General features: G+C 33.2%; 63 protein-coding genes, 1 tRNA gene, 1 pseudogene and 1 riboswitch (1 of these 66 only partly in view). Of the genes and pseudogenes, 42 read left to right on the forward strand and 23 right to left on the reverse strand.

From position 1 onward, the window contains the following. Positions 1-116 carry the end of a TrmB family transcriptional regulator gene (locus tag EJ01_RS03315; protein WP_084689113.1) on the forward strand. 694 nt of this gene lie to the left of the window's left edge, so 116 of the gene's 810 nt are visible here — the last part of the coding sequence; its start codon lies off the left edge, out of view; its stop codon occupies positions 114-116. Positions 117-209: 93 nt separating this feature from the next. On the opposite strand, the gene EJ01_RS03320 is transcribed toward EJ01_RS03315, so the two are convergent. Both EJ01_RS03320 and EJ01_RS03325 read right to left on the reverse strand, forming a co-directional pair. Then, on the reverse strand, positions 210-869 hold the full coding sequence (locus EJ01_RS03320; protein WP_048080469.1) for an alpha/beta hydrolase: 660 nt from the start codon (positions 867-869) through the stop codon (positions 210-212). Positions 870-908: 39 nt separating this feature from the next. Next, positions 909-1,469 carry a flavodoxin family protein gene (locus tag EJ01_RS03325; RefSeq protein ID WP_048080470.1) on the reverse strand — a complete coding sequence of 187 codons (561 nt, stop codon included), beginning with the start codon at positions 1,467-1,469 and terminating at the stop codon, positions 909-911. Positions 1,470-1,685: 216 nt separating this feature from the next. Here EJ01_RS03325 and EJ01_RS03330 point away from each other — a divergent pair, with 216 nt between their 5' ends. From EJ01_RS03330 to EJ01_RS03345, 4 genes are all read left to right on the forward strand, one after another. Beyond that, positions 1,686-2,084, forward strand: a complete 399-nt coding sequence (locus EJ01_RS03330) for a winged helix-turn-helix transcriptional regulator (RefSeq protein WP_048080471.1) — start codon at positions 1,686-1,688, stop codon at positions 2,082-2,084. A 212-nt stretch (positions 2,085-2,296) separates the two neighbouring features. Further along, the gene (locus tag EJ01_RS16305) at positions 2,297-2,938 is read left to right on the forward strand and encodes a hypothetical protein (protein ID WP_052375782.1); all 642 of its coding nucleotides are present in this window, start codon (positions 2,297-2,299) and stop codon (positions 2,936-2,938) included. 31 nt (positions 2,939-2,969) lie between these two features. Beyond that, a complete protein-coding gene (locus tag EJ01_RS03340) occupies positions 2,970-3,665 on the forward strand; it encodes an MBL fold metallo-hydrolase (protein ID WP_052375783.1) in 696 nt (231 codons plus the stop codon). A 75-nt stretch (positions 3,666-3,740) separates the two neighbouring features. Further along, the gene (locus tag EJ01_RS03345; RefSeq protein ID WP_048080472.1) at positions 3,741-4,805 is read left to right on the forward strand and encodes an AI-2E family transporter; all 1,065 of its coding nucleotides are present in this window, start codon (positions 3,741-3,743) and stop codon (positions 4,803-4,805) included. A 662-nt stretch (positions 4,806-5,467) separates the two neighbouring features. Here the strand turns inward: EJ01_RS03345 and EJ01_RS03350 are convergent. Beyond that, positions 5,468-6,226: a nitroreductase family protein gene (locus tag EJ01_RS03350; protein WP_048080473.1), complete on the reverse strand. Its 759-nt coding sequence runs from the start codon at positions 6,224-6,226 to the stop codon at positions 5,468-5,470. Positions 6,227-6,448: 222 nt separating this feature from the next. Between EJ01_RS03350 and EJ01_RS17125 the strand changes: the two genes are divergently transcribed. Both EJ01_RS17125 and EJ01_RS17130 read left to right on the forward strand, forming a co-directional pair. Continuing rightward, the gene (locus tag EJ01_RS17125) at positions 6,449-6,610 is read left to right on the forward strand and encodes a hypothetical protein (RefSeq protein WP_157197538.1); all 162 of its coding nucleotides are present in this window, start codon (positions 6,449-6,451) and stop codon (positions 6,608-6,610) included. Beyond that, positions 6,603-6,764 (forward strand): hypothetical protein, encoded by a 162-nt coding sequence (locus tag EJ01_RS17130; RefSeq protein ID WP_157197539.1) that lies wholly within the window; start codon positions 6,603-6,605, stop codon positions 6,762-6,764. The genes EJ01_RS17125 and EJ01_RS17130 overlap by 8 nt, the downstream gene beginning before the upstream one ends. 116 nt (positions 6,765-6,880) lie before the next feature. On the opposite strand, the gene EJ01_RS16310 is transcribed toward EJ01_RS17130, so the two are convergent. Next, positions 6,881-9,205, reverse strand: a complete 2,325-nt coding sequence (locus tag EJ01_RS16310) for a PAS domain S-box protein (RefSeq protein WP_052375785.1) — start codon at positions 9,203-9,205, stop codon at positions 6,881-6,883. 134 nt (positions 9,206-9,339) lie between these two features. Between EJ01_RS16310 and EJ01_RS03360 the strand changes: the two genes are divergently transcribed. Beyond that, positions 9,340-9,600, forward strand: coding sequence for a hypothetical protein (locus EJ01_RS03360; RefSeq protein WP_048080474.1), 261 nt, complete (start codon positions 9,340-9,342; stop codon positions 9,598-9,600). A gap of 23 nt (positions 9,601-9,623) precedes the next feature. Beyond that, positions 9,624-10,223, forward strand: a complete 600-nt coding sequence (locus EJ01_RS03365) for a flavin reductase family protein (protein ID WP_048080475.1) — start codon at positions 9,624-9,626, stop codon at positions 10,221-10,223. Positions 10,224-10,239: 16 nt separating this feature from the next. Here EJ01_RS03365 and EJ01_RS03370 read toward each other — a convergent pair whose 3' ends face one another. Beyond that, positions 10,240-11,466 (reverse strand): aldo/keto reductase, encoded by a 1,227-nt coding sequence (locus tag EJ01_RS03370; protein ID WP_048080476.1) that lies wholly within the window; start codon positions 11,464-11,466, stop codon positions 10,240-10,242. Between the two features lie 66 nt (positions 11,467-11,532). Next, entirely contained in the window at positions 11,533-12,093 is a 561-nt protein-coding gene (locus tag EJ01_RS03375; RefSeq protein ID WP_048080477.1) for a TetR/AcrR family transcriptional regulator, read from the reverse strand. Positions 12,094-12,674: 581 nt separating this feature from the next. Here EJ01_RS03375 and EJ01_RS03380 point away from each other — a divergent pair. The 3 genes and pseudogenes from EJ01_RS03380 to EJ01_RS03390 all read left to right on the forward strand — a co-directional run bounded on the left by EJ01_RS03380 (position 12,675) and on the right by EJ01_RS03390 (position 14,260). Next, a complete protein-coding gene (locus EJ01_RS03380) occupies positions 12,675-13,169 on the forward strand; it encodes a TIGR00288 family NYN domain-containing protein (protein WP_048080478.1) in 495 nt (164 codons plus the stop codon). A gap of 347 nt (positions 13,170-13,516) precedes the next feature. Then, positions 13,517-13,891: pseudogene (locus tag EJ01_RS16880) on the forward strand (GNAT family N-acetyltransferase); the annotation flags it as partial. A 285-nt stretch (positions 13,892-14,176) separates the two neighbouring features. Continuing rightward, positions 14,177-14,260, forward strand: a tRNA-Ser gene (locus EJ01_RS03390). 69 nt (positions 14,261-14,329) lie between these two features. On the opposite strand, the gene EJ01_RS03395 is transcribed toward EJ01_RS03390, so the two are convergent. Then, the gene (locus EJ01_RS03395) at positions 14,330-14,581 is read right to left on the reverse strand and encodes a DUF5654 family protein (protein ID WP_048080479.1); all 252 of its coding nucleotides are present in this window, start codon (positions 14,579-14,581) and stop codon (positions 14,330-14,332) included. Between the two features lie 206 nt (positions 14,582-14,787). Between EJ01_RS03395 and EJ01_RS03400 the strand changes: the two genes are divergently transcribed. Further along, positions 14,788-15,435 carry a class I SAM-dependent methyltransferase gene (locus tag EJ01_RS03400; protein WP_211251403.1) on the forward strand — a complete coding sequence of 216 codons (648 nt, stop codon included), beginning with the start codon at positions 14,788-14,790 and terminating at the stop codon, positions 15,433-15,435. Between the two features lie 99 nt (positions 15,436-15,534). On the opposite strand, the gene EJ01_RS03405 is transcribed toward EJ01_RS03400, so the two are convergent. Next, positions 15,535-15,792 (reverse strand): DUF5654 family protein, encoded by a 258-nt coding sequence (locus EJ01_RS03405; RefSeq protein WP_157197540.1) that lies wholly within the window; start codon positions 15,790-15,792, stop codon positions 15,535-15,537. Positions 15,793-16,181: 389 nt separating this feature from the next. Between EJ01_RS03405 and EJ01_RS03410 the strand changes: the two genes are divergently transcribed. From EJ01_RS03410 to EJ01_RS03465, 12 genes are all read left to right on the forward strand, one after another. Continuing rightward, positions 16,182-16,637, forward strand: a complete 456-nt coding sequence (locus tag EJ01_RS03410; RefSeq protein WP_048080481.1) for a GyrI-like domain-containing protein — start codon at positions 16,182-16,184, stop codon at positions 16,635-16,637. Between the two features lie 194 nt (positions 16,638-16,831). Continuing rightward, complete coding sequence (locus EJ01_RS03415; protein ID WP_048080482.1) at positions 16,832-17,290, forward strand: GyrI-like domain-containing protein; 459 nt, start codon at positions 16,832-16,834, stop codon at positions 17,288-17,290. 38 nt (positions 17,291-17,328) lie between these two features. Further along, complete coding sequence (locus EJ01_RS03420; RefSeq protein ID WP_048080483.1) at positions 17,329-17,790, forward strand: AraC family transcriptional regulator; 462 nt, start codon at positions 17,329-17,331, stop codon at positions 17,788-17,790. Between the two features lie 697 nt (positions 17,791-18,487). Continuing rightward, positions 18,488-18,949 (forward strand): GNAT family N-acetyltransferase, encoded by a 462-nt coding sequence (locus EJ01_RS03425; protein ID WP_048080484.1) that lies wholly within the window; start codon positions 18,488-18,490, stop codon positions 18,947-18,949. Between the two features lie 18 nt (positions 18,950-18,967). Continuing rightward, entirely contained in the window at positions 18,968-19,948 is a 981-nt protein-coding gene (locus EJ01_RS03430) for an SDR family oxidoreductase (RefSeq protein ID WP_048080485.1), read from the forward strand. Between the two features lie 233 nt (positions 19,949-20,181). Next, positions 20,182-20,757 (forward strand): PadR family transcriptional regulator, encoded by a 576-nt coding sequence (locus EJ01_RS03435; RefSeq protein WP_048080486.1) that lies wholly within the window; start codon positions 20,182-20,184, stop codon positions 20,755-20,757. 157 nt (positions 20,758-20,914) lie between these two features. Continuing rightward, complete coding sequence (locus tag EJ01_RS03440) at positions 20,915-21,931, forward strand: ABC transporter ATP-binding protein (RefSeq protein ID WP_048080487.1); 1,017 nt, start codon at positions 20,915-20,917, stop codon at positions 21,929-21,931. A gap of 4 nt (positions 21,932-21,935) precedes the next feature. Continuing rightward, entirely contained in the window at positions 21,936-22,247 is a 312-nt protein-coding gene (locus tag EJ01_RS03445; RefSeq protein WP_052375788.1) for a 4Fe-4S binding protein, read from the forward strand. A gap of 4 nt (positions 22,248-22,251) precedes the next feature. After that, positions 22,252-23,436 (forward strand): ABC transporter permease, encoded by a 1,185-nt coding sequence (locus EJ01_RS03450; RefSeq protein WP_048080488.1) that lies wholly within the window; start codon positions 22,252-22,254, stop codon positions 23,434-23,436. 141 nt (positions 23,437-23,577) lie between these two features. Beyond that, complete coding sequence (locus EJ01_RS03455) at positions 23,578-24,045, forward strand: hypothetical protein (RefSeq protein ID WP_048080489.1); 468 nt, start codon at positions 23,578-23,580, stop codon at positions 24,043-24,045. 19 nt (positions 24,046-24,064) lie between these two features. Then, the gene (locus EJ01_RS03460) at positions 24,065-24,628 is read left to right on the forward strand and encodes a class I SAM-dependent methyltransferase (protein WP_048080490.1); all 564 of its coding nucleotides are present in this window, start codon (positions 24,065-24,067) and stop codon (positions 24,626-24,628) included. Positions 24,629-24,677: 49 nt separating this feature from the next. Continuing rightward, positions 24,678-25,307 (forward strand): class I SAM-dependent methyltransferase, encoded by a 630-nt coding sequence (locus EJ01_RS03465; RefSeq protein ID WP_048080491.1) that lies wholly within the window; start codon positions 24,678-24,680, stop codon positions 25,305-25,307. A gap of 63 nt (positions 25,308-25,370) precedes the next feature. On the opposite strand, the gene EJ01_RS03470 is transcribed toward EJ01_RS03465, so the two are convergent. The 7 genes from EJ01_RS03470 to EJ01_RS03500 all read right to left on the reverse strand — a co-directional run bounded on the left by EJ01_RS03470 (position 25,371) and on the right by EJ01_RS03500 (position 33,673). Continuing rightward, positions 25,371-25,868: a DUF2226 domain-containing protein gene (locus EJ01_RS03470; RefSeq protein ID WP_048080492.1), complete on the reverse strand. Its 498-nt coding sequence runs from the start codon at positions 25,866-25,868 to the stop codon at positions 25,371-25,373. 429 nt (positions 25,869-26,297) lie between these two features. Further along, positions 26,298-26,954: a 3,4-dihydroxy-2-butanone-4-phosphate synthase gene (ribB, locus tag EJ01_RS03475; protein WP_048080493.1), complete on the reverse strand. Its 657-nt coding sequence runs from the start codon at positions 26,952-26,954 to the stop codon at positions 26,298-26,300. Between the two features lie 112 nt (positions 26,955-27,066). Next, positions 27,067-27,215, reverse strand: a riboswitch (FMN riboswitch). A gap of 149 nt (positions 27,216-27,364) precedes the next feature. After that, positions 27,365-28,510, reverse strand: a complete 1,146-nt coding sequence (pscS, locus tag EJ01_RS03480; RefSeq protein ID WP_048080494.1) for an O-phospho-L-seryl-tRNA:Cys-tRNA synthase — start codon at positions 28,508-28,510, stop codon at positions 27,365-27,367. Positions 28,511-28,627: 117 nt separating this feature from the next. Further along, positions 28,628-29,545: an FAD-dependent oxidoreductase gene (locus tag EJ01_RS03485; RefSeq protein WP_048080495.1), complete on the reverse strand. Its 918-nt coding sequence runs from the start codon at positions 29,543-29,545 to the stop codon at positions 28,628-28,630. Positions 29,546-29,756: 211 nt separating this feature from the next. Beyond that, positions 29,757-31,619 (reverse strand): Glu-tRNA(Gln) amidotransferase subunit GatE, encoded by a 1,863-nt coding sequence (gene gatE, locus EJ01_RS03490; RefSeq protein WP_048080588.1) that lies wholly within the window; start codon positions 31,617-31,619, stop codon positions 29,757-29,759. 25 nt (positions 31,620-31,644) lie between these two features. Beyond that, positions 31,645-32,958, reverse strand: a complete 1,314-nt coding sequence (gene gatD, locus EJ01_RS03495) for a Glu-tRNA(Gln) amidotransferase subunit GatD (protein WP_048080496.1) — start codon at positions 32,956-32,958, stop codon at positions 31,645-31,647. A gap of 337 nt (positions 32,959-33,295) precedes the next feature. After that, entirely contained in the window at positions 33,296-33,673 is a 378-nt protein-coding gene (locus EJ01_RS03500) for a CBS domain-containing protein (protein WP_048080589.1), read from the reverse strand. A 375-nt stretch (positions 33,674-34,048) separates the two neighbouring features. On the opposite strand from EJ01_RS03500, the gene thiC reads away from it, so the two are divergent. The 10 genes from thiC (at position 34,049) to EJ01_RS03550 (ending at position 42,025) form a co-directional block, all read left to right on the forward strand. Continuing rightward, on the forward strand, positions 34,049-35,323 hold the full coding sequence (gene thiC / locus EJ01_RS03505) for a phosphomethylpyrimidine synthase (protein WP_048080497.1): 1,275 nt from the start codon (positions 34,049-34,051) through the stop codon (positions 35,321-35,323). Between the two features lie 156 nt (positions 35,324-35,479). After that, positions 35,480-35,659 carry a hypothetical protein gene (locus tag EJ01_RS03510; RefSeq protein WP_048080498.1) on the forward strand — a complete coding sequence of 60 codons (180 nt, stop codon included), beginning with the start codon at positions 35,480-35,482 and terminating at the stop codon, positions 35,657-35,659. Between the two features lie 286 nt (positions 35,660-35,945). Next, entirely contained in the window at positions 35,946-36,224 is a 279-nt protein-coding gene (locus EJ01_RS03515; protein ID WP_048080499.1) for a glutaredoxin family protein, read from the forward strand. Further along, positions 36,221-36,724: a ferredoxin-thioredoxin reductase catalytic domain-containing protein gene (locus EJ01_RS03520; RefSeq protein WP_048080500.1), complete on the forward strand. Its 504-nt coding sequence runs from the start codon at positions 36,221-36,223 to the stop codon at positions 36,722-36,724. The genes EJ01_RS03515 and EJ01_RS03520 overlap by 4 nt, the downstream gene beginning before the upstream one ends. Before the next feature lie 177 nt (positions 36,725-36,901). Continuing rightward, positions 36,902-37,843 carry a hypothetical protein gene (locus EJ01_RS03525; RefSeq protein WP_048080501.1) on the forward strand — a complete coding sequence of 314 codons (942 nt, stop codon included), beginning with the start codon at positions 36,902-36,904 and terminating at the stop codon, positions 37,841-37,843. Between the two features lie 29 nt (positions 37,844-37,872). Next, entirely contained in the window at positions 37,873-39,636 is a 1,764-nt protein-coding gene (locus EJ01_RS03530; protein WP_052375790.1) for an ATP-dependent DNA ligase, read from the forward strand. Positions 39,637-40,068: 432 nt separating this feature from the next. Further along, on the forward strand, positions 40,069-40,350 hold the full coding sequence (locus tag EJ01_RS03535) for an ATP cone domain-containing protein (RefSeq protein WP_048080502.1): 282 nt from the start codon (positions 40,069-40,071) through the stop codon (positions 40,348-40,350). Positions 40,351-40,445: 95 nt separating this feature from the next. Beyond that, positions 40,446-40,766 (forward strand): ATP cone domain-containing protein, encoded by a 321-nt coding sequence (locus tag EJ01_RS03540; protein WP_048080503.1) that lies wholly within the window; start codon positions 40,446-40,448, stop codon positions 40,764-40,766. 169 nt (positions 40,767-40,935) lie between these two features. Then, a complete protein-coding gene (locus EJ01_RS03545; protein WP_048080504.1) occupies positions 40,936-41,235 on the forward strand; it encodes an ATP cone domain-containing protein in 300 nt (99 codons plus the stop codon). A gap of 52 nt (positions 41,236-41,287) precedes the next feature. Further along, complete coding sequence (locus tag EJ01_RS03550; protein ID WP_048080505.1) at positions 41,288-42,025, forward strand: DUF72 domain-containing protein; 738 nt, start codon at positions 41,288-41,290, stop codon at positions 42,023-42,025. Here EJ01_RS03550 and EJ01_RS03555 read toward each other — a convergent pair whose 3' ends face one another. From EJ01_RS03555 to EJ01_RS03565, 3 genes are all read right to left on the reverse strand, one after another. Beyond that, positions 42,026-42,571 carry a uracil-DNA glycosylase gene (locus EJ01_RS03555; RefSeq protein ID WP_048080506.1) on the reverse strand — a complete coding sequence of 182 codons (546 nt, stop codon included), beginning with the start codon at positions 42,569-42,571 and terminating at the stop codon, positions 42,026-42,028. A gap of 6 nt (positions 42,572-42,577) precedes the next feature. Continuing rightward, on the reverse strand, positions 42,578-43,075 hold the full coding sequence (locus EJ01_RS03560) for a hypothetical protein (RefSeq protein WP_157197542.1): 498 nt from the start codon (positions 43,073-43,075) through the stop codon (positions 42,578-42,580). A gap of 284 nt (positions 43,076-43,359) precedes the next feature. After that, positions 43,360-44,154, reverse strand: coding sequence for an Fpg/Nei family DNA glycosylase (locus EJ01_RS03565; protein ID WP_048080508.1), 795 nt, complete (start codon positions 44,152-44,154; stop codon positions 43,360-43,362). Positions 44,155-44,403: 249 nt separating this feature from the next. Here EJ01_RS03565 and EJ01_RS03570 point away from each other — a divergent pair, with 249 nt between their 5' ends. Together EJ01_RS03570 and EJ01_RS03575 are read left to right on the forward strand one after the other, a co-directional pair. Continuing rightward, positions 44,404-46,062, forward strand: coding sequence for an ATP-dependent DNA ligase (locus EJ01_RS03570; RefSeq protein ID WP_048080509.1), 1,659 nt, complete (start codon positions 44,404-44,406; stop codon positions 46,060-46,062). 209 nt (positions 46,063-46,271) lie between these two features. Beyond that, positions 46,272-46,664 (forward strand): OB-fold nucleic acid binding domain-containing protein, encoded by a 393-nt coding sequence (locus tag EJ01_RS03575; RefSeq protein WP_048080510.1) that lies wholly within the window; start codon positions 46,272-46,274, stop codon positions 46,662-46,664. Positions 46,665-46,679: 15 nt separating this feature from the next. On the opposite strand, the gene EJ01_RS03580 is transcribed toward EJ01_RS03575, so the two are convergent. Next, a complete protein-coding gene (locus tag EJ01_RS03580; protein WP_048080511.1) occupies positions 46,680-47,687 on the reverse strand; it encodes a flippase-like domain-containing protein in 1,008 nt (335 codons plus the stop codon). Between the two features lie 706 nt (positions 47,688-48,393). Then, a complete protein-coding gene (locus EJ01_RS03585) occupies positions 48,394-49,104 on the reverse strand; it encodes a glycosyltransferase family 2 protein (RefSeq protein ID WP_048080512.1) in 711 nt (236 codons plus the stop codon). Between the two features lie 722 nt (positions 49,105-49,826). On the opposite strand from EJ01_RS03585, the gene glmM reads away from it, so the two are divergent. Further along, a complete protein-coding gene (glmM, locus tag EJ01_RS03590; RefSeq protein WP_048080513.1) occupies positions 49,827-51,173 on the forward strand; it encodes a phosphoglucosamine mutase in 1,347 nt (448 codons plus the stop codon). Between the two features lie 592 nt (positions 51,174-51,765). Here glmM and EJ01_RS03595 read toward each other — a convergent pair. Then, positions 51,766-52,002, reverse strand: coding sequence for a hypothetical protein (locus EJ01_RS03595; protein ID WP_048080514.1), 237 nt, complete (start codon positions 52,000-52,002; stop codon positions 51,766-51,768). 175 nt (positions 52,003-52,177) lie between these two features. Between EJ01_RS03595 and afpA the strand changes: the two genes are divergently transcribed. After that, positions 52,178-52,744, forward strand: coding sequence for an archaeoflavoprotein AfpA (gene afpA / locus EJ01_RS03600; protein WP_048080515.1), 567 nt, complete (start codon positions 52,178-52,180; stop codon positions 52,742-52,744). Positions 52,745-52,958: 214 nt separating this feature from the next. On the opposite strand, the gene EJ01_RS03605 is transcribed toward afpA, so the two are convergent. After that, positions 52,959-53,303, reverse strand: coding sequence for a hypothetical protein (locus tag EJ01_RS03605; protein ID WP_048080516.1), 345 nt, complete (start codon positions 53,301-53,303; stop codon positions 52,959-52,961). A 320-nt stretch (positions 53,304-53,623) separates the two neighbouring features. Beyond that, entirely contained in the window at positions 53,624-54,112 is a 489-nt protein-coding gene (locus EJ01_RS03610) for an adenosine-specific kinase (RefSeq protein ID WP_048080517.1), read from the reverse strand. Positions 54,113-54,269: 157 nt separating this feature from the next. Here EJ01_RS03610 and EJ01_RS03615 point away from each other — a divergent pair, with 157 nt between their 5' ends. From EJ01_RS03615 to EJ01_RS03625, 3 genes are all read left to right on the forward strand, one after another. Continuing rightward, on the forward strand, positions 54,270-54,839 hold the full coding sequence (locus tag EJ01_RS03615) for a flavin reductase family protein (RefSeq protein WP_048080518.1): 570 nt from the start codon (positions 54,270-54,272) through the stop codon (positions 54,837-54,839). 524 nt (positions 54,840-55,363) lie between these two features. Further along, the gene (locus EJ01_RS03620) at positions 55,364-56,017 is read left to right on the forward strand and encodes a transglutaminase-like domain-containing protein (RefSeq protein ID WP_052375797.1); all 654 of its coding nucleotides are present in this window, start codon (positions 55,364-55,366) and stop codon (positions 56,015-56,017) included. A 455-nt stretch (positions 56,018-56,472) separates the two neighbouring features. Further along, the coding region (locus EJ01_RS03625; RefSeq protein ID WP_048192843.1) for a putative glycoside hydrolase at positions 56,473-57,615 on the forward strand (1,143 nt) is incomplete at its 3' end.

Below are 57,615 nucleotides of genomic sequence, written 5' to 3' on the forward strand. Positions count from 1 at the left end.
GCCCATTTTTAGCAGCTTACGTATCCAGTGTCTTTGAAATGGAATGGAAAAAATTAGATTACTACAATAAAGATAATGATTACCAAGATAATCCCCATTACTCTGATGATGAATAAGTATGTACATCCCAAGAATTCATTATCGCATTTATAATAGCCATTATAACCATATAAAAAAGAATAATCAATTTAAACAATTTTAGAATTTTTTTATACATACCATTCATGCAACTTTTGAGTTATAGTTTCAAAAGTTTGCCCAAACAAAAATATGTCATTATGTAACGTTTTATCTATTTGAATAACTTGAGTGTCACCTGATTTTAATTTAGCACATTCAGACATAATTTCAAGTACATCACGCGATCCATAAATAATCAATGATCTACTTTCATCAGGCTGAAACTGTGGAAGATCATTTAAAATATTGAATACAGTACATTTAGACCTGCGTACCCTATAATCCCTTCGTTCCTCAAGTAATTCCTTAGTTTGAGGACTGAATGTTCTGTTCAATGCAGGAGATATTCCAATGGCATAATCTGCACTGCTAATAAGTGAAAGACGCCCACCTAATGAATGACCTACTGCAGTTACTTTCCCAAAAGGTCTAAAATGTGAAATAGCCGTTTCAATATCCAAAAGAATATCTCTATCCAGATCAAGCAGGTGTTCACCATGACCCCTAAGATCTATAGCCCCTACTACAAATCCTTTTTCTGCCATATGCCATGCAACGCCCATCATCTCTTCTTTTAAACCCCCGTAACCATGGACAGCTACAACCGCTCCTATTGGGTTTGGAGGTTTAAAAGTTACACATGGAACTTTTAAACCGTTGCCGTTGATTATTTCTCTTTCAATTTCCATTTTTAGTGTACCATCTTAAAAAATGTAATTTAAAAATACTTAATCCGCTTTAACCAGCTTCTTACCTATTGCTCTGGCTTTTTCAAGGACATCTTTCTTGTCATTAACTGCCCCAGGAGTATTATTATCCTGTGAACTCAACATATCAACGACATTATATCCAAGGAACCCAAACATGTCTTTTGTAGAGTTGTAATATCCTGCAAATGTGTTTTCATCAGGATTACCCTGAGTAAATACCAGTGCCATATCTTTTTTGCCGTATTTTTCTTCAAAACCAGTCATGAATAAAGCATAAAGTCGGTCTGTGAAGAGTTTTGCCTGGGCAGTCATCTGCCACATGTAAATTGGAGATCCAAGTACGAAAGCATCTGCTTCTTTTAGTTCTTTATAAATCTCCTGCATATCATCATCTGTAGCACATTCGCCATCATTGCTTTTACAATGCATACATGCCTTACACGGAGCTATAGCCATTTTATCAAGGTTGAAACTTTTTGTTTCTGCACCCACATCACCTGCTCCTTTAAGCATTTCTTCAACAAGAATTTCCGTATTACCGCCCTCTCTTGGGCTCCCTACAAATCCAAGTACCTTCATCTTTTTTGCCTCCATTTAAAAAATAAACATATTGATCTTTTCATTAACTGCTCTTAAAAAAGCTTTTATATTATGCAGTAAGAGTCTAATTAAATAGATCACATATTATAATGATTTATCTCCCAAATTTCATTCCACTGTCTGTTTGGATGTATTTAAGTAAATTTTGTAACTTTTAAGTGACTAAGTAACCAGTTAGTAACCCGGTGAAAATATATGGCTAATGAAATAACCTGCGACAGCTTTTGTCCTGTAAGTAAAGCTTTGGTATTTATCAGCAAAAAATGGAGTATTGAAATAATCAGAGACATGTTCTTTGGTAAGAAACGTTTTAAAGAATTCAAAGAAAACAAACCTAATTTAAGCAACAAAGTTTTATCTGACTGTCTTAAAAATCTGGAAAATAACGGGATTATCCAAAAGAAAATAATTAATTCAGCGCCCATTTCTACAGAGTACTATCTAACTGAACGAGGAAAAGCATTAAATAAAGTTATATACGAACTAGCTGTTTTTGCTTTGGAAGACTGTGATGATGACGAGTATAAAGAAGAGTCTACCCGTATAAGAATAAAACAGGATTTTAGGGAAACTTTACAAATAGATGATCAATGATTATAACCTTGATTCAATGATTTTGCAGCTCAAACACGAGCATTCCCAACCAAAGATTTTTGAAATGTTTTTACCCTACAAAAACAATGTTTTCAAGGGATTTTAAGGCAAATATAGGGCGAATCAACACGCATAATGATAAAAGAAGAATTTTAGGAAAACTTTACAGATAAATGATTAAATACTAATTGCCTAATTAAAAGAGGGATATCTTGGCTAAAAACGATTTAATTTCAGAAATATCTGATAAAAATGTAGATGTAGATAAATTCGCTGAAATTGTAATTAATAAAGAGCCCATACGCCATGAAATAATAAATCAGATGTTAAACAATACACATATAATGGTATACTATCATTCATATAACATCCTTGCTAAAGCAAGTGAATTAAAGCCAGAATTATTCTATAAATATTGGGATGATTTCGCTTCACTGTTAAATCATGAGAACTCATACCATCGAGATTTTGGCCTAACCTTAATTGCCAATTTAACAAAAGTAGATTTTGAAAATAAATTTTCATCGGTATCTAAAAATTATTTTAAACATATAAATGATGCCAAATTCATGACTGCACGCCACTGCATCCAGAATACAGCAAAAATTATGGCAAATAAAAGCGGACTAACGGAAGATATCTTAGATATTTTGTTAAATATAGATGAAATATGTAATTTTTCCGAAAAACAAAAAGCTTTACTAAAATCCGATATTATATATGTATTTGACGAATTTTACGAACAAATAGACAGGAAAGAAATGATAAATAAATTTGTCAAAGTTGAATTGAACAGTATTAGCCCAAAAACTAAAAAAATAGCCCGAGAATTCATTTTAAAGTATGAAATTTAAAAATTTTTAATTAATTTTAAAGGGGAATTCTATGAAAACGTGGGATACTAAAAATTGCACAATTTATCAACTTTTAGAAGGAAGAAGTAACTCTTTTTTAATCAATTCACAAAATAATTACATTCTAATTGATACTGGCCGTGCAAATTCATGGGAAAAATTAAGCAACAAAATTGACGAAATTTTAGGTAAAAATAAATTATCCTGTTTAATATTAACCCACACTCATTTTGACCACGTGGAAAATGCGGCTAAGATAAATGAGAAGTATAAATCCATAATCATTGTTCATCAAAGCGAATCAGAATATATAATGCTCGGTAACAGCCCTTTACCAAAAGGAAGTAATTTAGCTACGGGATTTATGACAGAAGTACTTGGAAAAAAGTTGGAATCCCGATATCAATATGAAAAAGTTAATCCAGATATTAATGTAGATGAAAAATATGATTTAATTGATTTTGGGTTCAATTCATATATTATACATACTCCCGGTCATTCAAAAGGATCCATAAGCATTATTATCGATCATGAAGTTGCCGTTGTAGGTGATGCCATGTTTAGAGTTTTTGGAAATTCCATATACCCCCCTTTTGCTGATGATCCCGATACTATGGTTAAAAGCTGGAATAAATTAATCAATACTAATTGTGATTTGTTTTTACCTGGTCATGGGAAAGAAATCAGCCGAAAATTATTGGAAAGTCAATATGAAAAGTATAAATGAAAATTATAAACGCAAAAAATATTAATGTAGTACATTAAGATAGAATATCAGAATTTAAGGTTTGTAGGTGTCTCAATGATTTCTAATCTTAAAAAAATGTCATTTTCAACTGTAATTCCCCTTATAATAATATTAACACTTCTTTCTCTTGGAATTTTAATTCCAATAATTTCCATGGTGATTTTTGGAGCTATTTTAGCCTATTATGTCCGTTATATATCCAAAAAAATCAAACCCTACGTTAAATACAATACTTTATCCGTATTTTTGGGAATGATTATACTTGCCGTCCCAGTCATTTTACTGTTGTATTTCACTTTTACTCAATTTTTAAGTATTGCCGGATCCTTTTTCGGATCACTTCAACAAGCCGCTACAGGCAATTCTACAATGAACCTGCCTCAAATAACTGATGCGGTACAGAATATCGGCCTTCCAGGCAACATTTCACAGGGCATTGATGAAACTATAAAATCAGCAATTACTCAATTTATATCTTACATTGCTAAATTAGCAGTTGATTTAGTGAGTTCCCTTCCAGGTATTGCTGCACAGCTCCTTATACTAATCTTTTCAGTATTTTACTTTGCCCGTGATGGAGACAAGATAATATCATATATATCCGACATTATCCCTGATAAAGACAAAGATTTCTACCAGCAGATATTTAACAGCGCTGATGATGTTCTCAAAAGCATTATAGTGGGTAATGTTATCCCTGCTGCTATCCTTGGCGTGCTGTCTGGAATCCTGTATTTCTTCCTCGGATATCCTTATGCAATATTACTGGCCATTATAAGCGGAATAGCTATGTTTATACCCATTATTGGCCCCTGGATAGTTTATGGGATCCTTGGAGTCTTCAGCATCCTTGTAGGGAACACTTTTCAGGGAATTATGGTTATTTTCTTCGGATGGATAATCGAAACTTCAACCGACTTTTATATCCGGCCCAGAATCTCAGTCCAATATTCAGAAGTTCATCCACTGGTCTTTTTGCTTGGATTTATTTATGGAGCAGTGACAATGGGCATTCCAGGATTATTTATAGGGCCATTAATACTTGGAATTACTTACGCCGCTTTTAAAATTTATAGAGAAGAAAAAGTGAAGTCAAATAGCTCTCAAAATAAAAATTAATAGGATAATATACCTTTAAAAAGGATAAAAAATATAAAAAGATTAAAGTCTAAAATAAAGTATATTTTAAAAATTTAACAGCTAAAATTTAATAACTTAAGCTATGAATTAAGAGATGATAAAAGTGCAGGCGATCTTCCTATAGATGGAAACTGTTCAGTTTGTGGCGGAACCCTGCAGAAACTATGCGAATTTCTGCGGTCCTCGAAAACTGTCAAAATTCATAAAATTTTGACGCACAAAAAAATGCGAAGCATTTTTCTTTAGCTCCGTTTTCGGGGCATGGAAAAATTCTACGAATTTTTCCGGTTGAAAATTTTCAATTTTCAAACATCAAAATTAAAAATTTCGAATGCCGCGAATTTAAGAAAATTCGCCGGCCCCAAACACATCAGTGTTTTGGGCCTACAAAATCTTCGATTTTGTGGCGTGCAAAACTTAGTTTCACAAACACCGAAAATCTTTGATTTTCGAGCGACCTTGAAATTATTGAAGAACAAATAGAAAAAAGCGAAAACCATTCGATGAACCCAAAATGTACCTCGAAACATGGGAAATTATAAGATGTGCAGACTGTGGCCATATCGAAGGGAAAAAGCTGTTAAGCAGTGACCCACTAACTTAACATCCATTCTTAATTATTATTTTTAAAATTATAAATTTTATTTTATTTTCAAACTGGCAATATACTTGCGTCCATTATGAACATTCGCCCCTGCTGTTTTATCAAATACAATTTCAGCTTTCTTACCAAAATGCTCTGCTGCGATCTGCAAGTGGCAGATAGCAATGCCCATATCTATAGGAATGTATTTTTTTGTGAACCGTTTAATGAAACCAGGTTCAACACTGTAAGCATGAATTAAGTTTTTATCACCGGTGAAAAACCATGGCTGACTGTTAGTTGCAGATGGGGCAATGCGCGCCACTTCCAGTAGTTCGTCTGCGCCAGCTATATCAGTTATTTCACCAAGAGATTTTCTTTTAAATTCTGAAACACTGCTTCTGTGCAATGATCTAGGATCTTTAGGTTTTCCAAAGGCTATGAAAATTACAAAGTCGAGGCTGGAACTCCCCACTAATTCTTTAGTAGGGGCTGGAATTCCCTGCCAGCAGCAGCCTAGGCCATTAACTGAAAAAAATAAATCTGCCTGTTGCAGCATATAACCTATATTGGTTAAATAACCTTCTTTAACCTCTGAAAATACTGCTATATAATGAGGTGCTTCTTTCATCATCCTTCTTTTAACATAATCCGGAGATATGATCTTCAATTCAGTTTTAATATCATCGTAGATAGGTTTTAATGAATTGAGATACTCTGAAATTTCTTTAAGTTTAGCATCGTCAAGAGGGGTTAAATCATAATTTCTAATTGATTTCCTCTTGAATATGTAGGAGTAAAATTTATTTTTTTTCATTTTTCCACCAAGTAGTAGTTATTTTTACATGCCATTTATAAGAATCGAATATCTATTATTCACATTAAAATACGATTTCAAGTTTAATTAGGGTTTTTAGCTGTTAACTATTTTATTATATTTATAAAAAGTTAACGAACTATCTAACTAATTAACTAAAAATAGATATGATTATTTATTTAAATAGTAATATATATTTACATAATAGTATGAGTAGATTGTATGGCAGATAAAGAAATCGTACAGATGGCAATGAGGGCAGAAGTAGATCTTAAAAATGAAATTAAGATTATGGCCATTAAAAAGGGAATAACAATGAATGATCTTCTTGTTAGGTATGTTAAAGATGGGATAGAGCGAGATAAGCGGGAAGAAAATGAATAGAATTATTTCTTCCGCAGCTCAAAAATTTTTATTTTTGAGCGAGGATATTTTTGATCAATCCTTTTTTCAAGGAAAAAAGGTTGAAAGGAATGATCTTCTTGTTAGGTATGTTAAAGATGGGATAGAGCGAGATAAGCGGGAAGAAAATGAATGACCAATTTTAACCTATTTCCATAGAAGCTAAAAAATGAAATTTTTGCAGTTGAAAGGAATGATCTTCTTGTTAAAGAGAGAATAGAAAGATAAACAGGAGGAACGCAAATGACCCAATTAAATTCGGTTTTCATATTTTAATTCTTTAAAAATAATCTTAAACCTCGTACCATTAGTCCTATCCACTTCCAAAGTTCCTTTTAATTGATTTACAAGGATTTTTACCATTTTTAAGCCAAGAGTTTCAACATTTTCCATATCAAGATTTTCAGGTAATCCCACCCCATTATCAGATACAAAAAGTCTCAATTTATCCTGTTGCAGTTTTTTAAGTCCAACTTTTACTATATCTTCTTTGTTAGGGCCGGGAAATGCATATTTAAGACTGTTGGTTACAAGTTCATTAATAATTAAACCGCACGGTATAGCCGTATCAATGTCCATTTTTATATCATCAGCATCTATTTTTAGATCAATAGTTCCTTTCTTAACTCCATAAGAGTAAAACAGATCGGAAACCAGATTTTCTATGTATTCTTTAAAGTTGACATCCTTAAGATCTTCAGATTGATACAGCTTTTCATGGACCATCGCCATAGTTTTAACTCGATTCTGGCTTTCTTTCAGGACATTGATGGTTTCTTCTCCCTCTACACAGCGGGTTTGCAGGTTGAGCAAACTGGATATGATCTGGAGGTTATTTTTCACCCTATGGTGGATTTCTCTTAAAAGTACCTCTTTTTCCATTAAAGACTCTTTAATTTTATTTTCAGCTATTTTATTATCAGTAATATCTAAAAGAGATATCAAACTTTTTTTAGTTTCAGGAATTATAGCAACAGTAGTAAATACATCTTTAATCCTGCCCTGCCTATCAACAAATTTTAATTCATAGTTTCTTGGAGCTAAAGTTGGGTCAATTCGTCTGAGATTGTGATACTCCTCTATTTTCTCTTTGTAATCAGGGGCTATAAATTCCCTCCAGCTTTTTTTACTCTCTATTTCCTCTTTTGAATATCCATAAAGTTTTTCAAATTCTGCATTTACAAGGGATATTGTGGTATCTTCTTCAATTATAATCGTTGCAGTTCCCGTATTTTCAAATATAGTCCTGTAATACGCCTCTGATCTTTTAATACGCTTTTCTGCTTTTTTACGCTCACTAATATCTTTGGAAACCCCTATAACCCCAATTATTTTGCTATTTACATCATGCATTATCGTTTCCCTTACATCCACATACACTTTAGAACCATCTTTTCTTTTACCTTCCCATTCCCCATTATATTCACCAAATTCCAATATTCCTTCTAAATCTGGTTTAAAGTAACGTTTGTTCCTATTTAAATACAGTATTTCAATATTTTTACCAATTATTTCTTCTTCCAGGTAGCCGTAAATTGTTTCTGCTCCCTTATTCCAGTAAATAATTCTTCCCTGAACATCATAGACAATTACGCAATCCCTGACATTAGTTAAAATATTTGCCTGAAACTGCAGCATATTTTCTGTCCTTTTACGTTCTATGACCGGGTGCGTAGTAACAACAACACCATCTATTCCTGGAACATCTATTAAATTTTGAAATACAGATTCTACAGGAATATATTCCCCATCTGCTCTTCTAATCCTAAATTCTGTTGGAATTTCGGGATTTCGTTTTTCATAAACTTCGCATAAGTTCATTTTTACTCTTTCTAGATCGTCAGGATGAACAAAGTTCAGAGGGTTTTTTCCTATAAAATATCCCTCAAAATAACCAAGAATACGTTTTGATGATGGAGAATCGAATATAATACGCCCCTCCTTATCAAGTATGCGGATTAAATCACTAGAATTATTGATTAAAGATCGAAATCTTTCTTCACTTTCCTGTAAAATCAGTTTGCTGTCCAGTAATTTTTTCTTCTCCAGGCCCATTTCACCAATAACACTTGCCAGGTTTGTAAGAAAACTCATGGCTTTTTCAATAAACTCTTCAGAGAACACGTCCACTTTAGATAGTGCATCCAAATATTCATCTTCATCAAACCCATATTTATGCGCCTGTTGCCTGAAAAATTCCATATTTGGAGGTTTAAAGAAAAATTGGCCTGTAAAAAGGTTAGCTAAATGCTCACCTTCAATATAAATTGGTACAGCTATGTCCACAAGGCCATTGAGACATATATGGCTGGATTGTTTTTCACCGGCCTTTAATTTGTCACAAATTCTAGTACCGCTTTCTATACACTTTTTAAGTGTTTCAGGATGTTTACGGTGGAAATTTAAACAGATATCCTGCCAGCCTATAGCAACAAAACCGTCGCTAGACTCAAAAACATTTCCATCCAAATCTTCTAAAGCAGATATAACTCCGGTTAATTCATAAAAACTAGTTAATAGCTCCTTAATCTTATCTATATCAACAAGATCTGTGAAGGAATAATTGTTAGACGTCATTAATTTAACCAGATATATTCTGTCACTGCAATGATTTAAATTTAATTCAAAATTTAATTCATAAATTGAAGATAATATAAAAAAAGAAACTTCAATGATTATACCTAAATAATATAAGTGAAGTAGGGAACATTATGGAATCAGATATCAAGCTTGAAAAACTTAAAAAAGCTCTTAAACATAGAAATTGTACTGTAAAAAAGCATTCTAATGTTATGGAAATTACATTTGAAAATGAAGGAGATGCGAACTGGTTTGAAAGTATTTTTGAGTACTATCAAAAAGAATCTGCAGTATGCTGCCTAATGCCAATAAGGCCAAAAAATGCCCCTTCCAAATTCATATTCAATGTTAAAGACATGAATAGATTCATTGAACTCATAAAAGAAGATTAAATTAAATAATTTGGAGAAAAAACATGAAAGAAAGCATTGGACCAAGAACTATAGGTTTCCCTACACCTGTCTTTATAGTGGGATCATATGATGATGAAGGAAACCCAAATATAATGAATGCTGCCGCTGCAGGTATGTGCTGCTTTGTACCTCCTTGCATATACGTCTCTTTGCGTGAAGCGACTTACACTTACCACAATATCCTGAAAAGGAAAGCATTTACTGTAAGTATTCCTCCTGAAAAATATGTTGTGGAAGCAGATTATTTTGGACTTGTTTCTGGAAAAAAAGCAGATAAATTTGAAGTATCTGGTTTAACTCCAGTTAAAAGCGAACTGGTCGATGCACCGTATGTTAATGAATTTCCAGTGATACTGGAATGTAAATTAAAAGAAACTGTCAATTTAGGGTCTCATACTATGTTTATCGGAGAAGTTCTGGATTTAATAGCAGATAAAGAAGTTTTAATTGATATAACCTCCAAATCCGGAAAAAATTTACGCCGAATAGATCCTGAAAAATTTTTACCTATTATTTTTGATATGTCTACTCGAAATTATTATAAACTGGGTGAAAAAATAGGTGATGGGTTTTCAGATGGCTCAAGATTACTAAAAAAGTAAGTAAAAAGTTATTTATTTATAACCTTGAACTTAAAGACATGAAAGCACTGAAAACTGGCACAAGTACTGCTTTTCCAATTTTCAATTTATATTTAAAACCCCTACCCCCAATTTCTTTTGAAACATCACCTAAACGTTCAGGGATATCTATTTTTTGAGGGCATGCCTTTATACATTTCCCACAGTCCGTGCAAAGTCCTGCATGGGTTTCATCACCGCCCATGACACCACCTAATTGTCCTAAATAAAGAAAAGAAGCCCTAAATCCTTCATCGAACATGTATTTATGATTGTAAATTTCAAAGCATCTTGGAATGTCAACTCCCTTTGGACAGGGCATGCAGTAACCACATCCTGTACAATCAACTGCCATGAGATCTTCATAGACCTCTTTAACTTCATCGTAAAGTTTTAATTCATCTTCAGCAAGCGAATTTGGTAAAGCTTCAGTTGCAACTTTAATGTTCTCTTTAATCTGCTCTTCATCACCCATTCCAGATATAACACATGTAACCTCAGGATGATCCAAGACCCACCTTAAAGCCCAGTCTGCAGGACTCCTTTTAACCGGAGATTTGTCCCATATTTTCAGCGTCTTTTCGGGGACTTTTCCAGCAAGAAGACCGCCTTTTAACGGTTCCATAATGAAAACAGCTATTCCTTTTGAGTGAGCATATTTTAAACCTTCAGTACCTGCTTGAGTTTGTTCATCCAAATAATTATACTGAATTAAACACGCATCCCAATCATATGCGTCCACAATTTCTTTAAATGAGTTAACATTATCATGAAATGAAAAACCGATATTTTTTATTTTTCCCTTTGCCTTGGCATCCTCTAAAAATTCAAAAACTCCAATTTCTTTTAGTTTTTCAAAGCTGCCTTTACCTAATGAATGAATCAAATAATAATCAATATAATCAGTCTGGAGTTTTTCAAGCTGTATTTCCAGATATTTTTCCATATCATCATATTTTTTAATGAACCACGACGGCATTTTCGTGCAGAGCTTTACCTTCTCTCGGTATTCACCCTGCAGTATCTCTCCTAAAAATGATTCGCTTGCTCCCCCATGATAAGGATATGCTGTGTCAATAAAATTTATTCCATTATCTATTGAATCATAAATCAGTTTCTTAGCGCTTTCTTTATCAATCCTACCTGTTTTTGTAGGGAGCCTCATTGCACCAAATCCAAGTGCTGAGATTTTATCGCCATTTTTCTCAATTTCTCTCATCTGCATCTAACTACCTCACCCATCTGTCGATTGACCTGTCAGTCTAATAATTACTAAATATATTGAATTTTACTATTTTGAAATTCCATCCCATAAAAGTTCAAAAGCCATGTCTAAATTCTTTTCATTTAATTTTTCAGGATATTTTTCAAAATGGGTTACTACCGTAACTACATTACCCCAAAAATAATCCATTACCATTTCAAAAGAGATTTCTTTTATTTTTTGTTTTCCAATGCCGTTTTTATAAATCCCAAGCATGCTTTCAGCATGTGATTCAACCTGTTCTTTGGTAAGTGAAGTTATATAAGGAGAACAGTGGAAAGTAAGTATAAACTGGAATTTATATGGACTATTAACGCCAAAACGCACAAATTTAAGCCATAATTCTTTAATATTTTCTTTAAATGCTTTTTTATCGTCGTAATGTTCGCTGATTTCACATAACATGCTTTCTTTGGTGTATAAATACAGACGATTTATAAGTTCTTCTTTAGTTTTAAAATAGTGGAATAGAGTTCCTGTAGCAACGCCTGCTGTTTTTGCGATCTCTGCAGTGGAAGTTCCGTGAAATCCCCTTTCAACAAAAAGTTTTAGGGATGCATCCAGTATTTTTTGTTCTTTCTCTTTCAAAGTAACACCATGCAAATTAATTTAACACACACGTTATAGACTGATTAGTCAATTTAGTATTTAATATTTATGATCTACATAATTAATGACAATAATTTTGTAGTGAAATTCATGAAAATGAAAGTTTTTGCGGCCCACAAAATCCGTAATTTTTTGGGGTTGCTTAGTATTTGTGATATAACTAATGTAAAAAAATTAAAGATTGCTTAACTTTTGATATCTGAAGTGGCATAAAAATTCATAAAAAATAAAATGTCTAATCACACTTAAATTTCTTGAATACATTTGATTGAGGGCGCTAACTTATAACAAGTTTGAATTAAGTCCCCAATTCATTAATTTTTCACCCAAAATGAGAGTTTTTATTGGTTAGATTTGGTAATGATTTGGGCATATCTATTTAATAGATTATAAATAATAAAAGATATATATTAACTATGAAAAATTTCCATTTCAACGACCAAAAATCGTGACCCTGAAAATGAGAAACTTTCCAGTTATAATCAATAACTAGATATATTTCAAAATAATATATTAAAATATTCATTCAAATTATTTAAACAAATAATTAGGAGGAAAAAATGCGCAATCTAGAAAAATTAAGTTCATTCAAACAGTATATTCCATTGACCAGGCGATCCAATGAACGAAATATTGGACTGCTTGTAGATGGGCCAAATATGCTCAGAAATGAATTCCATCTGGATCTAGAAATGATAAAAGAAATAGTATCAGAAAACGGTACAATAAAGGTTGCAAAGGTTCTTATGAACCAGTACGCTTCAGACAAACTTATAGAAGCTGTAGTAAATCAAGGTTTTACTCCCATAATAGTCGCAGGAGATGTAGATGTTCAACTTGCTGTAGAAGCTTTCGAACTTGTTTATAATCCTAATATTGATGTTATTGCTCTTATGACTCGTAATGCAGACTTTTTACCATTAATAAACATCGCTAAAGAAAATGGGAAAGAAACCATGGTAATTGGAGCCGAACCTGGTTTCAGCGTAGCCTTAAAAAACTCCGCAGATAGTGCAATAGTTTTAAATACACAACCAACTCCTGAAACTGCCTAATGATTCACCTTTTATCATTTTACCTATTCACTCTAAGTGAAATATTTTATCCTTTTTAATAGGTAGATCCATGGAATTTGTTCATAACTTTTTTTATTTTCTCTAATTTTTAAATACATAATCAGCTTTTCAATTTATGAAAAACTATTCTCCATTAAATTCAGAGGACTAATATGATTTATCTAAAAGAAGCAGTGCTGCAAGACAGAAAAAATTTACAACTGGCTTTATTTTTCAGACTTTTCCTCTTTTCTAAATGAATTACAATCTTCTGGCCAAATTCCTTCACCCCATAAATTTAAAGAAGATTATGAAGACTTTTTTTTGAAAGTTCTAGTCCAGAAAAAGGACAGGGATACATTATAATTATTAAAGAAAATGAAGAAGATGAAATAGGGTTTATATCCTACACATCCTTTCATTTAATAAACGGAATTGCCGAACTGGACATATGGCTTAAATCACTTAATTATACCGGCAAAGGGCATGGAACATCTGCTTTAAAGAATTTAAGTGAGAGATTATTCAATGAAGGATTTCATACTTTGATTATAAGGCCTTGTGCAAAAAATATTCGAGCGGTAAATTCATATAAAAAAGCAGGATTTGTTGAATCTGTTTTTGAACCTGAAAAATATTATAAAAAAGAATATATTGACAAATATGCACCTGGAGATTGTAAAGAGGGTGAAGATATATTTATGGTATTAAAAAATATTTAAAATAATTTTGCCAATATTTTTAACAATAAAACTTTTAATTCAGTTTAATCTAATATTTATTGACAACAGTTTTGCGGAGCAATTCACCTGCTCAAAAATCATTTGCCGGGATAGTCAAGTCCAACCGCTCAAAAATCGTTAAATTTTTGGCGCCCCGAACATGAAATGTTCGAGGGCTTTTTTAAAAAAGCCGTCGAAAATCGAAGATTTTCGGGCTGCAAAAACATTGTTTTTGCAAGGTTGATCAAAAACACTCTCCTCTAAAAACCAAATAAAAAATCATTTGCCGGGATAGTCTAGTCAGGTAAGGCGTAGGATTCGAAATCCTATGAGCGTCGCTCACCCTGGGTTCAAATCCCAGTCCCGGCGTAATTTCCTTTTAAAATGAAACTAAATATGTAATTATTCCAGAATTTATATAACTACTTAAATGAGTGCCTATTTTTTTGGCATTTCCACACCATATCGCGCTAAAGATCTTGCAATTACATAAGTTGCTATGAGGGCTATGATAGTTACAATTATGGCATAGATAAAGAGTCCCATGAGCGCATTACCGGTGCCTATATACAAAAGGATCAAAGCTTGTATTGCCTGGTTCCATGCAAGTGCGGCAATTAAACCAAATGCAGCAGTGATTAAAGCAGCGAAAGTTTGCAGAAATAATTTTTTTGAATCATCACTATCCATTCAGTTACCTCCAATTTATTTAGTAATAATAATTATATAAATAATGTTATTTATTTTGTTCAGTTTAGTTAAATTGAGTTAAAAGAGGTTGTTATAACAAATAATAATTTACAAAAAGTACGGATAATTTATATTTAATATCATAAGACAGTATGATTACTATTTTTTAGCCAGATTTATATTACTAAATAAACATAAAAAACAATATGAATGTTATAATAACTATCCTGTTGATTATTTTAGTAATCTTCATTTTATGGCAGGTACTTATAAGGGTCTTGAGACGATTTTTTGATTTTCCAGCCCCTGCATTTATAGGTAAGTTTTTAGACAGTGATTTTAGAAGGAAAATGCAGCCCCCCGACAAAATAATTAGCAGAAGCAAAATAAAAGAAGGAATGAAAGTTCTGGAAGTAGGATGCGGCAGCGGTGCATTTACAACATTTGTGGCAAGAGCTGTTGGAGATAAAGGTGAGGTATTTGCACTTGATATACAGCCAGAGATGTTAAAACAGATAGAAAATAAACTAAAACAGCCTGAAAATAAGGATATAAAAAATATCCATCTAATTGAGGGAGATGCACTCAACATGCCCCTAGAAGACAACACTTTTGATCTGGTATATAGCATAACAGTTTTTCAGGAGCTGCCAGATAAAAATAAAGCGTTGAAAGAAATGAAAAGAGTTTTAAAACCTAATGGAATTCTCGCAATTACCGAGTTTTTACCTGATCCAGATTACCCCCTCAAATCAACTACTGTTAAAATAGGCACGCGTGAAGGTTTTATTTTAGATGATATTGGCGGAAATTTCTGGAACTACACAGCACGGTTCATAAAGCCCCATAATTAATTTAATTAAAATTAAAGTTCAATTCACTGAAATAACATTTTTTTTAATATCCAAGACCTATTCCGTATATTAAAAAGAAAATAAAATTAAAAAGTCAATTTATTTCTTATTAAGCTCCATCCCATACCGCGACAAAGCCCTTGCGATTACATAAGTAACTGAAATAGCTATAACTGTAACAATTATCGCATATACAAATAATCCCATTAATTCATTACCTGATTTGAAGAATTGAGCAATCAAAGCTTTAATAGCTTCATTCCAGGCAAGAGCTGCAATTAACCCAAATGCTGCAGTAATCAATGCCGCAAATGTTTCAAGGAATAGTTTCTTTGCATCTACTTCTCCCATGTACATCCTCCCAAAATGGATTAAATGATAATGATTCCCTCAACATATATACTATTCCATGAAAAATAAAAATCAAATATTGCTTTTTACATTCCAATCCTGCCCTTAACTTATATCCTTGAAAGGGAAGTGCGAATCATTTATTTTAAATTAGTTATCGCCCTCTAGAACAAATTTCAACTGAAAATATCCCCTCAAGTTTTAAAATACTATTTTTTTATTGTAAAAGTAATTTATTGTCTTTATTTACATCTAAAAAATAGAAACATGTCCCTATTTCGAATTAGATTAGTTTTCAGGTGCTCTTACATAAATGAGTATCCTTATGAGATTCATATTTACAGTACATGTTCTAAAAACTAATTTAAAAATATAAGCCTATTTAGAGGCGTTTTATGGAAATAAAATTTAAAAATATCAAAGAAAAGCAGGTAGCATATATAATAGCAACCGGACGTGACAATATACCCTACATTTTTGGTGAATTAATAGAGTACATTATAAAAAACAATATATTAACTATTGAACATTATTACTGTACCTTTTTTAACAACACCATCAATGTAGACCATGAAGAGTTGCATTATGAAATAGGAATTCCCATCACGGGAGATGTGTCTGGAGAAGGGAGGATACAAATTAAAAAAATACCTGAAAATCAAGTTGTATCAACTATACATAAAGGCAGCTATAATAAGATGAATCAGGTCTACCACACTTTACTGGAACATGCCGTTAAAAATGGATATTTAATATCCGGACCTGCTACTGAGATTTATATTAACAGCACCCCTGAAGTCTTAAGAAATGAAGTATTAGTTGAAGTGCGTTTTCCTGTAATTAAAAAGTAAATATGCATTTTTACAATCGTTTTTCATTTAATACAAAATAATAAATCCATTTGACCAATAAACGTGATATTATTCTTATTTTAATATTTAGTAGTTTTCATGCGCTCTTACTAAATCTATATTTCTATTATCCATATACTTGTTATAATATAATAAATATCTTTATTTTAAAGAAATTGTCAGGAAGTACAATTATGAAAATAGAAATTAAGAATATAAAAGAAAGTAAAGCAGCTTATGTATCTGTAACCGGTCCTTACGATCAGATACCTGAAATTTTAGAAGAAGTAGTTGGTTATGTTACGGCAGAGAATTTACAGATTACAGAGCCTCCTTATGGAGTATACATAAATAGTCCAATGGATGTACCTCCAGAAGAACTACAATATGAAATGGGGATTACATTTATAGGAGATGCAAATGGAAACAGTAAAGTTAAAATTAAAGAAATTCCTGCCCATCAAGCCGTTTCTACAGTATACAAAGGACCATACGGACAGGCTGCGCAGATATATCAAGCTTTAATTAAATATGCCGATGAAAACGGTTATAATATAGTAGGACCAGTTAAAGAAATATACATGAACAATCCTATGGAAGTATCAGAGAACGAGTTACTTACTGAGGTTCAATTTCCAGTGATGAAAAAATAGTTACGTATGCAGGTCAATAGTTTACCCGAGGAATAATTATGGAAGTACAAGAGAAAAGAGTTAAAGATACACAGGTAGCCTTTATGCGGTACAAAGGTGGTTACGAGAAGATTCCGGAACTTATTGCAGAAACAGTACAATGGGTAACAGACAAAGGATTGAATATGACTGGAATGATTTATGGAGCTTATTTTAACAGCCCCGAAGATGTACCCCCAGAACAACTGCGTTATGAAATAGGTGCTTCCTTCGAAGGTAATGCAGAAGATGAAGGAAAAGTAATGGTTAAAATAATTCCAGAACATACTGTAATTACAACACTTCATAAAGGACCTTATACCGAAGTTGGGCCTGTAATCCGTGGATTAGCAGAATATGCAGATAAAAATGGATATGATATAATAGGGCCTGTTACAGAAGTTTATCTTAACAATCCCAGTGAAACAGAACCAAGTGAATTGCTCACTGAAGTGCAGTTTCCAGTAATTAAAATAGGGTAATAACCTTTGAATTTAGTCAACTCCATGATTAAAACCATTTTCTTTTATTTATGGTGGAACTATATTCTACAATCTAATTTTTCTGCCCTGCAAAATTCCACTATTTCTTTTTCAATAATTTCCCAGTACAGAGTTTTCAGGAGAATAAATTTCATATATTTTGACAGTAAATCATAGTGTTTATCTCCTAAAAACTCTTTAACACATCCCCAACAGTTCCAGTAACATTCAAATTTTCAAACATGTTAAAAATCTGTCAAAATCTATGATTTTGATGTTTGAAAATCGGAGATTTTCAACCGTGAAAAATGAAATTTTTCACATGTTGAAGGAAAACCGTAGCTTACGAAACCAAAGGTTTCGTGCTGTCGAAAGCGTGCTTTCGACGCCCCGAACATTTCATGTTCGAGGGCTCCAAAAATTCAGAGAATTTTTGAGAGGTTTTCCTGAACAGCAAAATAATCGGCATAACCTGCGATGGGAATTCCAGTTTTTGAAATGATTGATTTTAATTCTATTTCTCCAGTTATCATTTCAAATCCAAAGATAATATTAATTTAAAATTTTTCAAAGTACAATGTTAAATTAACGGACATTATACATTCAATAAATACATAAATCATTGTACTTTATCCGGGACATGAACGTTAAAATTTATAATTCCGAATTAGATACATTTAATTAAGGAGGGAAATATTTGGTTGATGTATGTATTAAAAAACTAAAAGAGAATGTAAATATTCCTTACAACTTGTTATTTTTAGCTGATGACTCCAAAGAAGCTATTGAGGATTATATTAAAAGAGGAACTTGTTATGGTGCATATATTGGCCACGAAATAGTTGGAATTTACGTAATTTTAAAAACAAGACCATTTACAATGGAATTAGTAAATATTGCTGTGAAAAAGCAATACCAGAATAAGGGAATTGGAAAGAAAATGGTTTTAGATGCCATAACTAAATCCAGATTAAAGAATGCAAAAATCCTAGAGGTTTGCACAGGAAATTGTGGCATTTCACAAATAGCATTATATCAAAAATGTGGTTTTAGGATTACTGGCATTGATCGTGACTATTTTAAGCAGCATTATAAAGAAAAAATAATAGAAAATGGTATTGAATGTATGGATATGGTAAGATTAAGCATTAATTTATAATAGTGGATTAAGATAACAATGATAGCTGTTACAGGCGCGACAGGGCACATTGGAAATGTACTCGTCCGCAAACTACTGGCAAGAGGCGAAACTGTAAGGGTAATTATACCCCCATTTGAAGACACCGAGCCTCTTAACGGATTAGAAGTTGAAATAGTTGAAGGCGATGTGCGTGATGCGGATTCACTTATTAAAGCATTTCGTGGCGCCGAAATTGTCTATCATTTAGCAGGTATTGTAACAATATCATCTGGAAATGATGATTTTCTTTACCATGTGAACGTTGAAGGAACAAAAAACATTGTTAACGCCTGTTTAAAAAATAATGTGAAACGCATGGTCTATGTTAGCTCTGTTCATGCCCTTAAAGAACCTCCTCACGGTACAGTAATTGATGAAACATGCGATTACGATCCAGAATGTACAAGGGGAAGCTACGACAGGTCAAAGGCTTTAGCATCTCTTGAAGTGATTAAAGGTATTGACAAAAACCTTGATGCAGTGCTGGTTTGTCCCAGTGGAGTTATAGGGCCTTATGATTACAGAATATCTCAAATGGGACATTTGTTTATTAACTTTATGAAAGGCGATTTAAAAGCCCGAGTTGATGGGGCTTATGACTTTGTTGATGTTCGAGATGTGGCAGAGGGAATAATACTGGCCTGCAAAAAGGGAAAATGCGGCGAAAGCTACGTTTTGGCCGGCGAACAGATTTCAGTACAGGACTTATTTTTGGAGCTTGAAAAACTTACTGGAATAAAAGCTCCCTCATTAAAAGTACCGTTATGGCTTGTCAAGGCAGTAAGTAAAGTTTATCCATTGTATTATAAAGTTACTGGCAAAGAACCTCTTTTTACGGCATATTCCATTGAGGTAATTAACAGTAACTCCAAAATAAGCTCTAATAAAGCGTTTAATGAGCTAGGTTATTTTCCCAGACCTATAAAAGAATCAATTAAAGATTCTGTGGAATGGATCAGGAAAAATATTGATTTCTAACTATTTGACCCTTCAGCATTAAAATAGTTTTAACTTGTTTTCTGTTTTATTTAGATCAAAATACCGCAATCTATTTATATAAGTTTCACAATAATATCGATCAGTCGATATCGAGTACTTGATATTGATAATATGAATATACTTTAAATTTAATGTAAAAGAAAGTATAACTAATATTCAATATCAAGTTAACGATATTATATCGGCAGTACGATAGGAGGTAATGATTCTATATGTGGGATAACTGGAGAGATAAGTTGAGCAGTTTAAAGGACGTTCATGACAGATTGGAAGAACTAGGAAGACTTGGCGGTTTGAGAATCTGGATAATTCATGTTTTAGAGGATGGCCCAAAAAATGGTGTAGAAATTATGGACGCTATTCAAGAACATCATGAAGCAATGCATAGAATGCATGATGATCGAATGCGCCATATGAAAGAGGATAAGCATTACCAACAACATCTACAGAGGGCAATGAAACGTACATCACGAAGACCTTCACCCGGCTCAGTGTATCCAATGCTTAAAAAAATGGTTGCTGAAGAGTTAATAGTCAAACAAGAAGACGGAAGATATAAACTTACAGATAAAGGGCAAGAAATGGCCCATAAAATATTCGGACAATTCAGATCGAGTGCAGGACAAATGGATAGAGGAGCACATGCAGTAGAACACTCATTAAACGAAATTGGTAGTTATATCTCTCTCCTTGAAAATATTAAAAGAGAGAAGTTAATTCCACATGAAGAAAGAATAGGAGAACTGAGTGAAAGGCTCAAAAAAATGAAGGATTCGCTCAAAGAGTAATGATTTAAAGTTAATAATTAATTAAGACAACAAATAGTCCAATTACACCATAAAGACTGCTAGAAGCAGCGTTTAGCTATATATTTTTGCGTATTTAGATTTAAGTTAGCTACGGCTCTCTTCGATCAGTAAATAAAATGAGAAATAGGAGAAAAATATGACGGAATATGCCATAGAATTAAATAAACTCACTAAAAAGTTTGGTGATTTTACAGCAGTAGATGATTTATCACTTACTGTAAAAGAGGGAGAAATATTTGGCTTTTTAGGTCCAAATGGTGCGGGTAAAAGTACCACCATAAGAATGCTCTGTACGCTCGCCCAACCTACATCTGGATCGGCTAAAGTTGCAGGTTATGATCTGATTAAAGATTCTGCCAGAGTTCGGGAAAATATTGGACTGGTTGCAGAGAAAATGATTATGTATGACAGACTTACCGCTGCTGAAAACCTCAGGTTCTTTGGAAAACTCTATGAAATACCAAAGCAGAAACTTGAAGAAAAAATTGACGAACTGCTTGAACTGGTTGACATGCAGGAATGGAAGAACACACAGATATCTAAATTTTCCACAGGTATGAAACAGAGAATTAATGTTATCCGAGCATTATTGCCAGAGCCCAAGATTGTATTCATGGATGAACCAACACTCGGGCTTGACCCACAGACAACATTTTCCATAAGAGACATTACAAGGGAAATCAACGACAGTGGAGTAACAGTGATACTTACAACTCACGCCATGGTAGAAGCAGAAGCCTTGAGCGACAGAGTTGCTATTATCGACCATGGTAAAGTCGCTGCCCTTGATACGCCGCAGAAACTGAAGAATATGATAACAAACAGCGATACAACAGTTTTCGGCACCAAAATTACAAATCTAACATCTGATTTAATTGGAAAGATCAATTCACTTGATGTTGTAACTGCAGTATCCCAACAAGACGATTATAATCTGAAAATTAGTGCTAAAGGTGACGATGCACTTAATCAGATCATCGATGCGATCCGTCATGAAGGCGGTAATATCGCATCAATAACAAACAGCAATGAATCAACTCTAGAAGATGTTTTCTTAGCTGTAACCGGTAAAGAAATGCGTGACCAGGCCAGTGAAAAAGCAGCCCCAACACATCATGGGCATGGACATGCACCTAAAGCACGGGTGAGGTGAGATCATGAGTATAAGAAGTGCTGCAGCTCGTTTCCACAGAATGTTTAACCAAAGACAAAAATTTGGAATACCTAGAGTCGCTGCAGTTGTAAACCCCGATAAATGCACCTGTTGTGCCCTCTGCAAAAGCACATGTCCATTTTTATTTAATGCCATTCAGGTTGATAAATTTAATGGAGTTTCAATAGAGGCTGAAAAATGTGCCGGATGTGGCCGCTGCGAAAAAGCATGCAGAACAAATGCAATTAAAGTAGTTAATCAAAATACAGGAAACGAATTTATAGAGATAAACACATTTAAAGCAAGGATGAGGTAAAAACATGGACGCAATGAAGATGTTAAAAGACAGTTATCATGTAATGGCTAAGGACATGCTTGAACTTAGGCGCAACAAAATGTCTCTGGCAGCCCTTTTTATCATGCCTTTGATTTTCCTGGTCATGTTCGGTTTCATTTTCCCAACTGGTAACACTCAATTGAACATGCCAGTAGGGCTGGTTAACCTAGATCATGGACAGGGAAGTAGCGAATTCATAGCACAGCTTGAAACAGTTAATAATAACACCCATTATATGGCATTAACGAACTTCACGGGTGTTGATGATGCCATGACACAGGTAAAAGAAGGAAAACTATCAGGTGTAATTATTATACCGCAGGGATTCTCCGATAATATAACAAATGGAAAATCTGGTACTTTCACGGCTTATATTGATAACAGTATACCCCAAAGCTCAGCACAGATCCAACAAGCGCTATCAAGTACAGTAATTAATATGAACAACATTAAAGCAGAAGCCAACGTCATGACCTTGAGTAAGGCTACAAATCAGATCGTTAATCCCCAGGCGATGATTTTCCCTTATACTCCAAATGTCGAGACATCTATACCTGGCCAGACAAATTACTTCAACTTCCTGGCACCTGGACTGATGATCATGATTGTGATGATGTCAGTTATGACAGGTATTCCGGAAGCCATTTCCAAAGAAAAGGAAATAGGTACATTTGACGGGATGCTATCTGCACCTATTAGTCAGATATCTGTTATAATCGGTAAAACTGCCGCATTATGTACAAGAGGTCTAATTCAATGTGTAATAATACTTGCAATCGCGATACTCCTCTTTGGAGTCACTATTCAGGGAAATATCCTGCTGGCATTCTTCATGCTTCTCCTTGGGATATTCAGCTTCATAGGAATTGGAATAATGGCCATTTCCATGTCTGGAGACCAGGCATCAAGTACAATGATCGTGAACCTGCTGATGTTCCCAATGATGTTCCTTGGAGGTGTATTCTACCCAATTCAGCAGATGCCCTGGTTCATGCAGATTATTTCGCAGTTTATTCCCCTGACATATGCTGCAGATGCAATGCGTAAAATAATGCTCTTGAACGCAGGTATCGGTGAGGTAATGACACAGATAGTCATACTTATAGTGTTTGGTATCGTTACAATGGCTATTGCCGTACCATTATTCAGAAAATCAATGACAAGATGAATAATAGCTAAAACAGGGTTTAATTAAAAAAGATATTTAATGTTTGAAATTGTGGATTAAACCCCCATTCAAACATTTATTTAAAAATTAGGAGGACTACATACTATAAAATATAATTTTAAAGTTTAGGAGGGAACAATTATGGAATTTGAGAACACAATAAGAAGAATTATTGAAAAAGAGTGTGAAGATTATTATTTAGGCATTGCAGACTTGTCCCTTGCAGAAAATGACATACTTAAACAGTATGAATCATTTTTTGATGAGTATCCTCGAGCAATATCCATTGGAATTACATTACCTTATACAGCCACACGTAAAACAGTAGATAAAAATACCAAAGTTTATAATGAAACCAACCAACAATTAAACGCAATTACGACGAGTTTAAGCAAATTACTGCAACAAAAGGGATATAAAACTCTATCCATCCCTAAAACAGAAAAAGTAGATGATAATAACTTTATTTCATTACATAAACTGGCTGCAAATGTGGCAAATCTTGGAGAAATTGAAAAAAATGGTTTATTGATAACACCAGAAGCAGGTTCTGGAGTTAATTGGGGTACAATACTTACGGATGCCCCCCTTGAAGCGGCCAATCAATGAATTTTAAAGTGGGATGAAAATGTTTACAAACTTAAGATTGAACATGCTAAATAAAAAAGCTGCTTCACTTGAAAACAGACCAGAAGAAGTTTTAAAGAATCTAAATATACATAAAGGAGATATTATTGGAGATGTTGGTGCTGGAGGAGGATATTTTACCTTTGAATTTTCCAAAAAAGTAGGGAAAAAGGGCAGAGTATACGCAATTGATACCAACCAGAAATCACTGGCTTTTATAGATAATAAGTCAAAAAAAGAGATGATTAATAATATAAAACCAGTATTAGCTAATGAAAAAGGGTTTTTATTGCCCGAAACAGCAGATATATTCTTTTTAAGGAATGTATTTCATCATCTCCCAGAACCTGTTGAATACTTTAAAAATATAAAACAATTTTTAAAAAAAGATGGAAAAATAGTTATAATGGATTATAAAAAGGAACAATCCCGCTTTGTAGGTATGTTCGGACATTATACTCCCGAAAAAACTGTGATAGACATCATGAAGAAAGCAGGATTTGATGCATCAGAAAAATTTGGTTTCTTACCAAGGCAATCGTTTATTATATTCAAAATAAAATAATTTCCATAAATGGCAAATGAAAATAATAAACAAATACTGAAGGGAAAATATGTTAAAAAATAAAGCAGATAATTATAAAGAAAAATCAAAGAAGAGTTTCAATCAACAGGCTGAAAACTACGACGCAGGGTATTATGGAAAGCACGCTAATGCCCTATATAACACTGTACTTCAGAAATTAAACCAATTTTCCTTTAATAAACTTTTAGATGTAGGATGTGGTACAGGAAACCTCTTATCACTCATATCTTCCAAATATGAAGTTCAAATCGTTGGAATTGACCTTTCACCAGAAATGTTAAATATTGCTCGAAATAAGCTGGACGAAACTGCAGATTTAAGACTATGCGACTCTGAAAGTCTACCATTCAATGACAACAGTTTTGATATGGTCATATGTACTGATTCATTTCATCACTACCCCAATCCTGCAAACGTTTTGGCAGAAGTTAAAAGGGTACTTAAAGCAGGAGGAAATTTCATAATTACAGATCCATGGTTAGCTACACCTTTCAGGCAATTTGCTAATATATTCATGCCTTTTAACAAAGATGGAGATATTAAAATTTACGGCGAATCAGAAATTCGTAAATTACTGGAAAATGCAGGTTTCAATACCATAGAATGGGAGCAATTAAATAAAAGAGCTTTTATAGCCACTGCACATACTACAAATTAAGATTAAACAAACAACAGCACACAACCATCACATAAATTAAAATGAAAATATTTGGATAAATAATTAAAATGATTCTATATTTATTTCAAAATTTTCAACAAGATCATAAGAATTAAAAAGTTCACTTATTTCTATTTGAGTTACTTCTATTGTTTCAGCATCCACACTATTTGAATGTCCCATTATTTTGTCTAAAAAGCCTTTAGATTCATATTCTATAATGATTGTCACTACTCCATATAATTCATCAGAATAATCTATGAATACTTCAACTGCAGCTTTTTTTATGGCCTTTAAAGACATTACAGCACTATGTATCTTCTTAGATAGAATTCGCTCCATGCTTTCAAGTTCTTTATTATTTAAAGTATCTCGACTATATGATCCTAAAAGTTCATCGATTTCCTTTTCTTCCATATCTTTGAGCCCATATTTCTCTAAAAGATTATCCCTTTCAGTAAGCTCTTCATTCAGATTATTATTTTCATTATCGGGATCATTATCAAACTTTTTCCTTGCTGATGGATCTTCTATTGCTGCTTTGAGTTCATGTATATCCACATTACTTCCCCATGCTGTACTAATAGCATTACATAAATCAGAGCCGTATCCAACATCTCCAGCATGTTAGTTACAGCATAATTTTTTATACTTAATATAAGTTTAATTTCATCTAATAAATCATTTTAGTAAATACACAAATATGCAATAGTTAATTAAGCATATTGAACAAATATGGGCTAAAAAATGATAATTACTTATTATTGTACTAATTAGTACCATCTAACTTATTTAGACCAATATTTACCAATTTACAACTCTTTAAACTGTTTTGGAGAAATAAAATTTATAATTACTTTTTGGCTGCTAATATCAAATAAAACGATTACGATGACATACAAGTTAATTATCATATTATAATTAAAAAACCTGAGATATCTCAGGTTTCCACAAATATCTTATTAATTTTAGCCAGTTAAGATTTTAGGCTCAGTTTAAGCTGTTCAGTTCAACCTGCTTACGGTAGTTAACCATATCTTCAACTGTAACTACAGGCATGCTGTGCTTTACAGCAAAATCTACTATTTCAGGCATGCGTGCCATTGTCCCATCAGGATTTGTAAGTTCACAGAGAACACCACATGGTTTTAATCCAGCAAGTCCCATCATATCAACAACTGCTTCAGTATGCCCTCTACGTTCCAATACTCCACCAGGACGGGCTCTTAAAGGAAACACATGTCCGGGGTGGTGAAGATCTTCAGGCTGAGCATCATCTGCAATAGCAGTTTTAACTGTTTTAACTCTATCAGCCGCTGATACACCAGTAGTAACTCCCTCTGCAGCCTCAATAGATATCGTGTAAGCTGTTTTAAAACGGCTTGAATTATTTTCTACCATCATGGGTAATTCTAATTCATTTACTTTTTCTTCATTGAGACATAAACATACAATACCGCTGCATTCTCGAATAAGCATTGCCATTTGGGCCTCATTAAGGGATTCTGCAGCAAAAATTATGTCCCCCTCATTTTCTCGTTGCTCATCATCGGTAACTATTATACCTTGACCACAGCGAAGGGAATTTAAAGCATTTTCCACCCTTTCTACTGAGTTACCGAATTGCGCCAATAAATTTTGATTCATGGTAATAAACCTCCATTTTTAGTTGACTTACCAGAATCAGGGCAAAAAAACATAGACATGCCTAGTACTGAATATACCTGAATATTACAAGCATTCAAAACATTACAGACATTCATATTCTCTCCCATCCGGACTTTCACCGTCGGCTCTGGATTCTAACCAGATCTGCTGACCTCTTTAATAAAAAAGAGCGCTCGCGGGCTTACTAATCTAAATTAGCATACCGCCGGTAGGGAATTCCACCCTGCCCTGAGAATAAGTCATTGATACATCACTTTTAATTTAATAAATAATTTTCGCTTAATACCTAAAAATAAATTTAAAATAATTCATCAGGACAGCCTTTTATAAATAAAATTAACCTAATCTGCTCTTTACGGATTTATACCAAAAATAAAATTTTAATTTCCTTAAATTAAGTCTTTATACTTATCTACAATTTCCTTAAATGAATTTGCGATATATGATATCTGCTCTTCGCTGAATCCATAAACACTGCATTTGAACCATTTGGTCTGTCCACGTTTTATTCCAACGATATTTCTCTTTTTAAGTTCTTCATACAGGAAAAAGCCCCTTCGCGGATGGTTTTCAGCTATTTTATCAAAGATAGGTGTTTCAAATCTGGTGAGGTCATGTTCTTTTGGTTTTACCCCTATCTGATGAACACCTTCAATTTCTTCCAGCTGCCTTACAAAATTCCTTGTCTTTTCAACTTCCGTGCCCCAATGCTTGACCCTCTCTGCAACATATGGGAGTGATGCCATTAAAGTTACTATTGGAGCTCCCCTACTAGTACATCCAAGCATTTCAATTTCTTTAACTTTATGCCTCTTTGAATGTTTAAGTAAAGCATCCGAATATTCTTCCTTCATTCCAAGCACACCAATTGGTCCAGATGCCGCCATGCTCTTATGGCCGCTTCCAACTACAAAATCCATATTTAATGCTTTAGCATCTATGGGCAGTCTTCCCATAGAATATGCGCAGTTTAAAATTATAGGGATTCCTGCTTTATGGGCTACATCACCCACTGCTTTTGCATCAGCCAGGTTACCATAGTCACCATCCACATGAGTAAGCAAAGAAAGTTTGATATCTATTCCACTGTCAATTGCGTTTTCCAAAGTTTCCCTGTATTTTTCAGGAGTTATTTCATATGTAGGATGCCCATTATTTGGAACTTCAATTACATTAATCTTATTTCGCTCTGCAGCAAGATGGGTTGTGTAGTGTGCATTTCCATCTACAATTACAGTATCGCCAGGTTCACATAACGCATGCATTATTGCAAATTTACTTTCCCTTGCACCATGTGTAGTTCTTACCTCATCAACATTGATAAATTTCGCTAAATCCTGTAAAAATCCACTTATTGAAGGATTAGGCACTTCATCAAGCCTTCCAGCACAGTAATCACATACACTGTAACCATCAGCATACTCAATTAAAGCTTTTCTTGCCTCAATAGGAAGCATTCCCCCACGCTGGAGAGGATTTAAGTTCAAATTGTCTCTTTCTGTATTTCGTGTAAGCCCATACTCCTGACATTCCATATTATTCACCTGTATCTCTATTAAATAATTAAAAAAAGATAAAAATATATTAAAAGCATCTATTAATGCTTGATTTAAAGTTAATGATATTTTACTGACTATTTTACAAATTTGATATTAACTGATCCTCATTAAGTCATCATAAGCTGACAAAGCAGCTACTGCACCTTCTCCACATGCAACCACCCACTGATTAACTCCACCAGTGATATCACCAGCAGAGTATATCCCTTGAATATTGGTTTTTTGGCTTTTATCAGTTATAATGTAACCATTTTTGTCAGTCTCTAATCCTATATCTTTAGCTATACCATTTGAAGGTATGTCTCCAACTGCTATAAATATTCCATCAATCGGGTATTCATTTTTTTCATTAGTTTTTTTGTTAAGCAGTACTACACTTTTTACAAACATGTCACCCTTTATTTCATCTATAACAGAGTCCCAGAACATTGCAATATCTTTTTCTTTTAATTTCTCCTGCAGATATTTTTCAGCCCTAAGTTCATCCCTTCTATGTGCAACAGCAGTATATGAACCAATGGTATCTAAATATAAAGCTCCCTGAATGGCAGTATTACCTCCACCCACTACTAAAATCCTTTTACCCATAAACAAAGGTCCATCACAGACTGCACAGTAAAAAACACCTCTTCCAAGGAATTCTTTTTCTCCAGGTGCGTTAAGTTTTCTATGAGTAGTTCCGGTACACAATATCACTGATTTGGCCTTATATTCTGCTTTCTGGGATGAAACTTTTATTTCGTGGTCGCCAATGATTTCTAATTTTTTGACTTCTTCCATTTCATTTATTTTAGCGTACTTCAATGCCTGCTTTTTAGTGTAGTCTATTAATACTTTACCAGAAACTAATTCAAATCCTGGATAATTTTCCATATTAGGAACCATCAGTCCGGCTCCACCTGCAAGCTGTTTTTCAAGTATTAATGTCTTTAATCCCTGCCTTCCAGCATAGATTCCTGCTGTCAGCCCGGCAGGCCCTGATCCTATAATAATAACATCATATTCATCCATCAGATCACCTTAAGTCACTAATTATAGTGAATAATCTAAATTATTCTGTAATTTTAAAGAATTTAAACAGACCACCATACAATTAAAGCGCGTAAATACAGTTAAAATGGATGATTTCGAGCATCTATTTATCCACTAAAAAAACAGCGGTTTTAGGTGCTCTAAATCAAATTTAACGCTTTTAATCCATTATTCATTTTTTTAAGTTAACTCATTCTATATTCTGTAACTTATCCCTCAAAAGTTTATTCACAAGCTTCCCATCAGCTTTCCCCTTTAACTTTTTCATGGACATACCCATAAGAGGACCCATAGCACCCATTCCACGTTCTTCTACCATTTTCTTATTTGAGAAAACTATTTCAGCTATTATCTCTTCAACATCACCTTCAGACAGCATCATTAAATTCAAACTTTCTGCTGCTTCTTGTGGTGAATTGCCCTCACTGCACACATTTGCTAAAATCTGAGGAAGTGCATCTTTTGATATTTGACCATTTTCTAAAAGTTCAAATGCCTCAAGCAAAATGCTGTTATTCAATTCATCTATGCTGCATCCATCCCTTTTTAGTTCCTTTAAAGTATAAGCTAAAGTTGATGCTATCGTTGTAGAATCCACACCAGATTCTGCTTTGATTTCTTCAAAACTGTCAGCCCTATTTCTCCTTACAAGCTGTTTTGCAAGGTCTTCACTTAAATTATACTGTTTAATTATCCTAACTTTCTTTTCATCTGGAAGTTCTGGTAAATCAGACTTTATATCATCAAGCAGCTCTTTTGATACGCTGATTGCAGGAATATCTGTTTCCACATACATTCTGCTTGCTGTTGGAAGTGGTCTCAAATAGTCTGAATTTCCATCAGGCAATGCTTTTCTTGTTTCTTCTGGTACTGCTTGAAGTGAGATTTTTGCCCTTCTCTGGACTTCCTGTAAAGCATTGAGGGCTTTTTCTTTTTCATCTGCAATTAGAATAAAAGCATCTTCATCCCCAATGCCTAAAAACTCATTTATTGCATTAACTTCATCTTCAGTTATGCCATAAGCTGGAAGTTCATCAGTGTGGAACAGTCCAGATACTCCCATTTTCTTAGCATACCCTGCAAGTTCTGTACCAAATCTTCTACCCGGCTGAATCTCCATTCCTATTAATCCTTTAAAACCATTCAATTTAATTGCAAATACGCTCTCAGCTTTTGCGATTATTTTGGATTTAGTTTCTTTTAATAGAGGAGCTATATCATACAATTCATCGTCAACAGATGCATTTCTATTATTCAATTCATCCTTTATTTTTAAAAGGTTTATCTGCCTGGTCACTTCATTTTCAACCATTGTAGACATAAGATCTAAATCTTGAACTCCTTTTAGCTCGACCCTTGCACCTTCTCGGATTGATATATTCAAATCCTGGCGTATAGTTCCTATTCCTCTTTTAACTTTAGTACTCCTAAGTACTTGTCCTATATGGTATGCAACTTCTTTTACCTGTTCAGGGTGAGTTATAGAAGGTGCGGTTGTTATTTCAACAAGAGGAATTCCAAGCCTGTCCAGCCTGAAGTTAACTTTACCCTTCTCCTGTCCAATTCTTCTTGCGGCATCTTCTTCAAGACATAAAACGTCAATCTGGACATTTCCATATTTTGTTTCCAGAACACCTTCTGTTGCAACAAGACCTGTTCTCTGGAAACCACCAGTATTACTTCCATCTATTACCTGTTTCCTCATGGTATGGAATTCATCCACAACATGCATATTGAGGAGTGTTGCTATTATTAAGGATACTTCAAGTGCTTCCCTATTTAATGGATGTGGAGGTTCTTCATCTGCTTCAACAAGGCAAGTTTCATGTGCATAAGCATCATAGATGAAATTTAGTTTTCTTCGTGCCTCTTCAAATGCAGCCCGGTCTATTTTCCCAAGTTCACTTTGTGTAGGTCTTAAATTCCTTAAAATTTTAAATTCTGGTTCTTTATCAGTAAGATTACAATCGCATGGGCAGAATAACTTTTCTTTCGTATTCAACTGCTGGTGTACTTCAAGACCCATTTTAAGTCCAAGTTTTTCATAATCAATCATTAAATCACCGTTAATCATCAAATTACATTAAAAAATACTTTATGGAGCTTTTATCTTCAATTTCTCCAGCTATGTTAGTTTGCATTGTTTTTTCGACTTCTTCAATTTCATCAGTTTGCCCTAAAGCCCAGCAGAGTTTAACATAAGCTGTTTCAGGTAACATGTCCCCTGCAGAGATTACGCCTGCATTTATAAGTTTTCTTCCAGTACTGTAAACGTTCATGTTGACTTTTCCATAAAGACACTGAGAAGTCATAACCACAGGAATTCCACTGTCCCTTGCTCTTTTTATAGATGGAATAATTTCCTCTGGACAGTGCCCCAAACCAGTACCTTCCAGAACAATCCCTTTATATCCCTTATCCATATGATACTCAATTATTTCACCAGAAATACCAGGGTAGCTCTTAATAAATGCAACATTAGATTCTACAGCATCCTGAAGCTCAACTTCACCATCGGTCCTTGTTTTATACATTAACTGTTCATCTAAAATTTCAATTCCCCCGTTTTGAACCCGTGCAAGTGGAGATGTATTTATACTTCTAAAGGTGTCTCTTCTTGAGGTGTGCATCTTTCTTACCTTTGTACCTCTGTGTAAATCACAGTAGGTGTCATCTTCAGTCCCATGCATGCAGACCATGACTTCAGCTATATCTGATTTAGCGGCAGTCACTGAATTTAAAAGGTTTAAAAATGCATCAGAGGAAGGCCGGTCTGAACTCCGCTGCGCACCAGTAAGCACTACCGGTACCGGAGTATCCAGCATAAAACTCAACGCAGCTGATGTATAGTGCATGGTATCAGTCCCATGGGCAACAACAACACCATAAGCGCCGTCATTTATTTCATCAGCTATGGATCTTGCTGATTTAACCCAGTATTCAGGTTTCATGTTTTCGCTTAAGATGTTTAAAACTGCTTTTCCTTTGATATTTGCATATTCCAGAAGTTCAGGGTTAGCCCGAATAAGATCATCAGCCGTAAATGCAGGATGAACTGCACCAGTTTTGTAATCAATTATCGATGCAACTGTTCCCCCAGTTGATATTATGGATATATCATGTTTCTGGCTGTCTTTTTCAATATCAAGTTTCGATAATTCAATTTTAGGTTTTTCACCCTTTTTAACGAGTTCAATTGTTGCATTTTCTATATTTATTCCAACATTGTAACCATTTTTAAGCTTTAAAACAAGATGCGTCTCATCAGCATCTTCAGCTCTGTCTAAAAGCATGCCTTCGTAGGAAATATCTTGCTTGGTTATTTTGACACTGTCACCAATTGATATGCCTGCTGATTTTAAAAATATTTCTGAAGCTCCTCTGTAACTCATAAAATCCCTCTTTTATCGGTTGTAATTATGAAATTAAATTCAAAATAGTTTATACTTACTCTATATTTTAATTAGTTATTAAATAATTTAAATGAGTTTGAATAATTAACCATGTTGATCCTGTTTAATACATGCCACTTGAAACTTTTGTAATTTAACTTAATTTTGATTGATTTTATTTAAATTGATTCATTAATCTCAAGCACTACAAAAAGTAATTGTAAAAAGAGGAAAGGTAACAGAAAATAAAAAAATCAAAACTACCTACTTTTTGATAAATACCTGCAAGAAATTAATCCCCAAGTCTTTAAAAAATATTGAATTTCAGGCATATCAACTAATCTAACCCTGCAAGTGCACGAATAAGTGAGCTTTGAGTTATAAGACCAACTAGATTTCCATTTTCAACTACAGGAATCCTTTGATAACCTTTATCTGCCATGATTCTTGTAATTTCAAGTATAGGAGTATCTCTATTAGCCACGTATAATTCTTTAGTCATTAGATCATTTACTTTAAGACCCAAAGCTTCTCCTCCAGCTAAAAGAACATCTCTATGAGTTATTATTCCTACAATTCTCTTATCATCAACTACAGGAAGTCCCCCAACATTACATCTCATCATTTTCAATTTAGCTGCTGCAACCAGGTCTTTTGGAGAAGTTACGTGAACTTCTTCGATCATGATGTCCTCTGCCTTTAGCTTTTTAATCATAGACTTATTTTTAGTACCAGTCATATATTAAGATAAGGAATTGCACTTCCAAATGCAACTATCATGAACTATGAATTATACAAAATTACTGAATTGAAGTAATTTTTTTAAAAGATACGGTCCCCAAATAATAAATCACCAGTATTGCAAAATGTAATTACTTTAAGTATACAATACTATACACAATATTGAAATTATAGTGAATTTTAATTTAAAGCTTGTTAAATCTATTAGTAGCAGTTAAATGTATTGTATTCCAGATAATGCAATATACCGCTTTAATAATGGATTTTTGTATTACCAGTTTATATTAACATGAAGGTAAAAAGTTATAGTTAGAGTTTTATCTAAATTTTTTAAGACGAGGGATTAAACGTGACTCAGTTAGAATACGCCAGAAAAGGCCAGATCACCAATGAAATGGAAATTGTCGCTGAAGAGGAAAATATTGATGTTCAAAAACTTATTAAACGAGTGGCAAAAGGTTATATCACAATTCCAAAGAATATAAATGGTAAAAGTGTTCCCAAAGGTATTGGAAAAGGACTAAGCACAAAAATCAACGCCAATATCGGCTCATCTTCAGAAATAGAGGACATAGATATTGAAATTCAAAAAGCCATGATGGCAGTTGAATACGGCGCTGACGCTATAATGGACCTTAGTACAGGGCCTAATCTGAAATCAATTAGAGAAAAAATAATGCATGCAGTTGATGTTCCAATTGGAACCGTTCCAATTTATGAAGCCGCTGTAAGCGCGTCCCAAGAAAAAGGTGCTGTAATTAACATGGATGAAGACGATATGTTCAACGCCATAATAAACCAGGCAAAAGAGGGTGTTGATTTCATGACCATCCATTCAGGAATAACCAGGGATACTGTAGAAAAAGTAAAAAATTCTGACAGGATTATGGGTATTGTAAGTCGTGGAGGATCTTTTTTAGCTGCATGGATACTCCAAAATGAAGAAGAAAACCCTCTTTATAAAAATTATGACTATTTACTTGAAATAGCTCATGAATACGACGTTACACTAAGTTTAGGAGACGGGTTAAGGCCAGGTTGCCTTGCAGATGCCACAGACGTTTCCCAAATCCAAGAACTCATTACACTTGGTCAGCTTGTAGAAAGAGCAAGAGATGCAGGAGTTCAGGTCATGGTAGAAGGTCCAGGACACGTACCACTGGATCAAATCCAGGCAAACATGAAAATTCAAAAAACCATCTGTAAAGGGGCACCTTTCTATGTTTTAGGTCCAATTGTAACCGATCTTGCTCCAGGTTACGATCACATAACATCTGCCATAGGGGGAGCTATTGCTGCTTCTTCAGGGGCAGATTTCCTGTGTTACGTTACCCCTAAAGAGCATCTTGCAATACCTGACATTGAAGCTGTAAAACAGGGAGTTATAGCATCCAAAATAGCTGCACAAGCTGCAGATGTCGCAAATGGAGTTAAAAGTGCATGGCAAAACGAACTCCAGATGGCAAATGCACGGAGAAACTTCAACTGGAAGAAACAATTTGAACTTGCATTTGACCATGAAACACCACGAAAATACAGGGAAAGTAAGCCCACAAGCGGAGATATGTGTACAATGTGCGGCGAATTCTGCGCTTTGAGGATTGTAAGGGATAATTTAAGCTAAATTAACCCTCATCTATTTTTTTTAATTTAGACCCTATTCTTGATTCAAATATGTTAAATAAGTAATTTGATTAACATGACCTTTATTTTTAGATTTATAGACCACCTCGAAAAATAATAAATACTAAAACACATAATAGTATTACAAGGTGGTTATATGAGGTCCATATCTAAAAGATCAAATTTAATTAAAAGGATAAGATCTTACAGCACATGTCCAAGTTGCGGGTCTAACAATCTGGTAAAAGTGGACGAATACTATTACGAACCTTCAGGATGGTTAGAGATATATGAATGCCAGAATTGTGGATCTCTAATTGAAAGACCATTATCATAATATTTTTAAGAGTATGAGAATGTAAATCACCTATTAAAAAGATATTTTTAATTATTATTGCTTCTGAAAGTTATGTATTTTAAAAATAATTTAAATGACCTGATTTTAAAAATTTAAGTTATATCTGCCCATTTTTTAATAAATTATGACATATATGTCCATATAAATGAATAAAAGCTATTTACTTTTTTAATTTTGAAATTAAGGTTTAATCCCTTTAAAAAATTATAAATAGATGCATTTACATAATAATAAAAGATTTTTCATAAATTCCTGGAGGAAAAGTATGGCCATGGAACATGTAGAAGGTAAAAACAAAGGAAATGTAGTTCTTTATGCTTTAAGTACTTGCGGATGGTGTAAGAAAACCAGAATGCTTCTTGAAGAGCTTGGTATTGAATTTAATTATATTTATGTTGACCTTACAGAAGGTGAGGAGCGATCAAATGTTATAAAAGACGTTCAAAAATGGAATCCTCAGCTTTCATTTCCAACGGTTGTAATAAACAATAAAGATGTTATTGTAGGGTTCAAGGAAGATGAAATCAAGGAGAAACTTGCATGAGCAATATAAGTGACGCGGAACTGGATCATTTTTACGAAAAAGTGAAAAAAGATGTGGAATCTAGTGGATACCGCCTGAATCCCAACATTGAATTTACAAAAGAACTTTTAGAAGGCATACTTACAAATGAAAAGCGTTATGGATATGGATCTTGCCCTTGCAGGCTCGCAGCAGGCGACAAAGAGATAGACATAGATATAATCTGCCCATGTGATTATAGAGATCCTGATTTAAATGACTATGATACCTGTTACTGCGGCCTTTATGTTTCAGGAGATATTTTAGAAGGTACAAAAGAAGTGCCTGCAATACCAGAAAGAAGACCTACACTGGAAGAACGGGAACAATCCCAAAAAGGAACCTTAAGTGGTGCACCCTCATCTCTCCAATTTCCCGTTTGGAGGTGCAGCGTCTGCGGATACTTATGTGCACGTGAAGAACCGCCTGAAGTATGCCCAATCTGTAAAGTTGAAAAAGAACGCTTTAAAAAGTTCTTATAATCAACTCAACTAATTTTTTTATTCAAAGCTAAAATATATTCAATTAGCTTATTTTATACGATTCAAATTAAATCCAATCTGTTTAATCTATTTTATACTTAAATCTTAATTTAATCAAGCAAAAGAATAAATAATCATTTTAACAAATATGATATTAAATTTTACTGGTTGGTTTTTATGAATTCTCTTTTAAGCTTTGCTGAAAAAAATCTGGAAGAGTTGGTCACACCATTTGGGCAGACAGATGTTTTATTAATTTATGCTATTGCTGCAAGTAAGCTCAAAAAATATTTAGGAGATCGAGAACTTGCAGGTAAGATATGGATGCCTTCTGGAAGAATGCGTTACTTGCTTAAGAGAGGATCTAAGTTAGAACCGTTATTTGCTCACGAGCTTGAGGAAGCTGTTACTTTAGAATTTTTAGAACTTAGATCAAAAACAGAACACCTCTCATCTGCAAAAGAAGAGATAACAGACTTACAGGCTAAAGTATGGCAGTATTTTCTTCCAAGAAAGCTTTCTGATTTTTTCTATGCCACAAATCATGAAGGTCCAGGAAAAGAGATTGACAGGATATTTTTTGACATAGACCGTTCTAAGGGTATTTCTGCAGAACAGGCACAGGAAACCACACAAATATTTGTAGAAACTATAAAAGAAGATCAGGAACTTGAAGAATTATTAGGAAACTATGAATTATCTATTAACTGGACTGGCAATTCTTTTCATGTTTTATTCTTTTTAGATGAATTAAAGCCCAGTTCCTTCTATGAAGAACATTTTCAGTATTCAAAAAATGATCCTGAACGTAATTTTACAGGTAAATGGGCTAAAAAAATTAATGAACGGGTTGAATTTAAAGTAGCAGGAGGCCATGAAAGACAGGGCAATTCCATTAATATAGACCCTTCACAGACCCCTTCAGGTAAATTATGCCGTATTCCTTTAGGATCGTTGCATATGGAAGATCCCGAAACAATAAATGGTATTTCTGTACCTCTAACTGAAAAAATGCTTTATAATGAAGATCTGGTTTCTAAATTAACCATTTATACTCCCAAAGATATTATAAAAAATTTAAGCGACATTGAAAAACACTTACCTGAAAGATTCAGGTAAACATCAAGTTTAAAAGTATTGAGATGCCGGTGATAAAAATTAAGTTTGAAACATTTACAAAAACCCTTGAGAAGCTGGAAAATACCAGTTCTCAAAATGAAATGGTAGACATCCTCGCAGAAACATTCAAAAATTTAGGTGAAGATGAGATAGGTGAGGTCTGCTATTTAGTACTGGGAGAAATAGGACCGGGTTATGAAGATGTTAATCTTGGTTTAAGCGAAAAAACCGTACAGTCTGCAATTTCACTTGCAAGTGGTTACGATAAAGCACATGTGGGTGAAGAAATAAGGAATATAGGCGATATCGGAGAAGTTGCAAGTAAAATGCTAAAAGACTCTGAAAAGAAATTTAAAAGGCTTTTAGACGAGCACAAAGATCCATCTGTAAATGATATTTATAAAGGCTTTAGAAAAATTGCTTTTGCAAGTGGTAAAGGTTCTCAAAAGGTTAAAATTGAAACATTAGCTTCAATGCTTCTGGATGCAGATGATATGGGGCGGAGATACATTGCAAGATATGCTAACGGTAAAATGAGACTCGGTATTGGAGATATGACTGTTCTAAACGGCCTTTCTGTTTCATTTTTTGGCTCAAAGAAAGAGAAAAAAGAACTTGAACATGCATACAACATAAGTTCAGATATAGGGCTCATAGCCAGAACTTTAAGTAGCAGAGGGTTACAAGGAGTTAAAGAGATAAAAATTTCATTAAATAGACCTATAAAGGCAATGTTAGCCCAAAGAGTATCAGAATTTCAAGATATTAGAGAAAAAATTAAGTCTCGAGATATTGCAGCTGAAGAAAAATTCGACGGTGAACGTATTCAGGCCCATAAAGATGGGAATAATATAAAATTATTTTCCCGACGTTTAACCGATATAACTGACCAATTTCCAGATTTAATTGAACATATTCAAAAATATGTTAAGGTGGAAAAAGCTATTTTAGACGGGGAAGCAATGGCCTACGATTTTCAAGAAGAACTTTTTGGCTCGTTCCAGATATTAATGCAGCGTCGAAGGAAATATGGAATTAAAGAATACCGAAAAAAGATTCCTGTCAGGTACATGCTGTTTGATGTTCTTTATGTAGACGAGGAATCATTTATGCATAAAAGCTACCCCGAAAGAAGGGAGAAACTTGAAACAATTGTAGAAGGTTCAAAATATATTTCACTAGCCAATCGAAGAGTTAGTTCTGACCTTGATGACATAGATGATTTCTTCCAGGAGTGTATAACTAAAAATCTGGAAGGTATTGTTTGTAAATCCTGTGCAGAAGATTCATATTATAAAGCTGGGGGAAGAGAGTGGACATGGATTAAATGGAAAAAAGAATATCTCAGTGAACTATCAGATACCCTTGACTTAGTTATCGTAGGTGCATTTGCAGGTAGGGGAAGACGAAGCGGTACTTATGGAGCCCTTTTATGTGCTGCTTATAACTCTGATGAAGATGTATTCCAGACCGTATGTAAACTGGGAACTGGATTTTCTGATGAACAATTAGCTAACTTACCTAAAACACTTGAGGACGCAAAAGTAGATAAAAGTCCAGCACGAGTTACAGTGACCAAAGAAATGAGCCCTGATTTCTGGTTTACCCCAAAATATGTGGTAGAAGTACTTGGATCAGAGATAACTAAAAGCCCTGTTCACACATGTAACTGGAATGAATCTGAAAAACAGGGTTTGGCTTTAAGATTTCCTAGATTTATCAGATGGCGTGAAGAAAAATCCCCCGAACAAGCTACAAGCTCAAATGAAATTTTGCAGATGTATGAAAGATAATAAATAGGCTGAATCTAACTTTTTTCAAATATAAACTTGAAATGAATTAATATATGGCAGTTAAATGTTATACAACTCCATTTAACAGCTTATTTTCTAATAGTTGTCCCAATAAAAATAATTTGATCTAAACTTTTTTAATTATAGATATTCATAAATCAATCCCAATTTGTAGATGTAACGATAATACAGATTAGATACTATTCTTTTTAAATATAACCTTTAAAAATGATATATAATCGCTGAAAGATATATAAACCAGTTTAACAGCTTATTTTCCAATAATTACCCCAATAAAAATAATTTGATCTAAACTTTTTTATAGATAGATGTTCATAAATCACTCAATAAGTAATACTAAATTATAAAGTAATATGATACGATCATGGGATAAATTTTTTACATGATTTTCATTATAGTGGAGGTGAATTTATGACAGATGTTATAAAAAGTAATGGAAAAAGAGAGCAATTTAGCAAACAAAAAGTAAAAAACGCAGTTGAAAATGCAGTTAAAGATGCTGGTTTTAGCCCGCAGGAAAAAATGAACGTTATAGAACATGCATCACAGGATGCCGCACAAATGGCTCAAGGCAAGGATGAAATTCAAACAAGACAAATAAGAGACACCGTATTAAATGATTTAGAACAAGATGATCAGCAAGTTGCCAACGCATGGAAGCAGTATGAACGCCAGCATGGAATTAACTACTGATTTCTTAAAATTTCTATTTTAAACCCTTTTTAGATAAATAAGGTTATTTTAGTCTAAATTTATGAAATAATATCTTAAATGGTGGAGGTGAATTTATGACAGATGTTATAAAAAGAAACGGTAAAAGAGAACAGTTTAGCGAACAAAAAGTAAAAAATTCCATTGAAAGTGCAATTAAGGATGCCGGACTAAACCCACAACAAAAAAGTGGCTTAATTAATAATACAGTAAACGATGTAAAACAGCAGGTAATGAACAAAAATGAAGTAAGAACAAACGAAATAAGAGATATAGTAATAGATGACTTAGACCAAGATGAAGAACAGGCCGGAGAAACAACAGTTGGGCAGGCATGGAGAAATTATGAAGAAGAACATGGAATTATCTATGAAGAAAAAGGCGGACGCAGAAGATAATCTATAATTAGGGGAGAACTAATTAAACTCCCCACATTAGCCTAATAATGAGTATATTCTTATTTAATTAATTTTAGACAGTTTAATTAAATAACGTCCTATATGTTTATATTTTGATTTTATAGTTTCTCTTTAAAAGTTAACTTTTATATTTGGAGGATGTGAATTTATGACCTATGTAATTAAAAGAAACGGGAAAAAAGAGCCTTTTAACGAACAAAAAGTAAAAAATTCTGTTGAAAGTGCAGTTAAAGAAGCAGGATATAAAACACATGCCAAAAAAAGACTCATAGATAAAACTTTGAAGGACGTAAATCAAGCGGTACAAGGTAAAGAAGAAATATCCTCAGCAAAAATACGTAACATAGTAATAAATGACCTTGAACAGGAGTGGGACGAAGATCAAGTCCCTGTTACAAGGGCGTGGCGAAATTATGAATTAAAACACGGTACAATTTACCGGGAATAATCCCGGGTTAAATATTAAATAAAATAATTATCTATTAAATTATTTTAAAAAAATGAAATCAAATCAAAAATACTTTTTAGGCTGCTCTGGATGGTATTATAATGACTGGGCAGGAAATTTTTATCCTGAAAAACTAAGTAAGTCAAGATGGTTGGAATACTACTCTAAACAGTTTAACACCGTAGAAATTAACAACACTTTTTATCGATTTCCAAGCGAAAAGACAGTTAAAGGGTGGTATAACAAAACTCCCGACAATTTTAAACTTACTCTAAAAGCCAATCAGGTTATTACCCATAGAAGACGATTTAAAAACACACAAAGCACACTTACTCGATTCTATGGTCTTGCAGAAATTCTTAATGAAAAATTAGGATGCATATTATTCCAGGTTCCTCCTCAAAAATCAAAAGATATTGACTTTTTAAAAAATGCCGTCAACCAGTTTGACCTTTCAAAAAATAATATTATAGAATTTAGACATCCGAGCTGGTATAATGACGAAGTTTATGACTTATTAAACGAATCTGAAGTAGGATTTTGTTCGGTTTCATCTGCTGATCTTCCCGACGATCTTGTAACAACAGCAAATATCACTTACATTAGATTTCACGGAGTTGGAAGTGAAAAATACCACTATCTTTATTCAGATAAAGAATTGAAAGAATGGGTAGATAAGCTAAAAGAATCAAATTCAGATCAAGTATTTTGTTATTTTAATAATGATTATAATGCAAATGCACCCAAAAATGCTCAAATGCTGCAAAAAATGATCGATAGCTCCCAATAACTACTGTTCAACAGCTTTTTTAAGAATTACCATGTCCTCTTTTAATTGGGGTAAAAGTACACGTGAATACAACGCTGCAGCTGGGTGGAAAAGAGCCATATATTTTCTACCGTTTAATTCGTATGTATTTCCATGAATCTGTTTAATATTCTTTTTACCAATTAAGGCATAAGCTGCACTGTTTCCAAGCAATCCCACAATATCAGGGTCAATTAATTCTATCTGCTTGTTTAAATAGAGATCAATACAGGTAGTATATTCTAACTTTTTTGGTTTTCGGTTGTTTTCAGGCCTGCACTTTACAATTGAAGTGATATAAATATCAGACCGATCCATGCCTGCTTCTTCTATTATCTCACTTAAAATCCTACCTGCCATTCCAATAAATGGTCTTCCAGTTTCATCTTCTTTTTTTCCAGGTGCTTCCCCTACAAGCATTATTTTAGCATTTTTCGAGCCTTCCCCAAAAACAACTTTGGTTCTGCTCTCATGTAATGGGCATTTAACACAGGTACTTGCAACTTCACAAAGCTCTTCTAAATTCATATAATACTATTTCTTAAACAACTGTATATATGCATATTTTGCAAAATTCTTTTCACGTTTAGATTCTATGAAGTTCTTTAAAGAATCAGCACGTGATGTAATTTTCTCAATATTAAATAGAGCCTGCATGTATCCTGCATAATCTACATTTTCAAGTTTAGATTCTACAAAATGATCTAAAGACTTAATGTAGTAAAGAATAAGTTCAATTCTAAGTGTTTCATAAATATATTTTGCATAATGATTTCTTTCTACGCTTTTTTGTACAAAACGAGTAATATAAGAAACAATGATTTCCATTTCATCCGATTCATCCCTAGTTCTACGACCTGGTTGATTAACAACACCCCTGATGTTTTCTATTCCCCTAGTTGCTCCCACAGTACTTATTGCCAGTTTAAATGAAGTAATTCCAAACTTAAAGATTAGAACTCCCACTATTGCTATAAATGCCAGTAAAGCAGCATATGATGCAACCATCCATACAAGGTCCAAAACTGCCATGCCTACCATTTTGTTATTCATAATATTTAAATTTTTATTACTTTATTACCGATCTGTTCATAATTTTTTTTAGATAAGCAAAATGACCAATATTAGAGACAATTAAAAACACATATCAAAATAGTTTTGTCCAGCACTAGTTAAAAATAGATATTAAAGCAATTAATTTGGCTTATAACAATACAAACAGGCAAAAAAATAAAAATATCTTTTATTAATTATGGTATTAGTATTACTTTTCCTAAAAAGTGAAAAATAATTTCATGGAGATGAAACATGCATATTTACTCAAATATTTCTTTTTGACATTCAGGGCAATAATAAGCAGTTCTACTTGAAACTTTAATTGTTTTTAATTTTATATCAGAATTTGGGCATTTTCCATTCTTTCTTCTGTGAGGAATTATAAATGAATCTGGAAGTTCTTCGCCTGCGATTCTTTTATCCACCGATGTTTTAAGCACGTCTTTCATTACTTTAAAAATTTGTTCTATTTGGTAATTATTTAACTTATTAGCAGGCGCTTTAGGATGAATACACGTCTGAAAAAGTATTTCGTCAGAATATATATTTCCAATGCCAGCTATTATATGCTGATCCATCAAAGCTGATTTAATGGCACCTTTTTTCCTTTCAAATATCTGCTTAAATGTTTTTAGATCAATTTCAGTCGCATCAGGCCCTAACTTCTTTTCTTTAACAAAGTTTCCAATTGAAGAAGTCAAATTGATCTTTCCAAACTTCCGCGGATCATCGAATGCAATGTGGCTCTCATCTTCAAAAGTTATAAGAAGTCGATCATAATGAGGTGCTTCATCCTTATTTTTGAAGTATTTGAGTCTTCCAGTCATCCCATAATGTAAAATTAGCCAGAATCCATTATCTAGAGATGTAAGAGTATATTTACCATATCTTTTAGTATATTTAAATTTGTGACCTTCTAATTTTTCTTTTAAGACATCTGCCTCTACATTTTGAAGAAGTTCAGGGTTCTTAACATCTACATTTTCAATAATTTTATCAAGTGAAGTCCTATCTAAATATTTTCCAAATGCTTCCACTTCAGGTAGTTCAGGCATAAAATTCCCCTTTTTAATTACTTGTTTAATATATTAGACTTTGAAATTTAAAAGCTTTAAATGAATACAAAATTTTCAAAATTTAAGTTTAATTTATCTATCAAAGATTTTTAACCTACACTTGAAAGTGGAGATAAGTTTATTTTAATAAGTGTTCTATTGTATAACAGAACAGTTGACGTTTTTATAAGATCTTATTTATTAAATCTAATTCTATATGTGATAATTATGGCCAAGCTAGAGAGTAAAATGAAATACAAAGAGCTCGTGGATGTCTATGAAGCATTGAATTCCACCACCAAAAGACTTGAGAAGACAGCAATTCTTGCGGAGTTTCTAAAAAATACTGATGCAGAAATTCTCCCAATTGTCACGTTATTATCATTGGGGAAAGTATTTCCAACATGGAGCGAAAAAGAAATGGGAGTAGGTTTAAAACTCCTTATGAAAGCCATATCATTAGTTGTAGGTGTGAGCCCTGAAGCTGTGGAGGACAGCGTAAGGGACAGGGGAGACATCGGTTTAGCTTCAGAATATCTTTTCAGTAATAGATTTCAATCAACTCTATTTACAATGCCCCTAACTATAGTCAAAGTTTACAACAATATGGACAAAATGGCAGATAAATCAGGAAAAAAAGCACAGGGCAAAAAGATAGAAATTTTACGTGAACTTCTTTCATCTGCATCACCAAAAGAAGCCAAATACATCACAAGAACCGTTCTTGAAGAGCTTAGAGTTGGACTCGGAGAAGGTACACTCAAAGATGCCCTTTCAGAAGCTTTTAACATAAACAAAGAAGTTGTAGAAAGAGCTATGATGCTTACAAATGATCCTGGCCTTGTTGCAGAAGTAGCCAAAGAAGAAGGAGAAGAAGGTCTTAAAAATCTGACACTTATACCGGGAAAACCTGTAAAACCAATGCTTGCCCAACTTTCAAAGAGCGTTAAAGATGATATTAAAGAAATGGGTTATGCCCTCTGTGAAGTTAAATATGATGGTTTCAGAGTCCAGATTCATAGAATTGGAGATGAAATCAAAGTTTTCACAAGAAGGCTGGATAACATAAAAGATGCAGTTCCAGAAATCGTTGAATACATCGAAAAATGCCTGCCCCATAAAGATTTTATTGTTGAAGGAGAAATAATCGCTATGAGAGAGGGAAAGCCAATTTCGTTCCAGTATGTCCTTCAGAGAGTGCGGAGAAAGTATGAAGTTGAGAGATTACGGCTTGAAGTTCCATTAACATTGTATCTTTTCGACGCTCTTTACTTCGAAAAACCACTTATCGATACGGCATTTGAGGAAAGGCGTAAAATACTTGAATCAATCTCCAAAATAGATGATGGAAAATTTGGTCTCAGTACCCAGGTCAAAGTAACACCAGAACACACCGCCTATGCAGAAGACCTTTTCAAGCTTGCAATTGAAAAAGGACATGAAGGAATAATGATAAAAGACCCTCATGCCCCATACATGCCAGGTATAAGAGGCAAAAAGATGCTTAAATTTAAAGCTACGCCTGAAACTCTGGATTTAGTAATTGTAGGTGGAATATACGGCAGAGGGAGAAGGGCAAACCTCATAGGTTCTTATCTTGTTGCTGCGCAGGATGGAAATGGAGCTTTAAAAACAATAGCACATACCGCAACTGGACTCGATGATAACACTCTGCTCGAACTCTCTAATAAAGTTGAAAGCGCAATTATAGAAAAAAAAGGCAGGAAAGTGAAATCAGAGCCTGAGATTATCCTTGAAGTAGCATTCAGTGAGATTGTTAAAAGTCCAGAATACGAAGGTGGTTACTCCTTAAGATTCCCTGTTGTTAAAAGAATAAGGGAAGATTTAAGTATTGAAGATATTGACACTGTTGAACGCGTGGAGTCAATTTTTAAGAGTAAAAGTTAATTTCATAGCACATTTCATGTTTATTTTTTTACTTGAAATTAATGAATTTTGCAAATAAATGAAAAATATCAAGATAATATCAGATATTACCATTCTAGCTCTAGTCTAGTTATATTGCGCATTATTCTAGTTTATTTCACAAAATAAAAGGTAAATACTTAAATATGCAAATATTGAAATACTTCAATGGGCCAATGGAGTAGATCAATATGAAAGATAGTCAAATTTTTACAGTAGCCTTGATAATTGCAATTTTAGGTTTATCCGGAATGATGCTGCTTTCAGACAAAATAACACCTCAAGAAATTAAAATAAAAGACCTAAACAAAGGAATGCTTGATGAAGATGTATCAATTGTGGGCTTGGTCGAGAAAATAGACAAATCTCCAAGAAGCAATACTTATTTTTTACAGTTAAGAGATGGAACTGGGAAAACCACAGCCGTGATATTTGATAGTGCAGTATTAGACCTTGAAAAGAATAATTTAACTCCACTGTCCTTTATAAATCATAGGGTGAAAATAACAGGGAAAGTGCAGCAGTATAATGGAAATATGGAGCTAATTTTAAATGATGGAAAGTCCCTAAAAATAATTGTTTAAATGTACAGTTTATGATTATTTATCCTTTAAAACCCCGATATCCAAAGTATAATTTTTAATTTCACTCAGTATATCCTTTGCATAGTAAGATGAAAATATTATACCCAGTACACTAACCATCCAGAAGGAAACTAACCTGTCTGCAAGAGCTATACTTCCACCTAGCGCTGTTGGCACGCCAAATAGCGCAAAAAGACCAGTAAGGGATAATTCAATTGATCCTATTCCTCCAGGGAGTGCAGAAGCTATTCCAATAATATTTGCCAGGATCAGTATTATAATAACTGAAGTAAAACTTATTTGAACATTAAATGCATAAAATACTACATAGAGCCTGAGACATTCTAAAATCCACGACATAAATGCTAAGATAGATACAAAAACTAAATTTTTACTTGTTGTAAAGGAATTTGTATGGCTAGTCATTCCCTTTAGCCCTTCTGTAAACTTGAGATATATATTGTCCAGAGTTTCATTATTAATGGGCAGTTTACATAAAACAGGGTGAATTTTATTATATATCCATATACTAGTGTCTTCTCTCCAATTTACAAGATATACCAACAGCACCATTATTAAAGACCCAACAGCCCCTATAATAGACACGAAACGCATGTTTTCTATCCATATAGAGGATATAATAAGCAGAAGTGCCACAATTAAAAAGTCAAAAAGCCTTTCAGTTAACCCTGCAGACAATCCTTCAGATAGGGATATTTTATTGATCTTTTTACCTGCAAGTGCATTTAGAACTTCACCTGCTGTCCGCATTGGGGAAAAGTTACCTGCAAAAAGCCCTATTGTTTTTACAATATAATTATTTTTAATTTCAAAGGGCTTATTTATTATAAATCCCCATCTAAGAGCCCTTACTTCAATAACCAGAAGGTGAATTAAAAGAGCCACCAAAAGCCATTCCCACTTAGCAGTTTTAAAAGCATTTATAATACTGGCAGGCCCTACCCACAATACAAGCAAAACAATTAAAGCTATACTAACAGCGAATACATAAAATCGTTTCAATTAGATTCCTCACTTGCTTTCTCTTTGATATTTTATAGATAGGCTCATCTGAAGTATGTCTATAACCACTAGTTATAAAACTATGCCGCTCATGCCAAGAATGTTGTGTAAATAATATCGATTTATTTTCGGTGTTACTGGTTAAGTAAATTGCATTTTTTAAGATAAATCCCATATAATCAATTAAAACTACAATTTAACATAAAGTATAACTCATGCACAGGATCATGGACATGTAAAAATCTCTCAAAAAACCGAAGCCTGTGAAAATTAAAAATTTTCGTGGCCTGTGAAGCTTTGCTTCGCGGTTTAGGAAAACCCACGGTTTTCCTTCAACGTCAAAAATTTACAATTTTTGACAGGTTTTTTGGAGCACTCAAACACGTAGTGTTTGGTGCATCGAAAGCAAAGCTTTCGCATGCGCAAAATTAGAAATTTTGCAAGCTATCAAAAAACCGAAGGTTTTTTGGAGCGCAAAATTAGAAATTTTGCAAGCCATCGAAAATTCATAGAATTTTGCAAGCTATCAAAAAACCGAAGTTTTTGTGAACATGAGCGAACTATGTAAAGCATGTTCCTAAAATAAATTGTTTAATAAATATATAAAATAATTGAAGATGCTTTCAGAAAAATATTAACTGCCAATTCTACAGAAAATGCTGGTTTTGCATATTAAATCTTTAAAGGATATTCAATATACTTATCTCTAATTACCTAATTTTGCAGCAATAGGATTACTTATAATCCTAACCTTGAATTTCCTGCCTAAAAGACCAATAATAAACAATATATATTTTAAAGCGTGTATTTTAGTTACATAAGACTTCTCATCACCATACGTACATGGTATTGACGCTTCATTAACTTCTATTTCATGTTCAGATGCCTTATAAAGCATTTCAGATTCATATACATAATCATCATATTTTATATCTAAAAAAAGTTCCGCAGCATCCCTTGACATGGCCCTAAAACCACTCTGACTATCGGTAAGGTTGTAGCCAGTTACAAATTTAATAAGACCCGTTGTAATTTTATTTGAAAGTTTTCTCCAAACCGGCATATTCTCAGGATTTCCATTTTTAAATCTTGAACCTATTATCAGTTCATTATCCCCTATATTTGATATAAAGGAAGGTATACAATCAGGATTATGTTGACCATCACCATCAAGCACTATTAAAACATCATAATTATGATTTAAAGCTTCTTTAAGTCCAGATTTTATAGCGGCACCTTTACCCATATTTTTTTCATGTTTTACTATTTTAGCACCTGCACTTTTTGCGCGACCATAAGTACTGTCACCCGAACCGTCATCCACTACTAAAACATCACAGTATTTAAGTGCACATTTTACTACGCTCTCAATAGCTTTTTCTTCATTGTAGGCCGGAATTATAGTGATAAATTTCATTTTAACTTCCTGTTTAAATAAAGTTCATTAGATTACTTTTGTAAACATTGTCCATAAAATATACAATTTTGTAAACATTTTATAAAAGTAAATGATATTCACTATTTAATTAATTTATCGTATTAAATTTTTACCGTATGTCACATTTTAAAATTAAACTGCAAATGTTTAAAAACGCTATTAAATGGATATTCCTTCTTATGACTTACAAGGGTAATTTAAGTATTGATAAAAGCATAAATCTCTTTTAAAGATTATACAAATAAATAATATGCATATATCCAATTAAAATTGAATAAATCCCCAAAAATAGTTTTTATGGCCAAAAACAGGGCACAGAATTTTTGCTGCAGGCAAATCGTAGATTTGCGGTTCGGGAAATTGCATTTCCCTCAACGTCAAAATCATAGATTCTTGCAGTTTTCTCAGGTTAGAAAAATATAAAACATTTTCTAAAATACACAGTATTTCTGAACCTTAATGTTTTTAACAAAATTGATTAATACTTTAAAATATAAATGATAGAATCATATCAATAACGTTAATGTGGTGTAAAATTAGTGTTTATATTGAATTTAAATAAATTTAGCCTAATTAAGGCTTTTAACTGATTATTTAAGTAAAGAACATAGTTTATGCCAAATATAACCTTTATACTCATATCTAATTAAATAAATAGAATTAAAAGCTTTTAATATAATTTTAAAGATAAGGTGAAATTTATGAAAAGACTATTTGGAACATTTGGGGTCAGAAGACTTGCAAATACAGAATTAACTCCAGAATTTGCATCAAAAATTGCCGCATCCTATGGAACACTTGTAAAAGGGAAAGTTGCAGTTGGAGGAGACACAAGAACATCCACAGAAATGATAAAGCATGCAGTGATAAGCGGTTTATTATCATCAGGATGTGATGTGATCGATCTTGGAGCTTTACCAACACCTGCTCTCCAATTCGCTGTTAGGAATTATTATGATGGGGGAATCATGATAACAGCTTCTCATAATCCTCCAAAGTATAATGGAATAAAGTTAATGGATTCTTATGGTATAGGAACTCCTGATGATATGGAACTAAAGATTGAAGATATGTTTTTCGACAGCGCCCCTGATAGAGTACCCTGGAATGAGATTGGGAAAGTAGAAAAGGATGAAGGAATACTAGAGGAGTATATCCAGAATGTCATAGATCGTGTAGATGCAGAAGCAATTAAACAAGCGAAATTAAAAGTAATTGTAGACTGTGGAAGCGGAGCTGCGTGCTTTACAACACCTTACCTTTTAAGAAAGTTAGGTTGTGAAGTACTTACCATGAACTGCCAGCCTGATGGATTTTTCCCAGGGAGGGACCCTGAACCTACAGAGCCAAATCTTAAAGAATTAATTGAAGTTGTAAAAGCAACCGGAGCAGATATTGGTGTTGCACATGATGGGGACGCAGACCGTACTATATGTATAGATGAAAATGGAAATTTTGTTTTTGGTGATAAATCATTTGCACTAGTTGAAAAATACATGTTAAAAGAAAACAACGGGGGATTAATTGTTACAACCGTAGCTACATCTTCTGCAATTTACGACATTGCAAATGAATACAACGGCGAAGTTACAGCAACAAGAGTTGGAGATTTAATTGTTGCAAGAGAACTAAAAGATAAAGACGGCCTATTTGGTGGAGAAGAAAATGGAGGGCTAATATTCCCTGATTTCGTTTACGGGAGAGATGCTGCTCTTTCAACCGCTAAAGTCATTGAAATAATTGCAAAAACTGGAAAACCTCTTTCAAAGCTCATTGAAGAACTTCCGGTTTATTATTCAGAAAAAATGAAAATAGAATGTCCAGATGAGTTAAAACAGGAAGTTATGCAGAAAATTGCAGAAGAAACCCGTGAATTTGAAGTAGATACAACTGATGGAGTTAAAATCTTTAAAGAGGAAGGATGGGTTATAATAAGACCTTCTGGAACCGAGCCAATATTTAGATGTTTTGCAGAAGCCAAAACAAAAGAAGAAGCTACTAAAATGGCCGAATGGGGAATATCCCTTATCTCTAAATACTTAAAATAGAAAGTAAATTTCCATATTTACTTTTTAAATCTATTTTTCAATGGATTTTATAAAAATAATACCAATAAAATTATAAAATGATTATTACCATAAAATCCTCATTTTATATAATTATTTCATTTTTCCATGGATTTACTTATATCTATAGAAGAATTATATCCTTTATCCCTCAGACTGTCCAGAATATTTAAAACTGATTTATTTGCACCATTATCCTCAGCTTGTTAAATTATATCTTGCTTACTTGCAGGGAAACTTATACCTTTAAGGTAATATTCAACTGTGCAGGACTTACTTTCACATTTACCGCCTTTACCAGTTGCAAAGAACTGTTTAATTTCGTGTGAACCGCCTTAAGCAAAAATGGTTATAAATAAATCAAAATAAGTATATAAACATTAAGTGGAAGAATATCCCACATTTATCTTCCAATTTCCCCTTATTTAATATTTTCAGGTTTCATCCTGAAATATCATTCAGTTCAATTCAGATATTTGCAAGACATTCTTCCAACATTAACTATGATCATTAAACTATAAAAAATTTATGATTATATTTAAATTTAGTAATACAAAATCAGCATGTATATTATCTACCTGTAAAATCCATAAAATTCAGCACAATGGGCGCAAAATGGATATTTTCCCTTCCAGTAATAACTTTCATCATCTGCATTAATGTTGAATTTTTTATGGCAGATATAACATTCTTCTATCTTTTCAGGCTTTTCTTCTACTTCTTCTTCGCAAATTTCTTCATCCTTTGCCACTGTTTTTTTGTCTTTTCCAGTTTCTTCGATATTACCACGACCTATAAACCTGATATTCATTTTAATTTAACTTAAATTTTATTAATTAGGGTTTAAAATTAAATTAATAAGCAGTTTAAAAATTTAATTTTTGAAATTGTATTATACAGTATTGAACTTAAAGTTTATGATATGAAGTACTTTTTTAAAGCAAAAATAGAAAAAAACAATAAAAAGTTAATACAAAGAATAGGTCATGAAAAAACGAAAAGTAGCCTGGGGAATAACTGGAAGCGGCGATAAACTGGTAAAAATAACAGAAATCGTTCGAAAAATAAAAGAAGAATATGAGGATGAATTTGAAATAAGAGCATACGTATCTAAAGCTGGAGATCAGGTTTTAAAATATTATGGCCTTTTTAAGCCTTTGGAGATTGATTTTGACAGGCTTTGGGTAGAAATTAATGCCAATGCACCTTTTTTAGCAGGAGAAATACAGCTTGGATCCTATGAATTCATGTTAATCGCTCCGGCGACATCCAATACTGTTGCAAAGATAGCATTAAGGATAGGTGATTCATTAATTCCTAATGCAGCAATCATGGGTCAAAAAGCAAATATTCCAATTTATGTACTGCCATCAGACGTAGAAGAAGGTGTTACAGTAACACAACTTCCTGATGGAAGTGATCTTGAATTGATTATAAGAAAAGAAGACGTAGAACACGTTGATAAACTGGCCAGTATGGGCATACATATCTTGAAGAGCCCTGAAGAAATTTATGATGTTTTTAAGAAGCACGCGAATCTGAAAGATTCATAGCGTCAAAAACTATCAAAAACTTCGTTTTGATGCCTGCAAAAACCAGAGGTTTTTGCGGCCGAGAAAATAAATTTCCTCCGGCATGTAAAAATCTACGATTTCTACGGTTGCGAATTTTCAATTCGCAAACACAGAAAATGCTTTGCATTTTCTTAAGCTTTGTTTTTGATAGTATGCAAGCAAAAAATGAAAAATAATTAGATTACCCCCAATATTAACGTACATGTGACTGTGGAGCAGCGTCCCTTATCTGTAAAGTAACCTGAAATTTATATCCAGATCCGCTTTCATCCTCTGTAAGATCAGTTACTCCTCTAAAATAATGATTCCATCTATCTCCTGAATTTGCAATGTCCATTCCAAGAGATTCCATATCATTTATCTTAGAGAAAAATTCATATGCATCTATAAGTTCTTCCCGTGGGGCTTTAATATTAATTTGTACTACTCCCCCTGTTTTATTTAAAAATCTGACGTAATCTTCTTTTATTTCAACTTTATCCTTACCAAACCTTTTTTCTCCACCAAGTTTTTTAAATACGACATCGGATTCACTCATAAAATGACCTCTTTTTATTATAGTATTAAATTATGAACATAAAAATATAAATTTTTTTCTACCTGCAATTTAATTCAATGATTTATATAAAAAAATAATAATTATAAACAGATTTTAGATAAAATTACAGCGTAAAAAATGTCTAATTCTGCAGCGTGTCATTAACCACACCCACATAACCTAAAAAAGATTATATTTTTAAATAGTGAGCTTTAAACTCTAAAAAGAAGTATTAATCCCTTTAAAAATATTTAAAATAAAAAATAAATCCTATTGTTTAAATTTTCATTTTTATAAAATAAGTAAAGATTAGGTTATTATTAAAATTTATAACCAAATTCCCTTAAAAATTTCTTCCGGTATTCTTCGTCGTCCTTACTTTCAATTCCTTTAGGCTTAAAACCATCTATTATACTTAATATACCTCTTCCCTGCTCAGTTTCAGCAACTATTACCTGGACAGGATTTGCAGTTGCACAGTAAATATTTACAACTTCAGGCACGTTCATTATACGCTGTATAACATTGATTGGATATGCATTTTTAAGAAATATTAAAAATGAATGGCCACATCCAAGTTCAAACATCTTATCTGCAGCAAGCTTAGTAAGGGATTCCTCATTACCTGATTTTCTTACCAAACAATCTCCTGAAGCTTCACTAAATGCAAGTCCAAATTCAGCACCAGGCACCGTATTTACAATTGATTCATGAAGGTCTTCAACTGTTTTTATGAAGTGGCTCTGGCCTAAAATTAAGTTACAATCCTCTGGAGCTTCTAATTTTACTATTTCAGTTTCGAATTTCATTTTAATCCCATTAATATTTATATCCAATTTACAGTATTAATTTACGCTTTTTCGCTACTTTAACAAATAATTAACACATTCAAACAGATATCACTGCAACTCCCCAACAGCAATGTAATAAATAGTGAAACATTCATATTATTTAACGGTGATAAATATGAAAAAATCAATTGGTGCAAAAACTATTGTATATCCCACTCCTGTTTTTATAATTGGAACTTATGATGAAAATGGGAAACCAAACGCTATGAATGTTGCATGGGGAGGGATATCATGTTCCAGCCCGCCTTGTGTTTCTATTTCAGTAAGAGAAGCTACTTACACCCATGGAAATATTCTAGATAAAAAAGCTTTTACAGTGAATATTCCCTCTGAAAGCCACATTAAAGAAGCAGATTATTTTGGAATCGCATCTGGAAAAAATGAAGATAAATTTGCCGCTACAGGGTTAACACCTGTTAAAAGCGAACTTGTAGATGCACCTTACATCAAAGAGTTTCCCCTTATTTTAGAATGTAAACTTGTTAACACAACTGAACTAGGGTTACACACCCACTTTACAGGTGAAATAATAGATGTAAAAGTGGATGAAAATTTACTGGATAATGAAAATCCAGACATAGAGCAAATTAAGCCATTTTTATACGATCCTTCATCCAGATCATATTATGGTATTGGTAAACACCTTGAAAAAGCATTTTCCTTAGGTAAAGATATAAATAAATGATTTAGCGTGCTAATACTTAAAATAAATATCATATGATTACATTAAGAGGTTTGAATATCATTTAAGGAATTTTTTGTAGATTTAACCTATCTAAAACATTTCTTTTTATACTTTTTAATATAAAACCAGCACAGAATTACATTTGAAAGTTATATACTAAACGTTTAAATCATCTATCAGACCTTATTTTTTTAAAATAATTTTAGTTACGGCTTTTTTACTTAAAATATAAATCTATTTATATAAACAATATCTCCTAATTTTAATACGTTATAAACTAGTTTTAAATGAAAAAATAAGATTTAAAAGCATTTATTTTCGAATTTTAAATCAAAAAATTTATATGATCTGCAAAATTGAACATTAAACTGTCCATAAACTCTAAAAAGGGTTCTAAAATTTGATAAAAAGAATTTTTTAAAGTATAAAATTTAGTAGGTGTAGTTTTTGGATACGGAGGCGGTAAAATTAAGGTAAAAATATTAATAGCAGTGATTATCGTTTTTTGTATAACGCTGCTTAGTTTGGAGGACATATATGCCACTGAAGACATTGAAAACACGACATATAACCTCGATCAAGAAATAACTGAAAATAGTAATTTAACAAATACGAATGACACCACAGATATAACTAACAGTACTAACCCAATTGATATTACCAGTTCAAACACGACAAGTACAGATTACTTAGCAGCAGGTGGCGAAACAAAAGCATCAAAATCTTTGTCACAGTATGTTCAAACCACCAAGAACTGTCAGGTAACTAATTCACAAATTCAAGCACTGGCAAAATCAATAACAAGCGGTAAATCATCAGCATATGACAAAGCAGTGGCAATATTCAACTGGGTAAGAGATAAATTAGGTTATTCCTTCTATTACAACACCAAGTATGGTGCTGTCGGCACTCTAAATGCTAAAACAGGAAATTGTGTTGATACAGCCCATTTACTGATAGCTCTTGAAAGGGCTGCAGGAATACCCGCAAGATATGTACACGGTTACTGTAAATTTTCAAGCGGTAACTGGTATGGACATGTATGGGCACAAATATACATTGAGGGTAAATGGTACAATGCAGATGCAACCAGCTACAGAAACACTTTTGGTGTTATAAAAAACTGGAATACTAAAACAGCGAAAATATACGATACATATGCTTCTTTACCATTCTAAGCATACGTACCACTTCTTTTTTTTACCTTAAAATATCTTATTTACATTTTACAAAATATAAATTCTTAGCGGCTTAAATTTAAGTACGAAAATTGTATTAACTTATATTTAAAGACGCTATAATAAAACATTAACATATATATAGTTGCTTATTTTCCAAAAATAGCTTTAATTATAGATTATTTAGTTAAAATAAAAACGCAAACATATAAATGCACACACAATTATTTAATACGCTATAAGCTAGTTTTAAATTAAAAAATACGATTTAATAATGCCCATTTCACATTTTCAAACCAAAAGATTTATATAATCTGTGAAATTGAACATTATACTGTCCAAAAAGTTTAAAAGGTTTCTAAATTTTAAGAAAATATATTCTTATATTATGAGGCCCCATAGGTGTATTTTTTGGATATGGAGGCGGTAAAATTACGAAGCGAAGATTATTAACAATGCTAATCATTTTAATCTTAGCATTGCTCAGTATAAATAACATATCTGCCGCTACAGGAAACCAAACCGGAAATATAACTAATACTAGCGAAATACAACAAAATAACACCAATATAACAAATAACAACAATACAACTATTCAAAGCTCCTCTAAAACTACCAATAATTCGAATATAACAAATAACAACAGCACTACACAATCTAATGAAGCCGCTGGTGGAAGTTCGTACTCAAAAGTAAAGGGAATCTGGTTAAAAGCTGAAGATGTGAATAATTTAAACGTTACGGCACTTAAAAACTTAGGGATTACAGATGTATTCGTTAAAACGAATCTAATTTCTACTCCAACGTATCCAAGTGTCTTAACCTCTATTCTACAGAAATTACAAGGTACTAATATACGAGTTCATGCATGGATTACATGTTTCATAGATGCAAACGGTAACTGGGTTAATCCAGCAAATACAACTCAACAACAGTTTTTAATTAACAGCATCACTACTATCGTGAAAAATTATGACATAGACGGGATCAATCTGGACTACGTAAGATATCCTGGAACAGCATACAAGTATACTGATGCAACAGGGACCATAACCTCATTCGTACAACGGGTTTATGATACGGTTAAATCATTAAATTCATCAATAGCAATTTCAGCGGATGTGATGCCTGAAGGATCTGTGAATGCGTATTACTACGGTCAAGACTACGCTCAGCTTGCAAAATACCTTGATTTTATAGTCCCAATGGTTTACAAAGGTAATTATGGGTACACCAGCTCAACCAGTACTTACAGTATAAGTAATGGTACAACATGGATAGGAAAACAAATTTCTTATATAGTCAGCCAAGCTGGCAGTACACCGGTCATAGCTGGTCTTCAGACTTACCGTTCAGATAGTAATGTAACATCAATACCTGCAGGTGAATTACAAAACGACATAAATGCAGCAATAGACAACGGATCATCAGGATACGCATTGTTTAGATATGGACTAATTAACAGCAATTTCAGTGTCGACAGTACTTCACCAACTGTTACGAGTGTTGATCCTGTAAATAATGCTGTAAACGTTCCAGTTAATAAAACTATTAAAGTTACATTCAGCGAACCAATAAAACTAGGAACATCAGGAATA

Source organism: Methanobacterium veterum, assembly GCF_000745485.1.
Lineage (GTDB): Archaea > Methanobacteriota > Methanobacteria > Methanobacteriales > Methanobacteriaceae > Methanobacterium_D > Methanobacterium_D veterum.

What these genes read in the sequence shown, in the direction of transcription:
- EJ01_RS03440 (WP_048080487.1), top strand. Translation starts at nt 20,915, where the DNA reads ATGACGGAATATGCCATAGAATTAAATAAACTCACTAAAAAGTTTGGT.
- ribB (WP_048080493.1), bottom strand. Translation starts at nt 26,954, where the DNA reads ATGAATCAAAATTTATTGGCGCAATTCGGTAACTCAGTAGAAAGGGTG.
- EJ01_RS17125 (WP_157197538.1), top strand. Translation starts at nt 6,449, where the DNA reads ATGGCAGATAAAGAAATCGTACAGATGGCAATGAGGGCAGAAGTAGAT.
- EJ01_RS03415 (WP_048080482.1), top strand. Translation starts at nt 16,832, where the DNA reads ATGAAAATAGAAATTAAGAATATAAAAGAAAGTAAAGCAGCTTATGTA.
- EJ01_RS03535 (WP_048080502.1), top strand. Translation starts at nt 40,069, where the DNA reads ATGACAGATGTTATAAAAAGTAATGGAAAAAGAGAGCAATTTAGCAAA.
- EJ01_RS03605 (WP_048080516.1), bottom strand. Translation starts at nt 53,303, where the DNA reads ATGAGTGAATCCGATGTCGTATTTAAAAAACTTGGTGGAGAAAAAAGG.
- gatD (WP_048080496.1), bottom strand. Translation starts at nt 32,958, where the DNA reads ATGAGTTACAGAGGAGCTTCAGAAATATTTTTAAAATCAGCAGGCATA.
- EJ01_RS03575 (WP_048080510.1), top strand. Translation starts at nt 46,272, where the DNA reads ATGAAAGATAGTCAAATTTTTACAGTAGCCTTGATAATTGCAATTTTA.
- EJ01_RS03615 (WP_048080518.1), top strand. Translation starts at nt 54,270, where the DNA reads ATGAAAAAATCAATTGGTGCAAAAACTATTGTATATCCCACTCCTGTT.
- EJ01_RS03595 (WP_048080514.1), bottom strand. Translation starts at nt 52,002, where the DNA reads ATGAATATCAGGTTTATAGGTCGTGGTAATATCGAAGAAACTGGAAAA.
- EJ01_RS03500 (WP_048080589.1), bottom strand. Translation starts at nt 33,673, where the DNA reads ATGATTAAAAAGCTAAAGGCAGAGGACATCATGATCGAAGAAGTTCAC.
- EJ01_RS03570 (WP_048080509.1), top strand. Translation starts at nt 44,404, where the DNA reads ATGAAATACAAAGAGCTCGTGGATGTCTATGAAGCATTGAATTCCACC.
- EJ01_RS03610 (WP_048080517.1), bottom strand. Translation starts at nt 54,112, where the DNA reads ATGAAATTCGAAACTGAAATAGTAAAATTAGAAGCTCCAGAGGATTGT.
- EJ01_RS03320 (WP_048080469.1), bottom strand. Translation starts at nt 869, where the DNA reads ATGGAAATTGAAAGAGAAATAATCAACGGCAACGGTTTAAAAGTTCCA.
- afpA (WP_048080515.1), top strand. Translation starts at nt 52,178, where the DNA reads ATGAAAAAACGAAAAGTAGCCTGGGGAATAACTGGAAGCGGCGATAAA.
- EJ01_RS03370 (WP_048080476.1), bottom strand. Translation starts at nt 11,466, where the DNA reads ATGCAGATGAGAGAAATTGAGAAAAATGGCGATAAAATCTCAGCACTT.
- EJ01_RS03395 (WP_048080479.1), bottom strand. Translation starts at nt 14,581, where the DNA reads ATGGATAGTGATGATTCAAAAAAATTATTTCTGCAAACTTTCGCTGCT.
- EJ01_RS03560 (WP_157197542.1), bottom strand. Translation starts at nt 43,075, where the DNA reads ATGGCAGTTTTGGACCTTGTATGGATGGTTGCATCATATGCTGCTTTA.
- EJ01_RS03325 (WP_048080470.1), bottom strand. Translation starts at nt 1,469, where the DNA reads ATGAAGGTACTTGGATTTGTAGGGAGCCCAAGAGAGGGCGGTAATACG.
- EJ01_RS03380 (WP_048080478.1), top strand. Translation starts at nt 12,675, where the DNA reads ATGCGCAATCTAGAAAAATTAAGTTCATTCAAACAGTATATTCCATTG.
- EJ01_RS03465 (WP_048080491.1), top strand. Translation starts at nt 24,678, where the DNA reads ATGTTAAAAAATAAAGCAGATAATTATAAAGAAAAATCAAAGAAGAGT.
- pscS (WP_048080494.1), bottom strand. Translation starts at nt 28,510, where the DNA reads ATGGAATGTCAGGAGTATGGGCTTACACGAAATACAGAAAGAGACAAT.
- EJ01_RS03340 (WP_052375783.1), top strand. Translation starts at nt 2,970, where the DNA reads ATGAAAACGTGGGATACTAAAAATTGCACAATTTATCAACTTTTAGAA.
- EJ01_RS03400 (WP_211251403.1), top strand. Translation starts at nt 14,788, where the DNA reads ATGAATGTTATAATAACTATCCTGTTGATTATTTTAGTAATCTTCATT.
- EJ01_RS03485 (WP_048080495.1), bottom strand. Translation starts at nt 29,545, where the DNA reads ATGGATGAATATGATGTTATTATTATAGGATCAGGGCCTGCCGGGCTG.
- EJ01_RS03555 (WP_048080506.1), bottom strand. Translation starts at nt 42,571, where the DNA reads ATGAATTTAGAAGAGCTTTGTGAAGTTGCAAGTACCTGTGTTAAATGC.
- EJ01_RS03450 (WP_048080488.1), top strand. Translation starts at nt 22,252, where the DNA reads ATGGACGCAATGAAGATGTTAAAAGACAGTTATCATGTAATGGCTAAG.
- EJ01_RS03330 (WP_048080471.1), top strand. Translation starts at nt 1,686, where the DNA reads ATGGCTAATGAAATAACCTGCGACAGCTTTTGTCCTGTAAGTAAAGCT.
- EJ01_RS03350 (WP_048080473.1), bottom strand. Translation starts at nt 6,226, where the DNA reads ATGAAAAAAAATAAATTTTACTCCTACATATTCAAGAGGAAATCAATT.
- EJ01_RS03545 (WP_048080504.1), top strand. Translation starts at nt 40,936, where the DNA reads ATGACCTATGTAATTAAAAGAAACGGGAAAAAAGAGCCTTTTAACGAA.
- EJ01_RS03540 (WP_048080503.1), top strand. Translation starts at nt 40,446, where the DNA reads ATGACAGATGTTATAAAAAGAAACGGTAAAAGAGAACAGTTTAGCGAA.
- EJ01_RS03550 (WP_048080505.1), top strand. Translation starts at nt 41,288, where the DNA reads ATGAAATCAAATCAAAAATACTTTTTAGGCTGCTCTGGATGGTATTAT.
- EJ01_RS03455 (WP_048080489.1), top strand. Translation starts at nt 23,578, where the DNA reads ATGGAATTTGAGAACACAATAAGAAGAATTATTGAAAAAGAGTGTGAA.
- EJ01_RS03460 (WP_048080490.1), top strand. Translation starts at nt 24,065, where the DNA reads ATGTTTACAAACTTAAGATTGAACATGCTAAATAAAAAAGCTGCTTCA.
- EJ01_RS03520 (WP_048080500.1), top strand. Translation starts at nt 36,221, where the DNA reads ATGAGCAATATAAGTGACGCGGAACTGGATCATTTTTACGAAAAAGTG.
- EJ01_RS03585 (WP_048080512.1), bottom strand. Translation starts at nt 49,104, where the DNA reads ATGAAATTTATCACTATAATTCCGGCCTACAATGAAGAAAAAGCTATT.
- EJ01_RS03510 (WP_048080498.1), top strand. Translation starts at nt 35,480, where the DNA reads ATGAGGTCCATATCTAAAAGATCAAATTTAATTAAAAGGATAAGATCT.
- EJ01_RS03435 (WP_048080486.1), top strand. Translation starts at nt 20,182, where the DNA reads ATGTGGGATAACTGGAGAGATAAGTTGAGCAGTTTAAAGGACGTTCAT.
- EJ01_RS03525 (WP_048080501.1), top strand. Translation starts at nt 36,902, where the DNA reads ATGAATTCTCTTTTAAGCTTTGCTGAAAAAAATCTGGAAGAGTTGGTC.
- EJ01_RS03410 (WP_048080481.1), top strand. Translation starts at nt 16,182, where the DNA reads ATGGAAATAAAATTTAAAAATATCAAAGAAAAGCAGGTAGCATATATA.
- EJ01_RS03365 (WP_048080475.1), top strand. Translation starts at nt 9,624, where the DNA reads ATGAAAGAAAGCATTGGACCAAGAACTATAGGTTTCCCTACACCTGTC.
- EJ01_RS17130 (WP_157197539.1), top strand. Translation starts at nt 6,603, where the DNA reads ATGAATAGAATTATTTCTTCCGCAGCTCAAAAATTTTTATTTTTGAGC.
- EJ01_RS03515 (WP_048080499.1), top strand. Translation starts at nt 35,946, where the DNA reads ATGGCCATGGAACATGTAGAAGGTAAAAACAAAGGAAATGTAGTTCTT.
- EJ01_RS03345 (WP_048080472.1), top strand. Translation starts at nt 3,741, where the DNA reads ATGATTTCTAATCTTAAAAAAATGTCATTTTCAACTGTAATTCCCCTT.
- EJ01_RS03360 (WP_048080474.1), top strand. Translation starts at nt 9,340, where the DNA reads ATGGAATCAGATATCAAGCTTGAAAAACTTAAAAAAGCTCTTAAACAT.
- EJ01_RS03430 (WP_048080485.1), top strand. Translation starts at nt 18,968, where the DNA reads ATGATAGCTGTTACAGGCGCGACAGGGCACATTGGAAATGTACTCGTC.
- EJ01_RS03445 (WP_052375788.1), top strand. Translation starts at nt 21,936, where the DNA reads ATGAGTATAAGAAGTGCTGCAGCTCGTTTCCACAGAATGTTTAACCAA.
- EJ01_RS03565 (WP_048080508.1), bottom strand. Translation starts at nt 44,154, where the DNA reads ATGCCTGAACTACCTGAAGTGGAAGCATTTGGAAAATATTTAGATAGG.
- EJ01_RS03405 (WP_157197540.1), bottom strand. Translation starts at nt 15,792, where the DNA reads ATGTACATGGGAGAAGTAGATGCAAAGAAACTATTCCTTGAAACATTT.
- EJ01_RS03420 (WP_048080483.1), top strand. Translation starts at nt 17,329, where the DNA reads ATGGAAGTACAAGAGAAAAGAGTTAAAGATACACAGGTAGCCTTTATG.
- glmM (WP_048080513.1), top strand. Translation starts at nt 49,827, where the DNA reads ATGAAAAGACTATTTGGAACATTTGGGGTCAGAAGACTTGCAAATACA.
- EJ01_RS16310 (WP_052375785.1), bottom strand. Translation starts at nt 9,205, where the DNA reads ATGACGTCTAACAATTATTCCTTCACAGATCTTGTTGATATAGATAAG.